Below are 57671 nucleotides of genomic sequence, written 5' to 3' on the forward strand. Positions count from 1 at the left end.
CTCCTCCAGCTTCTCCTCCTCCCTGGCCGACGCGGTCAGGACGTTCCAGTCGTTCGCCAAGCTCGCGGTGAACGGCAGCGGCGACTTCCAGACCTGGGCCTCGCTCCTCGTCAGTTACGGCGACCAGGACCGCAAGGGCGAGGCGTGCGACGGCGTCACGAAGATCACCGCGGCGCGGGCGGCGGCCCTGAAGGCGGACGGCATCAAGTACGTCGGCCGCTATCTCACCAACCCCAGCACGACCTCACTGCCCGAGAAGGCGATCCAACCGGGCGAACTCCAGACGATCGCCACGAGCGGCCTGCGCTGCTTCCCGATCTACCAGACCTTCGGCCGCGACGCCTCCGGCTTCACCTACCCCGCCGGGCGGGCCGCCGGCTACGCCGCCATCAACGCGGCGCTGGACCACGGGTTCAAGCCGGGTGCCCGGATCTTCTTCGCGGTCGACTTCGACGCCCTCGACGCCGATGTCACCAGCAACGTCCTGCCCCACTTCAAGGGCATCGAGGACTCGATGGCGGATGCCGGGAACCCGTTCAAGGTCGGTGTGTACGGTCCGCGCAACGTGTGTACGCGGGTTGCCGAGGCCGGCCACTCCTCGGCCTCGTTCGTCTCCGACATGTCGTCCGGGTTCTCGGGGAACTACGGCTACCCGCTACCGGCCGACTGGGCCTACGACCAGATCGTCACGCGCACCGTCGGCTCCGGCGACGGGAAGATCGAGATCGACAACAACATCGCCTCCGGCCGCGACATCGGCGAGAACTCCTTCAACAAGCCGCGCGGGGTCCTCCCGGACGTCCGCTTCCTCGGCGGCTACCTGAACGCGCTGCACGACGACATCGGCAAGTACATGCAGTCGATCGGCTTCCCGAACGACGGCGGCAACCGCATCTTCAGCCACACCGAGTGCTTCGAGACAGTCCTCGCCCATGACGACGTGGTCACCGCGCAGTCGAACCGCTACAACATGCGCAAGGCGCTGATCCAGACGTCCGCGTACTGGGAGATGCGCCACTACGACATCATCGACCAGGCCGTGGACGCCGCCGTCGTCTACTACCACACTGGCGTCGGCGGCGGCATGACCCCGAAGCGGGACTCGTCCACGGGTATCGCCCAGATCAGCGGCGAGGTCGGCATCCGTGCCTGGAACCACTGCATCACCAAGGGCTATGTCTCCGGCACGATCCTCGACCCCGCCAAGGACGCCGACATCTGGACGATGTGGCAGAAGGTCAACAAGGACAACGCGTACGCCCTGCAGACCGTGTCCCTGATCCACCTGTGGGACGCGGAGGGCAAGCCCGGGGGCCAGAACCCGCCCGCCGGCGAGACCACCCTGCGCTCCATGCGCCTGGACTACACCGAGTCGGAGATCTTCCAGGTCCTGCGCCGCTACCAGGGCTGGGGCACGGAGGCGGAGGAGCACGCGACCAAGCGGATGGCGCTCTACCAGATCTTCGAGAAGTACAACGGCATCGTCCGGAACCTGTAGCCCCGGGGACAACCCACGAGGGAAGCCCCACGAGGAAGCCCCATGAGAAAGACCCGTGAGGAAGTCGCATGAGTGACGACCAGCCCAACGTCATCGCCCTCCTGCTGATCGGCCTCGTCGGCCTGGCCATCGCCGGCGGGTTCGCCGTGTTCGGCTTCACCACGCTCGCCCGGCACGGCGTCAGGCGCGCGGAGAGGGAGGCCTTGCTCCGCGGCTTCGCGGGCCTGGCCGCCGCGGCGGCGGCCGCCATGTACGTCTGGGGCGCCCTCCACCTCGTCAAGGACGAGTCGATGACGACCGACGCGTGCCGCGCCGCGGTGGGCCGGGCACACGCCGCCGACATCACCGGCGCCGACGTCTCCTACCTCCCGCTGCACCTGAACTGCCATGTCAGAGGTGCCGGTACGTACGCCGCCGCCGTACCGGACTACGTCAACCCCGCCGCCCTGGGGCTGGCCCTGACCGCCGTGGCGCTCGGAGTCTTCGCGGCGTTCGCGTCGGAGCTCCGCGCCAGAGACAACTTCAGGAAAGAGAAGGCAAGTTGAACAAGCCACAGCACACTCCTCACGTATCCCGGCGTACGGTGCTCACCCGCACAGCGGTGATCACGGGCGCCGCGATCGCCGCCTCGCTCCCCGCCTCGCAGTTCCTGGCGAGCCCGGCGTACGCGGCCGCGGTCGGAAAGGACCCGGGCCCCGGCACGAACCCGCTCTCCAAGAAGGTGCGGGAGGCCGTCCGCCGGGCGGAGGCCCGCGCCAGACGGGTGATGACGGGCAAGCCGTCCCGCAACGGCTGGGAGATGGAACGCGTCGCCGACGACGGCGGCACCATCTTCACCCGCCCCGTCCCCGGCACCCCGCTCACCGGCAGCGCGGGCATCGCGGTCCGCATGGGCGACGTAGAGACCGTCCTCGTCCACGTCGTACGCCGCTTCCACTACGAGCTCGAGGAACTCCGCAAGGGTGACGTCATCGGATGGCGGTCCCCCGGCACGGTCCGCAAGGGCCTCCCGGAGTCCAACCAGGCCTCCGGCACGGCAGTGCAGATCCGCCCCGGCGCCTACCCCGCCGGCACCCGCGGCGGCTTCTTCCCCCAGCAACAACTGCTGATCCAGGACATCCTCTCCGAGCTCGACGGCGTAGTCCGCTGGGGCGGCAACGACCACAAGCCCGACGAGTCCCTCTTCTATATCGCCGTACGCCCCGACGACTCCCGCCTGACCCACGCGGCGAACCGCATCCGCCGCTGGGACGAGACGCCGGGGCGGGGGGCGGGGGTGTTGGCGGATGTGACGAGCTGACGCCGGACGCGGTGAAGGGGGGTCTCCGTCTCAGGGACTGTGAGAAGCGAGGTAGGCACGTGCCCTGGCCAGGCAAACTGTGGAAGCCCGGAATGCGATACCGGAATCCTCGTGGCCCAGGACTACCTCGAAGGCCCCTCCGTCATGAATGGCCAGATGGATCTTCCGCGCCTCGGACGCACCCCACCCGGCCACGTGTAGTCCCTCCAGTACCGGACGTTCCCGGCGCGGGTGATGCGTGTGCCGATGTAGGCGCGGGAGCCGGTGGCTTCGTGTCCGGGATGCGTTGCGGGCCAGTTGGCTTCGGTCTGGTTACCCGCCTCGTCGTATGCGTACGTCTCCGGTCCAGGCGTGAGCGTGCACGGCAGTAACGCGGCCTGCCCCGTCCAGATCGAACCGACGAGTGCCGTTCAGCAGGTCGTCGAGGGCCTGGACGTTGCCGTCGGCCCGGTAGGAGTAGGAGCGCTTCTGGAGGACGCGGGAACCACCAGCGTTTACCGACTGCTCTGTCAGGCGACCGAGTTCGTCGAAGGACTGGGTCTGAGCGAGGTTTTCGCCCACCCGACAAGCCACCTCCCGGCCTGCCTGGTCGTGATCGAAGTCGAGGGTGCGGCCTGGCACGGTGAGCTGCGTGCTCCGACCTGCCCCGTCGTAAGACCAGGTGCTGGTTGCGCCCGTCGGAGTGACACGGGAGGTCCGGCGACCGAGCCTGTCGTAGGTGACGCTCAGCGTGCGGCCGTTGACTGTCTCGGACTGGAGACGGCCGAGGGGGTCGCGGACGAGTATGAGGGTCGCGTCTGGGCCGGTCGCATGGGCGAGTTGGTCCGTGAGGTCGTAGGCGAAGGTGGTGACCTGACCGTCGGCGTCCTTGCGAAGGACCCGACCAAGCGCGTTCCGTTCGTAACGGACAGTCTGGCCCAGGGCGTTGGTGTGAGAGGTGAGGCGGCCTGCCGCATCGTGCGAGTAGGTCGGTACGCGGTCGTCGAAATCCTTCTCGGCCACCAGACGGCCAGCGGGGTCGTGGCTGTAGGTCCACGTCAGCCCCTGGGGGTTGGTCACCTGGGTGACGCGCAGTTCGCTGTCGTACGCGAAGGTGTAGCGAACGCCGTCCGGTCCGGTGCGGGCGGCAAGCACGTCGAAGGGGGCGTACTCGAAGAGGGAGACGGCGCCCAGCGTGTCAGTGTGACTGGTGCAGTTGCCCTCGCCGTCGTACGTCCACGACTCGCTGCTGCCGTCAGCGTTTGTCCGGTGTGTGATCCTTCCTTCAACGGTCCACCGAGAGTGTGTGACGTTGCCGAGCGGATCCGTTATGGCGATCGGCCGTCCGAAGGCGTCGCGTTCGTAGAGGGTGGTTGACCCGAGGGCATCGATTGCCTCAACCGGGAGACCTGCACCATCGTTGTTCAACCGGGTGACATTGCCGAGGGCGTCTGTGACCGATGTCAGATGTCCCTTGGAGTCGTAGGTGAAGCGGCTTGTGGTCCCGGCAGGGTCGATAACCGCAGTGCGATTACCACGCTCATCGAAGTCCTGGTGCCAGACGGTACCGTCGGGGCTGGTCACCGCTGTGGTCAGGCCGAGGGCGTTGTACATGAAGACGGTCTCGCGGTTGCCCGGCCGGATCACGGATACCAGCCGGCCGCGCTCGTCGTAGCTGTAGCGAGTGGTGTGGCCGAGTGGATCGGTGACGGCGGTCAGCCGGTGACTGGTGTCCCACTCCTGGCGGACGCTGTGGCCGAGCGGGTCGGTCTGGCGGACGAGTCGATACGCGTCGTTGTGCTCGTAGTGAGTTCGCTGTCCCGCCGCGTTGGTGACCGTGGTGGTGTGCGTGCCCGTCGGCGCGGACGACTTCCCGACCACGGGCCAGTCGTTCGACTACGTCGAGGGCCCCGTCCCGCAGCTCGACACGGTCCAGTTGGACTCACACCACGGCGCCTGTGAATTCCTTGACGCGGAGGCACAACGGCTCGAACTGCGGGTACATCGCCAGCGCCTCTGACGGAACCATCCGCCTCCGCGAAAGCGACGAGCCTGACGCCATCGTCGCTACGACCCGCGCCGGCCTCCATGAGCTGATACGAAGCCTCAAGACTCACCCGTTCATGCCAGGCGCCTGATCAATTGGCAGATTTGAGCCACCCGGTCACGCCCCGGTCGCCGAGTCGACAGGGTCCGTCACACTCCCCGGTGGCCCAAAGTTGCCACACGCGCCCGAAAGCAGCCTCAGAAGGCGACGTCTTCGCGGTTCGCTGCGGCGCGGGGCGGGGAGATCCGGCCGTACACGCGGACGACGCCTTTGTCGCATTGGCCTGCGACCTCATCTGTTGGAGGCGGCTGAAGAGAAACCGATCATGATCGTGTTACGAGCTCTTACGCCTGGAGGTAGAGTCGCTCGGCGTCCAGGATCAGCGCGGCCAGCGGGCTGCCGTAGGGCCAGGAGTCGGCGATGACGCGACCGGCGCCACGCACCCGCCGAGGCCTGGGTGGCAGCGGGGAGGACGAAAGCTGCAGCATCATCTGGGTCAACTGATCACGGATTGCGGTCAGTTGACCAGCACTGCTCACGCGCCCATGGCCCGCGGCGTGTCGCTCCAACTCCTCGTCGATTCCCGACAGGGCCTGCTCGGATGCGGCGAGGGCCCTTTGTACGGCTGATTCGGACACTATGGCTCCGGCAAGTCCCTGTCGGGGTTCAATACGTATGTCTGCTCGCTTCGGGCTTTCCTCCCCGCCGGTGGAGCCCTTCTCCGCAATCAACCCGCCACGCTCGTTTCCGGTTCCAGCGGGTTGTCGAAGCTGACGAGTTCCGCAATGTGCCGGAGGATCGCACGGTACTGCTGGCGGCACGCCCCAGCTGTCGTACTCAGGGTGAGAACGACGAGGCGCTTGCAGTCCGGGTGCGGCAGATGGGCGTGGATCTGGAGAAGCGGCGTCTGAGGGAGGCCTCTGCCCGCCTGGGGAATGAGTACGGTCTCGCTGAGGGTGGCCGGGCCGCAGGGGAGTTCGAGGTACTCGATTCCAGTGTGGCCTTCGGCTGAAGTCACAGCGCGGGCGGCGGTGACTGAACGTGGGGCCAACTCTGTGCCGCGCCAGGAAAGGGTGAAGAGGGAGAGCAGGGGCTGACCGTTGCTGCCGCCCGTTTCGTCGATGTCGTCGCGATGCAGGCCGATCGAACAGTGGACCGTGCCGACCTCGCACAGAGCGCCCAGCAATAGCTTCCCCTGTGCCAATTGGGCGATGACCTGCTGGCGCGCCTTCTCGTCGGGCGCCGCGTCAAGAAATGGCGCGAGCACGGCCCGAAGATTGTCGGCGGCCGGAGAGCCGGGCGGGGTGAGCAGGGCGTCGAGGGGGATGGGGGTGAAGCCTTCCGGTTCTGCGAACCAGATGTCGGCGTCTGGGTCCGTGGCCGAGTCGGCGACAACGATGTGGGGGGCCGTGGTCATGGGGTCCTGTCCGGTGCGAGTCAGTACGAGGGCGGTTGCGAGGGCGCCGCGTCGGGAACGTGGGCTCCTGCGCGGCGGGCGCGCTCAAGGGCGGCGGGGCTCGCGTTCCAGCCGGTCGGTTCGATACCGCGGCGGCCCGTGGCCGTGCGCTGGTAGAGGAGGTGCAGCCGCCTGGGGGCGCTGCCGCGGCGGCCGGTGGCGGCGACGACGGCGATGAAGCGAGGGTCGCCGGCGAACCAGAGAGGCTCGATCTGGGCTTTCAGCTCCGGTTTCGTGCGGGTAGTGCCGAAGCGTCGCATCCACCAAAAGGTGCGCATGTTCGCGAGGAAAAGCAGGGGGATCTGTTCCTCGGGCTTCTCCGGGTTGGGGAACTCGAACCACATCTCATCCTGCTCGACCTGGGGGTGCTTGTTCCGGCCGCGGGGGACGCCGGTGAGGAGCTGCCAGGGGTACTGCCAGAGGACACGTTGGATGTAGATGGAGGAACGGAAGTGGGGGAGCTGGATTACGGCGCGGAAGGTGGCGTACACGAGGAGGGGGAGGAAGACCCAGCCGATCCAGCGGGGTGTTGCCACCATGAGAAAGAGGCTTCCGAGCCAGACGGCGACCCAGCCGACCAGTCGCAACACGATCATGATCATGTGCTGGATCCAGGCTCGCCTGGTCGGAGGATGTTCCCAAGCAGTGCGGTAATTGGTCGGATTCATGTGTGAGCTCTCCGTTCGGGGCTCAGAAGACGTGCCGGGCAACATTGACGAGCCCTCCGACGTCCAGGCCAAGCCGTACTCCGTCGATACTCGCCATGGAGCCGTCCTTGATCCCGTCGTCGTCGGTGTCCACCGCGGTCATGACCAGGCCGAAGCCCGCAGTGGCAACACCGACTGAGGCTGATGTGACCTCGGCCGCTCTGGTGATCTGTGCTGCTCGGGCACCTCGAACCGTAAAGCCGAGTAGAGCGTTGTCCAGGTCGGAGATGGCCTTCGCATTTTCCATGGTGCTGCTTCCGAATCGGGCCACTCGCGGTACGAACGTGAGTGCCTCCCCTGTCTCCCCAGTTGCCCGCACGGCAGCCGCAACACCCTTGCCCGCAGCACCGACCCCGGGCAGCATGCCGAGGGCGTCGCCGCCGACCGTAACGAGGTTGCTCCAGAAGTCCGTGTCGAACTCTCCCTTGGTGAATCCGTCCCACAGCGAGGCACGCAGCGTTGGGTCACCAAAAACCCTCATCCCCAACGCCGCTGCGCTAAAAGCTGCAGCGGCGAGCAGCAGAACGGCAGCCGCCGTCCCGCCCGACACCACGAACAGTGCCACCAGCCCGATAACGGCCGCCGCGGTGCTGAGGATGTCCGGAAGGTTCTCGTCGAGCCAGTCGAGTGCCGAGTCGAACCAGCCCGGCTCGTGCGGTGCCAGCTTCTTCGTGGCGTCGCGGATTTTGCGCGCCCGGTGCTGGGCTTGGAGCTCGTGCTCGTCGGCGAGTTTTCGGGCCTTGCCTCGGATCTTTTCCAGTGCTTCCTCGGCGTCGTCCACCGCCGTGTTCGCCTTGGTCAGGGCCTTCTGCGCGTCGTCGTGCCGGGCACCCTTCTTGTCCAGGTCAGGGCTGTTGCCCGCCTTGTTGGCGTGGCCCTTCGCTCGGTTCACGGCGGCCTGGGCGTCCTTCGCGTCCTCTTCGAGTCGCTTCGCTCGACGCTGGAAGTCGTCGAGCTCGCCTTCCCAGCGGTCGAGTTGCTTTGCCGCCTTGCGGATGGAGTGCGCAGCGTTCTTCAGGTTCAAGGGCAGTGTGCCGCCGTCGAGTTGCTCGCGGAAGGCGACGGCGGCGTCGCCCTTCCAGTAGCTGCCGTCCATGAGCTTGGTGACGAGCTCATGCGTCTCTTCAAGGACCTTCGCGCACCCCGTGAGCTTCTTGCGCAGGCCGCTCACCGTCTCGGTACTGCCCGGAACCGGGTTGAAGCCCAGGTGTGGGTAGTCCGGGTTCGGAATGCGCGGGGCGGACTTGAGGCCTTGTGGTTTGTCGCGGTCGGCACGGGACTGCGGGTCGAGGGCCGCTCCTGAATCGCCGGGTGGGTACGTCACTTCGCGGCGCCGCCCTTGCCCTTGGCAACCCTGGACCTACTCAGGGCCTCCTCCAGGGCCTTGTCCACCTCGCGGTAGCTGTCCCTGCTCTTGCCGATGATCTTGGCGAGATCTTCGGTCTGCTCACCGATCTGGTCGGTCCCGTACTTCCAGTCGTCCTGGAAGTCCTCACAGGCGGTGTCGAGATCATCGGTACCCAGGCCCGTGACAGTCGCGTCTTCCAGCGCCTTGCGCAGGCCCCTCAGCGAGTCAGTCGATTTCCTGAGCATCTTCATGAAGTGCGTGAGCTCGTCACCGTCCACGACCAGCCGTTCCGCCATGCGCCCCGTCCCCTCTCCCGGTGCACCCGCACCATGGGGAGGAACGACGTCGGCGATCTTTCGTGGCGCTCGGTGGAGTGCTCCCCTCTTTAGGGGGAGCACTTACCGGACACGGATCGCGACCGCGGTCAGCGGTTGACGGACTGGATCTCCTGCACGATGACGTCCTGGGTGGCCCCGAACGTGCCCTCCGGCAGACGTTGCGCCCTGGCCACCCCGGTGCCCGTCCAGTGGATCTTCCACGTGATGGTGGCCTTGAGCTTGTACGCGCCGTCGCCCGAGGAGCGCAGGTAGCGCACGCCGCAGGGCGGGGTCTCGTCCGACTTGCCCTTGGCGTAGGCCTCGCCGATGTGGCCGCTGTCGAACTCGCAGACGCCGGAGGCGGGGTACGTGGTGGCGTCGTCCGTGCCGGGCTCGATCTTCAGCGCGACCGGTTCTGCCGTGGTCGTCGCATAGACGCCGAGCAGCGGGACACGTGCTGTGACGGACACCGGCTTGAACTTCGCTGTGTCCAGCCACGCCCACGTCGGGAGGTTCACCTTCGTGGTGCCGGCCGGGGCCAGTTCCACCTTCGTCGACGGGACGCGTATCTCGGCGTACGCGAGCTGCGCCAGCATCTCGGGCGTAATCGCCTCGGGAATGTCCGCGGGCGGGGCATCGCCCTTGTCCACCCAGAAGATGGGCTTGTCGCAGTCGAGAGCACCCGGGTCACCCTCGCGCCCCGGGGTGACGTACGAGTCCCACCAATAGCCCTTGTCGGCCTTGTCCTTGTTGAAGTCCTTGTACGGGCTGCCGTTCACGTATTTGTTGCGCTGCTCCAAGTCCCACTGGGACCCGGTCGACTCGGCATTCCAGATCGGCTCCAAGTACTTCTGCAGCTCGTCCGGGGAGTACTTGGGGGCGTAGTAGCACGCGGGCGGAGTCCACGTGGACGACGTGGAAGTCACCGGACCCGTGGACTCACCCGAACCATTCTTCGAACGGTCGAAGACAACGGCTCCAGCCTGTGCGGAAACACCGCCGGCACCGTCGGATTTACCGGATGCGCTGGTATCCGAGCCGTTGGTGCTGCCGCCATGGCCATATCCCGCGTTCGCTTGAGTCGCGCACAGCAGCAGGGCCGTGGAAGCAATGAAGGCGACTGCTCCGGCGTTCCTGTACTTCATCCAGACTGGCATGCGCTGCTCCCCCGCTGCGACGTCAGTTTCTCCGTGATCCAGATGCCTTGCTTGTTGACCCGGAGTCGGCTGTTGTAGAGGACGTAGTTGTCCTTCGACTTCGGAGTCACCTCGGTCTTGCCGGTCTTCAGGTTCTTGTTGTAGGCCTTGTTCTGGTCTTCGCAGTAGACAAAGCCGGCCGTTCCATCAGTGTTGATCTTCACGTTGGCGTTGTAGTAACGCTTTGCTCCGGTGATGCGGTCCTTGTAGTCCACGAACTCCTGGATGAACTTCTGGCTCCCGGCCGCCGCAGTGCCTTCGGAGTAGAAGCGGTACGCCTTGTGCAGCGGGTCCTGCTCAGCGATGGCCATGTCCACGGCCTTGATGAACTGCTCGCTGTCGCTCAGGACCGCGTCCTTGTCCTTGTCGCCCGTCTTCGGCCACTCGAAGGTGTACGTGAGATCCGACGGCAGCTCGATCTTCGGGCGGTCGGCGGCCGCGGAAGCCGAGGCGCTCGGCGACGCCGAAGCCCCATCCCCCGTATCCGCCCCCGCGATCTTGTCGTTGCCCTTCGATCCGCCACCGCCCCCACCGCACGCGGTCAAAAGGAGTGCAGCCATCGCACCGACGGCGGCTGTGGTGAGCAGGCGGGGACGGCGGTTCACGGCAGACTCCTGTGCGGCGTGGGGTTCGGAAGGGCCACGACACGCTATCGGTGACGCGTGTGACGACACCAGAGCGAATTACGTCAACGACAATGACAAATCCGGCATAGGAGCACAGAAGGTGACCAAGCCTGACTCTGCAACCTTCGATCGAGTGACCCAAGCGGTCGGAATCGTGACCGCGTTGGCCCCTGCAAAGCCGTTGCAGGGCCGTCAGCCCCGGCGAGCTCCCATCTTGGCTCCCGGCCGAGCAGCTCTCCCCCGCCCCCGCACCCCACTCGGCCAAAGCCGAGCCCACCGCTTCGCCGCCATGTCCTCAATCCACCCGAACGCGACGATCGTCAAGCCAATCAACGGCCACCAGCACGGACATTCACAGCATGTACGTCGTGTCGAGGGCGGCCACCACCCGGTCGCTCTGCATGCCGAGCGCCGACAGGTCGTCCGACTCCGCCTTGAACTCGCGCAACGGCTTCGCGGTGTGGTGCGACACCTTGCAAAACGCGGTGGGCCCTCTCCAGCGACTCCGCTTCCTTCCTCAGGTCCAACACGCCTGCCTGACCGCGTACTTCACTCTGCGCACATGTCAACCTGTCGACCGCGGTGGGGGTTTATAGGGTGGGCATGGCGGGCGCCAAGGGCAGCCAAAGATCGCCGCTCTGCACTCCCTTGCGGGCCGACATCCGGTCAGGCAGCCCCAGCCGGCGCAGCCCCGGGCCCGCCGACCTCGAACCACAGCAACTTTCCGGCTCCCTTCCCGAGCAGGTCGTCGCCGAGCGGCCAGCCACCCCACGAGTCTGCATATTCCTGTACGAGGAGCAGCCCCCGCCCGCCGCCGGCGTCCTCGCGAGCGGGCCGAACCCTGTCGCCGGGCGGTTTGTCGAAGGGCGCGGGGATGTGCGGGCTGCTGTCCCACACCCCCACCCGTAACCACCCGTCCCCCAATGCCGTCAGCCGCAGGGAGGCGCTCCGCATGGACTTCGGCGGTCCATCCGTCGCCCGCGCTCAGCTCCAGCACCTCATCGAGATGTGCGAACTGGCCCATGTCACCGTCAGGGTGATTCCCTTCGGCGCCGACCACTTCCCCAGCACGGGTCAGTCCTTCGACTACGTCGAAGGGCCCGTCCCGCGGCTCGACACCGTCCAGCTGGACACACACCACGGCGGCTGCGGATTCCTCGACGCGGAGGCACAGTTGAGCAAGTACCGTTCCGTGCTGGATCACATGGAGCCGTGTGCACTCAGCCCCACCGAGTCACACGACTTCCTCCAACGCCTCATCCGGGACATCTGAAAGAGACCAACGGTGCAGACCTTCCACTGGCAGAAGTCCACCTACAGCGGGGACAGCTCGAACTGCGTCTACGTAGCCGCCACGGCCACCGGAACCGTCCACCTCGGCGAGAGCGACGAGCCGCACATCATCCTCACTACGACCCGCGCCCGCCTACACGAGCTGATACGAACCCTGAAGGCGCCCCCTTCCACGCACAGCGCCTGACTATTGGCAACTTTGGGCCAGCCGGTCATCCCCCAGCATCAGGTACGACGGGTGTCGCCACGCTCCCGATGGCCCAAAGTTGCCAATTGCCGACGGGCGGCCTCAGGAAGCGAGTCCGCGACCGGTTCGTCGCGGCACGGGTGGACCCGGCATCTGCCGTCGTCCAGCCGCTCGACGCGGCGGACGGACACCCCGTCCAGGCCGAGCAGCACCGTCGTATCGTTGTCCAAGCCCGTGGCCCCCGCGTGATCGTCTAAAGATCAGACATGATCACGCAAGGCCACGGGCACTTCGCTTCCGGGGCCAGGCTCTCCTCGGCTGAACACGGGCCGTGACGCCCCATCGCGGGAGCCATCCGCACCGCTCAACCGCGAAGACTCCTCAGTCTCCACGGCTTCAGGGCGTTCTCGAAGCGGAACATCTCGGCGAGTCCCTGGCAACCTGGCGCTACGCCTCGGTGTCCGGCGCCACCACGTGCAGTTCCGGTACACGGATGCCTGCGCGACGGGCGCGTTCGACGGCGTCCGGGCCTGCCCCGTGGGCGTGGCCAGGGATACCCCTGTTGTAGCTCGGGCGCTGGCAGATCACGTAGAGGCGGCGGGGGCCCGGGATGGCGATGACGGCAGCGAAGCGGGGGTCGCCGGCGAACCAGATCTCTTGAACCTGAGCCGCCTTCTCAGGCTTGACGCCAGGGCCAAGACGCCGAGCCCAGAAGGTTGCTCGGAGATGGGAGCGCATGACCATGGCGACCCTCCCGGCAGACTGTTCGGGGTCGGGGAACTTCAGCCACACGTCGCCGGGCCCGGCGTCCGGCACCTTGCCGATGCCGCTCTCCGGCCTCTCGTAGACCTGCCAGGGGTACTCCCGCAACAGACGCAGCGCGCGGAGAGCCCAGGTGATGTAGGCAGGTTGAAGAAAGGTCCGGTAGAACGAGTAGAGCATCGGTACGAAGAAGAACCACAGCGTCCAGGTCGGCGAGATCACGTACCACGCCAGCAGGCCAACCCACGCCACCGGCCAGAGGATCTGTCCGAGGATCGCGAACGTGACGAGCTGCGTCCAGGCACGGCGCGTGGCCGGGTCGGCCCAGGCTGTGGAATCTTGCGTGGGAGCCATGTCATTTCTCATCAGGCACATCCAGGAACGGGTTGTCGAAGCTGACCGACTCGGCGATGTCCCGGAGCAGAGCACGGTAGTGTCGCGCACGCCGGACCGCCGTGGTGGCCAATGTGAGGATCGCGATCCGTGCACCGTCGGGGCAGGGAACGTACGCGGTGACCTGAAGCAGATCCCGCTGGCCGAGTCCCGCCTCCGGCGGCGTGGTCAGACGCTCCTGCACAAGTGAGGCCGGGCCGCAGGGAAGGTCCAGAGTCTCGATGTGCTCAGCGTTCGTCTCGCCGCCGGCCGCTGCACGAGCCGCTATGACACTCCGCGGAGCCCAGCTGGTCGCCCGCCACGCGAGTGTGAACAGCGAGAGCAGCAGACTGCCGTCACCTTCGTCGTCCATGTGCAGGCCGAGGGAGCAGTGAATAACTCCGGACTCCAGGAACGCCTGGGCCATCCGCTGGACCGGAGCGAAATCGGTCAGGAGCCGATCCCGAGACTCGGGATCGGGGAGAGCCTCCCACAGCGGACGCACCACATCCCCCGGATTCGCCTCCTCCGGGCCGCTCGCCGCCTCCGCCAGTTCCACGAGCGGAAATGCGACGAAGCCCGCGGGCAGTGCGAACCAGATATCGGCATCCCGGCTCCGCGCTGACTCGTCGATCAGATAGGGAACGCTCACGATGCCGCCCTCGCCCCGAACATGAGGAAGTGAATCGCTCCGACCGCCGCTGGGAGATCTACCCCAAGGGTTCTGGGGCCATCCAGACCACTGGTGATCGCCTTGGCCGCGTCGTTGTCCAGGCTCTCCGCAAGGGTGCCGGCCACGCCGTACAACGCGGTCCCGGCGCCCAGGAGGGTCGCCGGAGCGTCGATCTTCTCCACGATCGGAGCCAGCCGACCACCGAACACCTTCGGATGAGCCAAGATGCTCACGGCGCCTCCGGCTGCGGTGGCCTCCGTCTTGATCGAGGTTCCAACTGCCGCGATCTTCTGCGGCAACGTCAGGACCTCACCACTCGCACGCATGAGCTGTGGCGCCTTGAAGGCTCCCTTGAGTGCCACCCCAAGCGCCGGCACCATACCCAGAAGGTCCCCCGCCACCCCGAGGGCGTTGCTCCAGAAGTCCAGGTCCAACTCACCCTTGGAGAATCCGTCCGCCAGGGACGCCCGAACCTCGGGATCGCTGATCCGCAGACCGAAAGCGGTCGCGCTCAACAGCCCCGCTGCCAGGAACAGCGCCCATGGTGCAATAGCCGTAAGCCCCAGCAGTGCGATCACACCCAACACCGCTGCGCACGCGCTGAGGATGTCGGGCAGGTTGTCGCCCAGCCAGTCGGTGAACTTGTCCCACGCGCCGGGTTCATGCGGCGCCAGCTTCTTCGTCGCGTCGCGGATCTTGGCCGCCCGGTACTGCGCCTTCTGCTCGTGCTCCTCGGCCAGCTTCTTCGCCTTGCCGATGATCTTGTCGAGTTCGGCCTGGGCGTCGTCCACGGCCGTGTTCGCGTGGGTCAACGCCTTCTGGGCGTCGTCCTGCCGGGCGCCCTTCTTGTCCCGGTCGGGGTCGTTCTCCGCCTTGCTCGCTGGGCCCTTCGCCGTGTCGAGCGCGGCCTGTGCGTCCTTCGCGTCGCCTTCGAGCTTCTTGGCACGGCGCTGGAAATCGTCGAGTTCCCCTTCCCAGCGGTCGAGCTGCCGGGCCGCCTTGCGGATGGAGTGCGCGGCGTTCTTCAGGTTCAAGGGGAGGGGGCCGCCGTCCAACTGCTCCCGGAAGGCAACTGCTGCATCACCCTTCCAGTAGCTGCCGTCCAGGAGCTTGGTGACGAGGTCGTAAGCCTCTTCCAGGGTCTTGGCGCAGTTCGCGAGCTTCTTGTGCAGGTCACGAACCGTATCGGTGCGTCCGGGCACAGGATTGAAGCCCAAGTGCGGATAGTCGGGATTCGGGATGGACGGGGAGGACTTCAGCCCCTGGGGAAGATCACCGTTCCGGCGGGCCGCCGAATCGGGAAAAGGGGACGGTTCGACGCCTGGAGTGACAGTCACTTCTTAGCTCCACCCTTACCGTCCTTGGCATTCCTCAGTGCTTCCTCCAGCGCCTTGTCCACCTCGTTGTAGCTGTCCTTGCTTTGCCCGATGATCTTCGCAAGCTCCTCGGTCTGCTCACCGATCTGCTCGGTGCCGTACTTCCAGTCCTCCTGGAAGTCCTCGCACGAGGCGTCCAGATCGTCCGTGCCGAGCCCGGTGACAGTCGCGTCGGCCAGCGCCTTGCGCAGCCCCTTCAGGGAGTCGCTCGACTTGTTGAGCAACTTCATGAAGTGTGCGAGCTCATCGCCGTCGACGACCAGTCGATCCGCCACACCGGTGTCCTCTCCTGCCTCTGGCACGAGTAAGTGACTCTATCCATCCCGCATTTGCCGTCGCGACGGTGCCCGCCCCTTCTCGGGAGCGGGCACCTGACCGCAGAGCCCCGCAAGTGGTCAGCGGTTGACGGACTGGATCTCCTGGACGATGACGTTCTGGGTGGCCCCGAACGTCCCCTCCGGCAGACGTTGCGCCCCGGCCACCCCGGTGCCCGTCCAGTGGATCTTCCACGTGATGGTGGCCTTGAGCTTGTACGCGCCGTCGCCCGAGGAGCGCAGGTAGCGCACGCCGCAGGGAGGGGTCTCGTCCGACTTGCCCTTGGCGTAGGGCTCGCCGATGTGACCGCTGTCGAACTCGCAGACGCCGGAGGCGGGGTACGTCGTGGCGTCGTCCGTGCCGGGCTCGATCTTCAGCGCGACCGGCTCCGCGGTGGTTGTCGCCGAGACGTTGAGCAAAGGAACCGAGGCGGTCACCGACACCGGCTTGAACTTTGCCGTGTCCAGCCACGCCCACGTCGGGAGGTTCACCTTCGTGGTGCCCGCCGGCGCGAGGTCCACCTTGGTCGACGGGACGCGTATCTCGGCGTACGCGAGCTGCGCCAGCATCTCGGGAGTGATCGCCTCGGGGATGTCCGCGGGCGGGGCATCGCCCTTGTCCACCCAGAAGATGTCCTTGTCGCAGTCGGCCGCGCCCGGGTCGCCCTCGCGGCCCTGGGTGACGTACGAGTCCCACCAATAGCCCTTGCCGGCCTTGGCCTTGTTGAAGTCCTTGTACGGGTTGCCGTTCACGTATTTGTCGCGCTGCTCCGCGTCCCACTGATACCCCGTCGACTCGACCCCCCAGATCGACTCCTTGTACTTCTGCAGCTGATCCGGGGTGTACTTGGGAGCGTAGTAACACGCCGGCGGAGTCCAGTTCGTGGTGGAGCTCACCGGGCCCACCGACTCGCCCGTACCATTCTTCGCGCGGTCGAAGACCACGGCGCCAGCTGTGGCAGACAGCGTGCCGTCATCAGTGGCATTGCCGTGTGGCTGCGGTGTGGTGTTCTCATTACCTTCGCCGCCACGACCGCCGGCGTACGCGGCGTTTGGGCTAAGCGCCGAGAGACAGACAAGCGCCACGAATGTCGCAGCACGGGTTGACCGCTTCACGGCTGGCACTGGTCAGCACCTCGCTTCGAAATGACCTTCGTGGTCTGCCACACGCCGTCCGAGTTCTTGACGAGCTTCGTGTTGTACAGCACGTAACTGTCAGACGAGGTAGGCGTCTTCTCGGCCTTGCCTGTCTTCCGGTTCTTGAGGAAGGACTTACTTTCATCCGAGCAATAAATGACAGACGCACTACTATCGCTGCGAAATGTCACCTGGCGGTCGAAGTACCGGGTTGTCCCCATCCACGAACGATCGTCGTCCAAGTATCCCTGAACGAACGTCCTCGCACTGTCCAAGGCGCCTTCTGCGCTGTAGAAGCCCAAAGCTTCGGTATTCACTTTCCCTTGGAAGATCGCGTCGTCCACAGAGTTAATGCGCTGAGCGTTGTCCGCGAGTACCGCATCCTTCTTGGCGTCTCCGGTCTTCTGCCCTTCGAACACGTTCCGCGCATCCGAGGGGAACGTGATCGTTGGCCGCCCCGCGCTGCTCGTCGCGCTCGCGCTAGGCGAAGCCGGCGACTCGCTCCCCGTATCCGCCCCCGCGATCTTGTCGTTGCCCTTCGATCCGCCACCGCCCCCACCGCACGCGGTCAAAAGGAGTGCAGCCATCGCACCGACGGCGGCTGTGGTGAGCAGGCGGGGACGGCGGTTCACGGCAGACTCCTGTGCGGCGTGGGGTTCGGAAGGGCCACGACACGCTATCGGTGACGCGCGTGACGACACCAGAGCGAATTACGTCAACGACAATGACAAATCCGGCATAGGAGCACAGAAGGTGACCAAGCCTGACTCTGCAACCTTCGATCGAGTGACCCAAGCGGTCGGAATCGTGACCGCGTTGGCCCCTGCAAAGCCGTTGCAGGGCCGTCAGCCCCGGCGAGCTCCCATCTTGGCTCCCGGCCGAGCAGCTCTCCCCCGCCCCCGCACCCCACTCGGCCAAAGCCGAGCCCACCGCTTCGCCGCCATGTCCTCAATCCACCCGAACGCCACGATCGTCAAGCCAATCAACGGCCACCAGCACGGACATTCACAGCATGTACGTCGTGTCGAGGGCCGCCACCACCCGGTCGCTCCGAACTGACCGTCAAGCCCAGCGCAGCGACTTGGCGATCGCCTCGAAGAGCTCAACCATGGCGTCGGCGAAGGGGTCCAGCGACGTCGAGAAGGTGAGTAGCAGCGAGGCAGCGGTCATGGGCACCTGGACCGCGTAATCGACTGTCGTCACAGGAAGTTGATTCCCGTACGCATCGTCATCTTCCGGGATGGTGCGCGTACGCCGACGGACCGCTGGCCCCGCAAACGGCAACAGGACTTCATCGACTTCTTGCGCATGATGCTTCCCGGTAACAGTCAACCCGAGGCTCTCGCCCGGCGGAATCACAGTCACAATTAGGGAGGAAGAAAGTGGGATCGGCCCGATCGACATCGTCGAAAGATAGAGTTCGACGCCCCCGTTCTGATAACCCTCTTCAGCGCGAGCGCAGAGATCCTTGGTCAGCTGACGCTTGAGGACAACGGCATCATCCTGCCCATCGAACACCCTCTCTACCAAAGCTCGGATGGACCGCTTCCACTGATCAGGTTCTAGGGGGATCCTGAACCAGTCCTCAGGAACGATCAGACCATAGTCAGTGGGAGGCGGTGGGACTTCGTTGTCAACCACTGCTTCGACGACTGGCTCAGTCAAGCCTCAGCCCTCCTTGACCTCAACAAGCTCCAGCGATTCTGCGAGGGTTTGGGCCAATTCCAACAACGGCTCACTGAAGACGAGATTCGTCCAGGACATCCGGAGAACTAGAACGTTCGCCACCTGCGTCGGAAGCACCGCGTAAGTGACGGTCTCCAACATCGTCTTCTTCTTGAGGAGCGAGCCCGTGACGACCGACTGAATCTCCTGGACCCTCACCCCGGAACCGGCAGGCAGATCAATTTGAGTGACATCCCGGCGATCGGGCGACGTGGGAAGAACGTCACGGATCAGATCAGGGAGACGCTCGACAGAGCTGTACCCCTCTCCGTCATAGTCATGAACTTCGTAGACGGCAGTCACAGCCTTCGCCGCATCCACAACATAGGCGTAGGCGAAGGTGGGGTCACTGAGCTCGGACGATGCCGCAAGACGCGCCAGAACCGACGACAGTTCACGCACCTCGCTACGAGAAGCCGAGGTGTCCAGATACGCCTGGGCTGCCTGCTTGGACCACTGAACCAGATCCAGCCCCTCCCCCACAGGCAGCCTGACGCTGCCTTCCGGCTCAGAGATCAAGCATTGCCACACTGCATCGTTACTCACTAATGCTCCCGTTGAGTCGCCCTCAGCCTACCGTCCAAGCCTCTTTCCACTTGTTGTAGGGATTTTCCCACTCGGTTAGGCCATGAAGTTTGTCGTTCCCATCAATTGCCGTAGCCGCAGCAGTGTAGCCGAGCCACCGGTTCCCGGCCGATCGTACATAGTCGGTGAACTTCATGCCGCCCATGGTTTCGAACTTCCCCAGAATCGGGATCTCTTGAAGAGCCTTACCGGATTCAACCCACTCAGGATTGCCGAAGGGTCGAGCCCCCACCCAAGCATCCCGACCGAACAACTTCCCAATATCTTTGAAGTCCTTGAGCCCCTTGAGGGCGTCCACAGAGTCCCGGTAGATCACCTTCGGGTTCAAGACGTGCTTGAATTCTCCCAGCTTCCCAAACACCCCGGGAAGATTTCCCGCCAAACGTTGAGCCGCCTCTTCGGCCGCCTGGTTGGCAGCTTTCGTCGCCTTACCTTTCAACGTATTTGCCGCCTTGACCGACCTTCCCCCCAGAGAATTTGCCGCCAGGAAGTCGGCGCGAGCGCTACGACTGGCTGTCTGTACCCCCCTCACCCCGGCCGCAGCAGCCTTTCCAGCACTCAGCGCAGCCCGGCCCAATCCGAGCGTGAGCAGTGCAACACCGTCCAGCACAAGATCCGCGATACTCGCGTCTCCCGAGAAGACCAGGACCAAGTGGCAGGCCAGCGAAACCAACGTTGCCGCCAACGCAATCGCATCCAGAACACCCGCCAGTGCCCACCCGATGATCGGGATCCAGCCGACTAGGAGCGACGCCAAAGCGCAGATTGTAGCTACCCAGCCTGCGACGTCCGCAATGCTCTTGAGGGCGCCCTTGATATTCTCCCAGCGAGAGTCTTTCAGCTTGTCGTGGTCCATCAACTCGTCGAGCGCCCGGGCCGCTTTCTCGCCGGCGTGGTTCCGAGCGTTCTTTGCCGCATGGACCCGTTTGATGGCGTCCTGGATGCGATCAGCAGCCGCGTCCCGCTTGCGGGTCAACTCACGCTTCTTGTCCGCGTAGTCATCGGCTGATTCATCGAGGGCATCGATGGCACGGTCCAGCTTGTCCTTCTCGTCACGATCGCTCTCGGCATCATTGCGAGCCTTGTCTGCGGCCTGCTGGGATGAGGCAAGGACAGAGGCATACTTCTGATCCGGCTGCTCGGACTGCTCGCCAAGCAGATCGGCGGCCGTGTCAAAGCGATCGAGGACCTTCTTCAGTCGACCGGCAGTGCCGTCAGCAGCCTTCCGGAACTCATCCGCAGCGTCGCTCTGCCAACCCTCGACGCCACACAGCGCGCTGATGTTCCCCGACTGCTCCCTGATGGCGTCGGCTACGCGTCGAAAACGTCTGCCCAGCTTCGCCACCGCCACTGGATCTCCGGCCACCGGATCGGAGTCAAGCTCAACAGGCGACCAATCCTTGGGACGGGACATCACTCACTCCTGGCCTTCGGCTTCTTTTCCTGCTTCCGCACGGCGTTGGCCAGTTCCGTATCGATTTTCTCGTACGCCTCGGCCGCTGCCTTTGTGATTCCGGAGAGCTTCTTCAGCTCCTCTTCGAGCTTGGAACGCTTGTAGTCCCAGTTGGTGGCGAAGTCGTTCAACCTGTCGGTCAGTTCCTCATGGCCGATGACCTCTTGGCTCCAGCCGTACTTGTCCTTGTCGTCGAGCCGCTCCAACTCGCCCACAATTTTCGACAGGCCAGTGGACACACTCTTGATCACATTCAGGTCATCGACCTGAGTCTTCTCACCCACAGTTCCTCTCAGCCCATTGAGGCCGGATCAGCGGTTTACAGCCTGGATCTCCTGCACGATGACGTCCTGGGTGGCCCCGAACGTCCCCTCCGGCAGACGTTGCGCCCCGGCCACCCCGGTGCCCGTCCAGTGGATCTTCCACGTGATGGTGGCCTTGAGCTTGTACGCGCCGTCGCCCGAGGAACGCAGGTAGCGCACACCGCAGGGCGGGGTCTCCTCCGACTTGCCCTTGGCGTAGGGCTCGCCGATGTGACCGCTGTCGAACTCGCAGACGCCGGAGGCGGGGTACGTCGTCGCGTCGTCCGTGCCGGGCTCGATCTTCAGCGCGACCGGTTCGGCGGTGGTTGTCGCCTCTATGCCGAGCAGCGGAACGGACGCGGTCACCGACACCGGCTTGAACTTCGCCGTGTCCAGCCATGCCCACGTCGGAAGGTTTACCTTCGTGGTTCCCTCGGGGGCGAGGTCCACCTTGGTCGATGGGACGCGGATCTCGGCATAGGCGAGCTGCGCGAGCCGCTCGGGCGTGATCGCCTCTGGGATGTCCGCGGGCGGGTCGTCGTTCGTGTCCACCCAGAAGTACGGCTTGTCACAGTCAAGGGCGCCTGGGTCGCCTTCCCTGCCCTCAGTCACATACGAGTCCCACCAATAGCCCTTGCCGGCCTTGTCCTTGTTGAAGTCCTTGTACGGATGGCCATTGACGTACCGGTCACGCTGTGAAGCGTCCCACTCGTAGCCGGTCGAGCCAGCCCCCCAGATCGGCTCGAGGTGCTTCTTCAGTTGGTCCGGTGAATACTTGGGGGCGTAGTAGCAGGCGGGTGGAGTCCAGGTAGTCGTGGACGTCACCGGCCCGGCGGACTGGCCAGAGCCGTTCTTGGATCGGTCGAAGACGACAGCCCCCGCAGTCGCTGAGATGTTGCCCTTGTCGTCGGCGTTACCAGAAGGACCTGTGGTACCGGATCCCTGTCCGTCACCCGGTCCGTACGCCGCAGCGGTACCGGGCAACGCCGCGACGGAGAGCGCAACAATCACGCTCAGGGCCAAGGTGCGCCCTCGTCCGCTCACGCGGCGCATGTCTTGTCTCCCCGCTTCGAGATCAGGTTGGTGGCTTGCCAAACGCCCTGCTTGTTCTTCTCAAGGCGCGTGTTGTACAGCACGTACGGGCTTTCGTCCGAAGGCGTCTTGTCGACCTTGTTCGTCTTGCGGTTCTTGTTGAATCCCTTACTCTCGTCGGCGCAATAGACGACAGCCGCCGACTTCTCACCGGAGAGGGTGACCTGAGGGGCGTAGTAACGAGTTGTCCCGGTGAACGACAGGTTGGCGTCCACATATGCCTTCACCCACTCCACGGCACCGTTCAACGCCTTGTCCCGGTAGTAGAAAGACAGGCCGGGAGCACCTGTATCACCGCGCAAGATGGCGTCGTTCGTGGCGTCGATACGCCCGGCGGTGTCCGCCAGGATTGCATCCTTGGCGTCGTCGCCGGTCTTCCAGTCCTCGTACTTGTCCGTGACGTCCGACGGCAGCTCGATCTTCGGTCGCTCCGCCGAACCCGTCGCGCTCGCGCTGGGTGATGCCGACGTCTCGCCCCCCGTATCGGCCCCGGCGATCTTGTCGTTCCCCTTGGATCCACTGTCGTTCCCACCGCACGCGGTCAAAAGGAGTGCAGCCATCGCACCGACGGCGGCTGTGGTGAGCAGGCGGGGACGGCGGTTCACGGCAGACTCCTGTGCGGCGTGGGGTTCGGGAGGGCCCCGACACGCTATCGGTGGCGTGTGTGGCGACACCAGAGCGAATTACGTCAACGACGATGATAAATCCGGCGCAACGGGACAGAAGGCAGTCAAATCAGCGCCCAGAACCATCGATTGGGTGACGCGAACCACCGGGATACGTCAACGCGTTGGCCGCTGCAAAGGCGTCAGCTCCGGTGAGCGCCTGCGGGCCGAGCGGATCGCCCCCGTCCTTTCCCCTTCGCCCCGTTCGGCCACAGCCGAGGACTCCGCTTCGCCGCGATGTCTTCGATCCAGCCGAAGGCGACGATCGTGAGGCCGATCAGGGGCCAGACCAGTGCGAACATCCACAGCATGTACGTCGTGTCAAGGGCCCCCACCGCGCGGTCGCTCTGCATGAAGGGGAGGTTGTACGCCTGGTCGATGATCGGGACCGTGGCCATGATGAGCATGTTGTGCCAGAGGTAGATCGTGACCGCGCGGTTGTTGGAGAGCGTCACCAGCTTGTCCCACTTGGCCAGGCGGCCAGGGAGCTCCTGCCAGGACGGGCTGTACTGGAGCAGGATCACCACGAAACCGAACGACCATGTCGCCTGGGCGAGTGGGATGTCGTTCAAGTCCCAGCCGTCCGGGCCCAGGTGGCCCGACGCCCACCACAGGCCGAAGGCCATGAGCAGGGTCGAGGATGAAATGGCTATGTAGCGGGGGACCTTCGCCAACATCCCCTCGTGGTGGGCGAAGCCCAGGACCCAGCAGCCGCCGAAGACCGCGAAGTCCGAGACGGCGTTGCCCGTTTCGCCGGGGATGGTGACCAGGCCGGTGCCCACGACGGCGGTGAGGGCCAAGGGGGCCAGCAGCGTGGCCCACGGCACCCGGCGGAACGCCCAGAGCAGGAGCGGGGACGCCACCACGAACCACAGGTAGGCACGGAGGTACCAGAGCGGGCCCGTCGCCTGCACCGCCCAGGTGTCTTCCAGCAGGCCGGACTTGGAGCCGATGTGCCAGGGGAACGGCGGCGCGCCGATCGGGATGATGTAGTTGACCAGCTCGACCACGCCCCATGTGCCGCCGTGGTCTGGGTCCTTCACCGGGTTCCAGCCGCCCGCGAACAGCAACGCCAGGGCCACCGCGCTGAATGCCCACAGGGGCGGGAGCAGGCGGCGGACACGGCCACGTATCACGCCCCACGCCGGGCGGCTCAGGGAGCGCGCCATCAGTGAGCCCGCCAGCGCGAACATCACGCCCATGGAGGGGAAGAGGACCGTCAGCCATGCCCAGCCGAAGAGGTGGTAGACCACCACACGGACCAGGGCTATCGAGCGGAGCAGGTCCAGGTAGCGGTCTCGGCCCGGGCGGCGAGGCGCCGACGAGGGCTGGGAAACCGAAGGCTGCTGTGGGGCCGAGGTCCTCGGCATCCCCAGCGGCGGCGTGGGTGTCGTCCCCGCCGTGTACTCGTGTGTCGTCATCCCACCGGCCTCCGATCGTTCCCGCTGCGTGCCGCCCGCTGCCGCGGGATCGATCCCGGTGCCTCCACCACACCCGTGCGGCGCAGCTTCTGCCAGCGCAGCCGGCCTCCGGTGAGGGCGGTGATCCATGACTGGAGAAGGACCACGTACATCAACTGCCTGTAGAGGATCTGCTGGAGGGGAAGGGATATCAGGTGTGTCATGCGTTCTCGGTCCAGACGGAAGGCGTACGCCGCGCACGCTGCCTGGATCGCCAGGACGCCCAGCCAGGCCACGATCGTCTTCTGCGTCGGGCCGAAGACGATCCCGTACAGGAGGAATACGTCGATCAGGGGCGCCAGCAGGGGCGCCAGGACCATGAACAGGGACACCAACGGGAGGCCCACGCGGCCGAAGCGGCCCGACGGGCCCCGTTCGATCAGTGCCCGCCGGTGCTTCCAGATCGCCTGCATCGTGCCGTACGACCAGCGGTAGCGCTGGGACCAGAGCTGCTGGACGGACTCCGGGGCCTCGGTCCAGGCCCGCGCCTTCTCCGCGTACACCACGCGCCAGCCGTCGCGGTGCAGGGCCATCGTGATGTCGGTGTCCTCGGCGAGCGTGTCGTCGCTCATGCCGCCGACGCGTTCCAGGGCCGAGCGGCGGAAGGCTCCCACCGCGCCCGGGATCGTCGGCATGCAGCGCAGGATGTCGTACATCCGGCGGTCGAGGTTGAAGCCCATCACGTACTCGATGTGCTGCCAGGCGCCGATGAGGGAGTCGCGGTTGCCGACCTTCGCGTTGCCGGCGACCGCGCCGACCGACGGATCGGCGAAGGGCTGGACGAGTTCGCGGACGGTCGCCGGTTCGAAGACGGTGTCGCCGTCCATCATCACGACGATGTCGTAACGGGCGTTCGCCAGACCCCTGTTGAGCGCCGCGGGCTTGCCCGCGTTGTGCTGGCGTACGACGCGTACGTTCGGCAGGCGCAGGCCCTCGACGATGCGGGCCGTGCCGTCGTTCGAACCGTCGTCGACGACGATGACTTCGATGGGGTGTTCGCTCGCCATCAACGAACGGACGGTGTTCTCGATGCACTTCGCTTCGTTGTACGCGGGGACCAGCACCGACACCGGTTCGGTGATCGGGGTCGGGCCCCAGCGGAAGTCCCGGCGTCGCACCCGGCGGGCGTGCGTGGCGGAGAGCAGGAGCATCAGGCCGAAGCGGGTGAAGACCAGGACGCCGATGATGGCGATGCCGACGACGAGGGCGTCGGTGATCTTCTCGGAGGCCTGGACCAGGTAGATCCAGGCCTTGCCCTTCCACAGGTCGAGGCCGGCGACCTCGGTGTGCGCGCTGGAGGCGCTGAGCGCCTCGGTGAGGTTCTGGAACTCGTAGCCCCGGTGCTGCATAAGGGGCAGGAACCTGTCGAGCGCCTGCACCGTCTGGTGGCGGTCGCCGCCGGAGTCGTGCATCAGGACGATCGCGCCCTTGCCGCCGTGCGGGGTGGCCCGGCGGATGATCTCGTCGACGCCGGGCTTCTGCCAGTCCTCGCTGTCGGTGTTGTTGACGACGGTGATGTAGCCGCGCGTACCGATGTACTGCGTCACCGGCCAGGACTTGTCGTCCATGGCGTCGGCGAACGAGGAGTACGGGGGGCGGAAGAGGGACGTGCGGATGCCGGCCGCGCCGGCCAGGGCCAGCTGGTTCTGGGACAGCTCCCAGTCGATGCGCTTCTTGGACTGGTAGGACAGGTCCGGGTGGTTGAAGGTGTGCAGGCCCACCTCGTGGCCCTCTTCCACCATGCGCTGGACCAGTTCCGGATAGCGCGAGGCCATGGTGCCGGTGACGAAGAAGACGGCGTGCGCGTGGTGCGCCTTGAGGACGTCGAGGACCTTGGGGGTCCACTTGGGGTCCGGGCCGTCGTCGAAAGTGAGGACGAGGCGGTGGTCCGGCACGTTCAGGCTGGTCGTACGGCCGCTGCGGGTGTCGATGACCGGCCCGCCCTTGAGAATCTTCTCCGGCACAGTGTCGGTGGACGCCTCGGGCTGGACGCGGTGGTCGGCGAGGATCTCGCTGTGCACGTAACCGCGCAGCATCAGCATCGCCATCAGGGCGAGGAGGACGAGCGAGGGCAGCAGAAAGCGCATGGGCAGGCGTCGGCGCCGGGGGTTGGGCTCCCGCCGCCGCGTACTGGGTGCGGGACCGTGACGGCTGGTGCGGGATGCCATCAGAGGATGTTCTCCGGGTACGAGGAGCTGGTGGTGCTCGGCTCTGGCTCTATGGGGCTCTGCTCGGCGGGCATGGCAGCGCTGTCCGCGACGGTTCCGGAACCGGCCCCGGTGACCGCGCTCTCCGTGGGATCGGCCGTGGCCGTGCCGGTGTCCGTGGGTGTGGGGGTCGGAGGGTCGACCACCGGGTCGGTCGGCTCGGGGTCCGGGCCCTTGGTGGTGCTGGAGCCCGGGTTCGGCTTGGTCGTGGCGGACTTCGTGGGCTCGGGGTCGCTGGACGTGCCCGGGTTGGCCGCGCTGCCCGAGGCATCCGGCGTCGGGCTCGCGCCCGGCGACGGCGTCGTACCGTCACTGGCCGTCGCGCTCGCGCCCGGCGAGGCACTGCCCGTACCCGACGGACTCACCGACTCCTCGGGCAGCGGTGAGGTGTCGACCTGGCCGGCCGGCTGGTCGTCCTGCTGGCCCGGCACCGGGAGCCAGGGCGCGTTGGAGTTGCCCGACAGGAGCGTGGAGACGATGACCACGGCGTAGATCGCGCAGGCGATGCCGACGAGGATGCCGAGGCGGCGGAATCTGCGGCTGCGGCGGCCCGACTCGTCGACGAAGACCGGCCCGTCCGAGCCTTCCTGGGCACCCGGGGCGTCCTTGGCCTGCTGGACCAGCCAGTCCTCCAACTGGCGTCCGGCACCGTCGAGCTGGACCGTCACCTCGTGTGGATCGTGGGTGTGGCCGGGGTCATCGGGGTCTTCCCAAGAGGGGGGTTCGCCGAGGTGGCCACCGCGCCCGGGCGCCGGGTCCGAGGCCACGGCCGTCCCGAAGAAGGGGTCGGCCGCGACGTCGAGGCCGGCGCCGGACGCGCGGTCCGCACCGGCACCGAGGCCCGCTCCTGCGCCAAGGCCGCCGCCCGGAACCGGGTCCGGCAGCACCTCGGTCTCCGGCTCCGGATCACGCTCGGGGCTCTGCCCGGCCCGCGGCCAGGACGCCGTTCTACCGCCGGCCTCCGGCCAGACAACAGAGTCGTCGGTTCCGCGCCGAACTGCTGATTCATCGGCTCCGCGCCGAACGCCTGAATCGTCGGCTCCGCGCCGGAAGACCGAGTCATCGGCTCCTCGCCGATCGCCCGATGCGTCGGCTCCTCGCCAAGGTGACGGATCGGCTCCGCGCCCCTCCGGCTGATCGACATCTCGTCGAGCCGGTTGGGCGTCTTTCCGCCAGTTTTCCACGCGCACGCACATCCCCCCACGGGACAGTTCTCGGGTGCGCGACGACTCCGGGCACTACTCATTTGTCGTCCGGACCGGGCCCCCACCCGATCCGAGCGCCCCCCTTATCACACTGCGCCCGGACGATGAATGTAGCGCACGTGGAGGACACGTGCTCTCACGTCTCAGCTGTGACTCGTCATGATGAGTGCGTCGGTGGCCGGAATCCATCCCCCTTCGGGGCGCCGAAGCCACCCCTCCTCGCCGGCGAGTTCGACGGCCGCTCGTCGAAGGGCGTCGAATCCGGGGTGCACCAGCCCCTTCCGCCACACCAGTGACACAGGTGAGAGGGGAACGGGGTCGACGAGAGGTCTCAGCACCGTTTCGGGCATGGCCGGAAAATCCACCACGGCGAGGACGGGGTTCCGTTTCTTGGCCATGATCCGCTGGAACTCCTCGGCGCCGACGGCTACCGGCGCGGGCGGCGCGAGTGCGATGCCGCGTCCCTCGAACAGGTGACGCGCCAGGTCGGTCCACTCCAGCGTCCGGGGGTTTCCCGCACCCGCGTACACCGTCTCCCCCGCGAGCGCATCCAACGGCACCGCGTCCAGGGCGGCGAGGTGATGCTCCTCGGGCAGCACGATGGCCATCGGCTCGTACCGTACGGGCTGCTGCTCCAGCCGGGCCCGCACCACCGGGTCGAGCCCGCCGAACCGCCCGAACGACGCGTCCAGCCGACCGGCGAGCAGCTCCCCGGCCGCGCCCGTCAGCCCGCTCTCGAAGCGGGCCATCAGCTCGCTGCCGGGGGCGAGTTCGCGGGCCCGGTCGAGGACACGACTGGAGATGAGCCCCGGAGAGTTGACGTCGACGAGCAGGGGCCGCTGTTCCTGCGGGCCGCGCGCGAACGCCGCGAGCAGCGCGTCCTGCGCCTCCAACACCCGCCGCGCGTAGGGCAGCAGCCGCTCGCCGTCCGCCGTCAGCGTCACCTGCCGGGTGGTCCGCACGAACAGCTCCGCCCCGAGCTCGCGCTCCAGCCGCCGGATGTCACGGCTCAGCGCCTGCTGGGCGACGTACAGCCGGGCGGCGGCACGCGTGAAGTGCAGTTCCTCGGCGACGGCGAGGAAGGCGCGCAGGAGGCGGGGGTCGAGGTCAGCGGTGAGGGGCCGCGGCGCAGGCATCACGCGAACTTACAACGCAGGTGCGTCAATCGCTACGCAGTAAGTGTTGGACCACTCACGCCGCCCCGGGCGACGGTTGATCCATGCCGCAGCAGACCTCCGAGCCGCAGTCCACACCCACACCCACACCCACACCGCGCCACACCACCGAGCCCCAGCCCAGACCCACACCGCGCCACACCACCAAGCCACACCCCAGACCCACACCGCGCCACACCACCGAGCAGGCACCCACGCCCTTCTACACCGTCACCGCAGACACCCTCGTAGCCGTCGACTTCCGCCCGCGCCGACGGACGGCCCTTCCCCGCAGCACGCCCCCATCCCCGTACCGCCGTCTCTTCGCCACCCCCGGCGCCCGCGCCTTCACCCTCGGGAATCTGATCGCGCGGCTCCCCATGGGCATGTTCAGCGTGAGCGCGGTCATCATGATCGCGGGTTCGCGGGGCTCGTACGCGCTCGCCGGTGCCGTCACGGCGACCGGGCTGGCGGCGACGGCGGTGGTCGCCCCCTGGACCGCGCGCCTGGTCGACCGACACGGTCAGGCCCGTATCGCCGTGCCCGCCACGGCGTTCGCCCTGCTGGGCGAGCTCGCGCTGGTGCTGTGCGTGCACTACGGGGCGCCCGACTGGACCTTCTTCGGCGCGTACGCCGCCACGGCCACGACGCCCAACACGGGTGGCATGTCACGCGCCCGCTGGGCGCACCTCTTCAAGGGCGACCCGGCCGCGCTGCACACCGCGAACTCCTTCGAACAGGCCGCGGACGAGCTGTGCTTCATGCTGGGCCCGGTGTTCGCGGCCTTCCTGTGCGGGACGTTCTTCCCGGAGGCGGGCACGCTGGTCGGGGCCGCCCTGATGATGACCGGCGTACTGATCTTCGCCGCCCAGCGATCGACACAGCCGCCGCCCCAGCGGCGTACGAAAGCCACCAAATCCCCCGTCCGGGCCGCCGGAATGCCCGCCCTCCTCGTGGGATTCCTCGCCACCGGCGCGGTCTTCGGCTCGATGGAGGTCGTCACGATCGCGTTCGCGGACGCGCAGGGCCACAAGTCGGCCGCGGGCGTGATCCTCGCGCTGCAGGCGGCGGGCTCGTGCGTGGCCGGGCTCCTGTACGGCGCCCTGAAGCCGGGCGGTCCGGCCGAACGGCGCTACCCCCTGTGCGTCGCCGCGATGACGGCGATGATGACCCTGCCCCTGCTCGCGGCCTCCCTGACGGGCTCCCTGCTTGCCCTCGCGGGCGCGCTGCTCATCGCCGGAACGGCCACGGCCCCGACCATGGTCACCGGCATGACACTGGTCCAGCACCGCACCCCCGAAGGCCGCTTGAACGAGGGGATGACCCTCGCGGTGACCGGCCTCCTCGGCGGGATCGCCTGCGGTTCGGCGGCCGGCGGGTGGGTGGTGGAGCACGTGTCGACGGCGGCGGGGTACGGGGTTCCGGTCACGGCGGCGGCGCTCGCGCTCGCGATCGCCACGGTGAGCGCCGCACGTCATGCGGTACGTCACCCCGGGGGCCGCCCGGTACGGCGCTGAGCGCAGACGCCAGTTCGCTGAGCACGGACGCCACAGCTGAGCAAGGAACTCACTTCGCTGAGCGCGGACGCCACTTCGCGGACTGCTAGGTCAATTCACAGGTACGTACAGGAACATGCCCGCGTGAAGGACATCAGCCTCCCCCGCCTTCCCCTCCGCTGGGCGTTGCCCCTGGGGTTCGAGGGACTCCTCGGCGTCGTCACCGCGTTCCTCCTCTGGAGGTTGAGCGGACATGTCTACTGCGACCGGGCCACCATGGACAGCCGGTTCTGGGCCGCCTGGGTGGTCCTGTTCTCCGTCCCGGCGACCTGGCTTCTGGCGGCGCGGGCGACCCGCGGGGCACGCGTCCTGACCTGGACCCTGATCGTGATCCGCCTCCTTCTCGCCGCCTTCGTCCTCTCGCTCCAGCCAGGCACCACCGACTGGTACATGGAGTGCTGACGCCGGGGGGTTCTTCGCCCCCTCCGCCCCTACCCGTCCCGTACCTGGGGGCTGCGCCCCCAGACCCCCCTGGGTTGTTCTTTTGGTGCGGATCGGTGGGGGCTTGTCGCGCAGTTCCCCGCGCCCCTTACGGGGCGGCAGCCATGGAACCGTGCCGTCCGACCCGTCGAACCCCCGCCCCAATTCCCGCGCACCCCATTGACTCGTCCACAGCCCCCACATACCTTCCCCCGTCGAAGCGCTTCGACGTCACGCATCGAAACGATTCGATGAACCCTGCGTGACGGACCTGAAACCCATCCAACTCCCCTGGAGGTAATGGATGTTGACGACACGAAGGCGTGCGGTGGCGACGGCGGTGGCCCTGGTGGGGACGCTGCTGCTGGCCTCCTGCGGCGGCTCGGACAGCGGCGGATCCGACGGCAAGACGTTGAAGCTGTGGCACTACGAGGGACCCGACAGCGCGATGGGCGTGGCCTGGAAGGAGGCCATCAAGGAGTTCGAGGCGAAGCATCCGGGCGTGAAAGTGAAGTTCGAGGAGAAGGGCTTCGAACAGATCCAGAAGACCGCCCCGATGGTCCTCAACTCGAGCGACGCGCCCGACATCATGGAGTACAACAAGGGCAACGCGACCGCGGGCGCACTCTCCAAGCAGGGGCTGCTCACCGATCTGACCGCCGAGGCCACCAAGCGCGGCTGGGACAAGGAGATCACCGGCGGCGTACGGACGATCAGCCAGTATGACGCCAACGGGGTCATGGGCTCCGGCAAGTGGTACGGCGTGCCCAACTATGCCGAGTACACGATGGTGTTCTACAACAAGGACCTCTTCAAGAAGTACGGCATCGCCGAGCCCACCACCCTCGACGAACTCACCGCCGCCATGGACAAGTTCGTGGCGAAGGGCATCACCCCGCTCGCCAACGGCGGCGCCGAGTACCCCGCCCAGCAATACCTCTACCAGCTGGCGCTGTCGAAGGCCGACCGGTCGTGGGTCGACTCGTACGAGCTCTACAAGGGCAAGACCGACTTCCACGACGCTGCCTGGACGTACGCCGCCCAGACCTTCACCGACTGGGTGAAGAAGGGCTACATCAGCAAGAAGTCCACCGGCAGCAAGGCCGAGGACGCGGGTGTCTCCTTCATCCAGGGCAAGAGCCCGATCCTGTTCAGCGGCAGCTGGTGGTACGGCCGCTTCCAGACGGAGGCGAAGTTCGACTGGGGCACCTTCCTGTGGCCCGGCTCGAACCTGACCCTCGGCTCCGGCGGCAACCTCTGGGTGGTCCCCAAGAACGCCAAGAACAAGGATCTCGCCTACGACTTCATCGACATCACCATGTCGAAGAAGATCCAGAACCTGCTCGGCAACAAGGGCGGTGTCCCGGTCGCCGCCGACGCGAACGCCATCACCGACCCGAAGTCCAAGACTCTCATCGAGAACTTCAACACCCTCTCCAGCAAGGACGGCCTGGCCTTCTACCCAGACTGGCCGGTCGCCGGCTTCTACGACGTCCTCGTCTCCGAGACACAGAAGCTGATGACGGGCAGTGAGAAACCGGACGACTACCTCTCCGCCCTGCAGAAGGCGTACGACAAGGGCGCGCCGAAGCAATGACGGTCACCGTCGAACGGGGCGCACGGGCCGTCGGCAAGCACCAGCACGCCGGCCCGCGCCGCCCCCACGCGCGCGATTCGTACACCCTCTTCCTGCTCCCCGGCATCCTCGCCTTCCTCGCGATCATCATCGTCCCGTTCCTGATGAACACGGGCGTGAGCTTCACCGACTGGCAGGGCGTCGGCTCCCCGAAGTGGTCGGGGCTCGCCAACTACCGCGAGCTGATGGACGACTCCGAGTTCTGGGCGTCCTTCCGGCACAGCCTGTTCATGGTCCTCGCCATGGCCGCCGTACCGACGGTCATCGGACTCGTCCTCGCCGCCGCCCTCTTCGACTTCGTCGGCAAGCACTTCGGCAGCAGGATCGCCGCCGTACTCCGCGCCTGCTTCTACCTCCCCCAGGTCCTGCCCATCGCCGTCGCCGGCATCGTGTGGAGCTGGATCCTCGCGCCGGACAACGGCTCCCTGAACGAGCTGCTGAAGGCGGTCGGCCTCGGCTCCTGGCAGCAGGACTGGCTCGGCGACCCGGACATCGCGCTCTACAGCGTCATGGGCGTGATGGTCTGGGTGCAGATCGGCTTCCCGCTGGTCGTCTTCATGGCGGGGCTGCAGCGTGTCGACCCGCAGCTGTACGAGGCCGCCGAGCTGGACGGCGCGGGCTGGTGGCGCCGCTTCTGGCACATCACGCTGCCGCAGATCAGGCCCGAGGTCTACGTCGTGCTGCTGTGGTGCACGATCGCCGCGCTGAAGGTGTTCGGGGCGGTGTACGTGCTGACCAAGGGCGGCCCGGGCGGCGCCACGGACGTGCCCTCCTACTTCTCCTTCACCACCTTCTTCGAGAAGACCCAGGTCGGCTACGGCGCCGCGATCTCCACCGTGCTGACCGTGATCATCCTCGTCCTGGCTCTGATCGGCCTCAAGCTCCAGACCCGCGCCGAGGACGCCGAGGAAGGGATCCGCGCATGACCGCCGCCATCCGTCGCTACCCGGTGCTCGTCGCCCTGTGCATAGCGGCCCTGTTCATGGTGTTGCCGTTCGTGATCGTGGCCGTCAACGCGGTCAAGTCGCCGGCCGAGTACTCGGCGAACGGCCCGCTGAGCCTGCCCGACGGCCTCTATCTGGACGGACTGAAGGACTTCTGGCAGCGCGTCGACTACGGCCAGAAGCTGTTCAACTCCGTGCTGATCAGCGGCGCGGTGGCCGTGCTCGCGGCGGTCCTGTCGGTCCTCAACGCGTACGCCATCGGCATCGGCCGGATCAAGGGCCGCACCTGGGTCCTCGCCTTCTTCGTGCTGGCGAACATGCTGCCGCAGGAGGCGCTGGTCTATCCGATCTACTACCTGAGCAAGCAGGCGGGCCTGTACGACACCCGGCTCAGCGTGATCATCGTGTTCACGGTCGTCCAGGCGGCCTTCGGCACCTATCTGCTCTCCTCCGTCCTCGGGCAGTTCCCACGCGAGATCATCGAGGCCGCCCGGATCGACGGGGCGAACAAATGGCAGGTGCTGTGGCGGATCGTGGTGCCGGTCAGCCGCCCCACCATCGGCGTGCTGCTCGTCTTCTTCTTCATCTGGACCTGGAACGAATTCCTGCTGCCCCTGGTCATGCTGATCTCCAACGACAACCAGACGGTTTCGGTGGCGCTCGGTGTCCTCCAGGGCCAGCGTCTGATGGACGCCACGATGACGAACGCGGCCGCCCTGCTGGGCGTCCTCCCCGCCATCGTCTTCTTCCTCGTCTTCCAGCGGACCCTCACCCGCGGCATCGCCGTCGGCGCAGTGAAGTAAGGGGTACGAAAGTGAAGTTCACGGACGGCTACTGGCTGCTGCGCGAGGGTGTCACCGCGGCCCACCCGGTCGAGGTCCTCGACGTGACCTCCGGGCCCGGCGGCCTGGAGATCCACGCGCCGACGCAGCCCATCCGCCACCGCGGCGACCTGCTGAAGGGACCGGTCGTGACGATCAGCGCGCACGCGCCGATGCCGGACGTCATCGGTGTCACGTTCACGCACTTCCAGGGCGAGGAGCCTCGCGGCCCCCGATTCGACCTCTACAAAAGCGAGTTCACCGCGCACGCCGAGCACGACGACGAGCACGCGACCCTCACCGCGGGCGCGCTGTCCGTCCAGGTCGCCCGCACCAGCCCCTGGCACATCGACTTCGTCGCCCATGGCCGCACCCTCACCACCAGCGGCCCCAAGGGCATGGGCATCATGCGGGACGCCACCGGCGCCCACTATCTGCGCGAGCAGCTGAACCTCGGCGTCGGTACGCAGGTCTTCGGTCTCGGCGAGCGCTTCGGGCCGCTCGTCAAGAACGGCCAGGTCGTGGACATGTGGAACGCCGACGGCGGCACGGCGACGGAACAGGCGTACAAGAACGTGCCCTTCTATCTGACGGACGCGGGCTACGGCGTCTTCGTCGACCACCCGGGCCGGGTCTCCTTCGAGGTCGGCTCGGAGGCGGTCTCCCGGGTCCAGTTCAGCGCCGAGACACAGCAGTTGACGTACTACGTCATCTACGGGCCGACCCCGAAGGACATCCTGCGCAAGTACACGGCGCTCACCGGGCGTCCGGCCCTGCCGCCGGCCTGGTCGTTCGGGCTGTGGCTGTCGACGTCCTTCACCACCTCCTACGACGAGGCCACCGTCACGTCCTTCATCGACGGGATGCGGGAGCGCGAACTGCCGCTCTCCGTCTTCCACTTCGACTGTTTCTGGATGCGCGAGTTCAACTGGTGCGACTTCCAGTGGGATCCACGGGTCTTCCCCGATCCGGAGGGGATGCTGGCGCGGCTCAAGGACAAGGGGCTGCGGATCTGCGTATGGATCAATCCGTACATCGCGCAGCGGTCACCGCTGTTCGCGGAGGGGCGGGCCCTGGGCCACCTGCTCAAGCGCCCTGACGGCAGCGTCTGGCAGTGGGATCTGTGGCAGCCGGGCATGGCGCTGGTCGACTTCACCAGCCCGGCCGCCCGTGACTGGTACGCGGCCAAACTGGAAGCACTGCTCTCCCAGGGCGTCGACTGCTTCAAGACCGACTTCGGCGAACGGGTCCCCGTCGATGTCGCCTACGCGGACGGCGCCGACCCCGAGCGGATGCACAACTACTACACCTACCTCTACAACCAGACCGTCTTCGATGTGCTCCGCAAGCACCGCGGCGAGCACGAGGCCGTCGTCTTCGCCCGCTCCGCGACCACCGGGAGCCAGCAGTTCCCGGTGCACTGGGGCGGCGACTGCGAGGCGACGTACGAGTCGATGGCCGAGTCGCTGCGCGGCGGGCTGAGCCTCGGGATGTCGGGGTTCGGGTTCTGGAGCCATGACATCGGCGGGTTCGAGGGGACTCCGACGCCCGCGCTGTTCAAGCGGTGGATCGCCTTCGGACTGCTGTCCTCGCACAGCAGGCTGCACGGATCGTCCTCGTACCGCGTGCCCTGGCTGTTCGACGAGGAGGCCGTGGACGTCCTGCGGCTGTTCACGCGGCTGAAGCTCGGCCTCATGCCCTATCTGTACGAGGCGGCCCGCACCGCCCACGCGGAGGGCGTGCCCATGATGCGGGCGATGGTCCTCGAATTCCCGGACGATCCGGGGTGCGCGCATCTGGAGCGGCAGTACATGCTCGGCCCCGACCTGCTGGTCGCGCCCGTCTTCAGCGACGACGGGGACGTCTCGTACTACGTGCCCGAGGGGACCTGGACCCATTTCCTGAGCGGGCGGACGGTGGCCGGGCCGCGCTGGGTGCGCGAGCGGCACGGGTTCCTGAGCGTGCCGCTGCTGGTGCGGCCGGGGGCGGTGATCCCGGTGGGTGCGGTGGACGACCGGCCCGACTACGACCACGCCGACGGAGTCACCCTGCGCGCGTACGGCCTGGAGCGGGGCGCGCAGGTGACGGTGCCGGTCGGCGCCGTGACCTTCACCGTCGTACGTGAAGGGGACACGCTGCGGGCTTCGTCCAGTGACCCCTCGGCGCCCTGGGGGCTGGCCGCGGGTGAGCGCGAGACACGGGCGAAGGCCGGGACGGGCTTCCTGTCGTTGGAGCTGAACTGAGCATGGTCAAGATCACCGATGTGGCGCGGCACGCCGGGGTGTCCCCGAGCACCGTCTCGTACGCCCTCAGCGGCAAGCGCCCGATCTCCGAGGAGACCCGGCAGCGCATCGAGGCGAGCATCCGCGAGCTGGGCTACCGCCCGCACGCGGGTGCGCGGGCACTGGCCAGCAGCCGGTCGAACGTGCTGGCGCTGGTGGTGCCGCTGCGAGCGGGCATCCATGTGCCGGTCGTGATGCAGTTCGCGGTGTCGGTGGTGACGGCGGCGCGCCGGCACGACCACGACGTCCTGCTGCTCACCCAGGAGGAGGGCGAGGACGGGCTGCGGCGGGTCGCGGACACCGCGCTGGTGGACGCGCTGATCGTGATGGACGTACAGCTCCACGATGCCCGGCTGCCGTTGCTGCGCGCGCTGGACCGGCCGTCCGTGCTCATCGGGTTCCCCGCGACTCCGGACGGGCTGACCTGCATCGACCTGGACTTCAAGGCGGCGGGCGAGCTGTGCGTCGAGCGGCTTGCGGGGCTCGGGCACCGGGTCGTGGCGCTGGTCGGGTCGCCGCCCGAGGTGTATGTGCGGGGGACTGCTTTCGCCCAGCGTGTGGTGGAGGGGTTCACGGCCGCCGCCGACCGCAACGGCCTCGCGTCCTCCGTCCACCCCTGCGAGGCCTCGCCCGCCGCCGCACGCCAGGTCGCCGAGCAACTGCTGCGCGAACAACCTGCGTTGACCGGTGTCGTCGTGCACAACGAACCGATCCTCGAGCCGCTGATCGACGCCTTCGAGCAGCTCGGACTGAGGATCCCCGGCGATCTGTCCGTCACCGCCATCTGCCCGGACGAACTCGCCGAGGGCGTCCGCGTCCCCGTCACCTCCATCGCCATCCCGTCCACCGAGGTGGGCGCACGGGCGGTGGAGCTGCTGATGAAGAAGCTGGGCGGCGCGGACGTGCCCGAGGCGACGCTGCTCGCTCCCCGGCTGACGGAGCGGGCGAGCACGGCCCGCCGCGCGGCCCCCTGATTTGTCATTGAACGCCCGAGTGCAAGGCCCTAGTCGAAGGAGCCGTGTCATGAAAGGCAAGAGAAGCAAGGGAAGACAGAGAACCACGGTCGTCGTCGCGCTGGCCCTGATCGCCGGACTCGGCGCCACCGTTCCCGCGGGCGCGGACACCCCCTCGTACGCCTTCCGCGACCCGAACCTCCCCGTGGCCGAACGGGTCGACGACCTGCTGGGCCGCCTCACCCTCGACGAGAAGATCTCCCTCCTCCACCAGTACGAGCCCGCCATCCCCCGCCTCGGCATCCAGGCCTTCCGCACCGGCACCGAAGCCCTGCACGGCGTCGCCTGGCTCGGCAAGACCACCGTGTTCCCGCAGGCGATCGGGCTCGCGTCGACCTGGGACCCGGCGCTGATCGAGCAGGTCGGCTCGGCGGTCGGCGACGAGGCGCGCGGCTTCCAGCAGGAACGCCCGGACGGCTGGGGCCTCAACCTCTGGGCGCCGGTGGTGAACCTGCTGCGCGACCCGCGCTGGGGACGCAACGAGGAGGGCTACTCCGAGGACCCGTACCTCACGGGCTCGATCTCCACGGCGTACGGCGACGGCCTGACCGGCGGCGATCCCGACCACCTCAAGACGGCGCCCACCCTCAAGCACTACCTCGCCAACAACAACGAGGTGCACCGCGCGACCACGTCTTCCGACCTGCGCCCGCGCGTCCAGCACGAGTACGACGAGGCGGCCTTCAAGCCCGCGATCGAGGCGGACGCGGCGACGGGTGTCATGTCCTCCTACAACCTGGTCAACGGCCGCCCCAACACGGTGAATCCGGACCTCAACGACGTCGTACGGTCCTGGTCTTCACGCGATCTGCTGAACGTCACCGACGCCTTCGCTCCCGGCAACCTGCTCCCCGCCACCCAGAACTACTACCCCACGCTCGCCGAGGGCGACGCGGCCGCACTGAAGGCCGGCATCGACAGCTTCACGGACAACAGCGCGGATTCAGGGCCGACGGTCGCGGCCGTCAACTCGGCAGTGCAGCAAGGCCTGTTGAAGGAATCGGACATCGACACGGCCGTCTCCCACATCCTCGCCGTGCGCGTCCGGCTCGGCGAATTCGATCCGAACGGCGGCAAGTACGGCTCGATCGACAAGTCCGTGATCAACAGCCCGGCCCACCGGAAGCTGGCCCGCGAGGCGGCGACGGAGGCCGCGGTGCTCCTGAAGAACCAGAACGCGCTGCCTCTGAAGAAGTCCGCGCACGACGTGGCCGTCGTCGGGCCCCTCGCCGACACCCTCTACACCGACTGGTACTCGGGCACGCTGCCGTACGCGGTCACTCCCAAGCAGGGCATCGAGGCGAAGCTCGGCACCTCGGTGGCGAGCAGCGAGGGCGCGGACCGCATCGCGCTGAAGGACACGGCGACGGGGAAGTACGTCACGGCGGGGACCTCTGACGCGGGAGCGGCTCTCAAGGAGGGCACGGAGACCGGCACGGCCTCCCAGTTCGACGTCTTCGACTGGGGCTCCGGCATCGTGACCCTGCGCTCGGCCGCCAACGGCAAATACGTCGGCTACAACTGGTCGAACTTCGTCAACGACCAAGTACAGCCCAATGGTTGGTACGTCCAGCAGCAGTTCAAGCTGGAGCGCCAGGACGACGGCAGCTATCTGCTCCGGTACGCCGGGTACGAGACCGCCGAGTCCTGGTGGTCGAACCCCGTCTATCTCGGCCCGACCGGCGACGACGGCACCCTCGGCCTGGTCCCCAAGGAGCAGGCCGCGCACTACACGAAGGACGTCGTCCGCAGCGGGGTCGACGAGGCGGTTGCCGCGGTGAAGGGCAAGGACACGGCGGTGGTCGTGGTCGGCTCGATGCCGTCGATCAACGGCCGCGAGGACCACGACCGTACCGACATGGGCCTGGCACCCTCGCAGGAAGCCCTGGTCAAGGCGGTGCACGCGGCCAACCCGAAGACGGTCGTGGTCGTCGAGAACAGCTACCCGACCACCCTCGGCGCCCTCCAGACAGAGGTCCCGGCCCTCCTGTGGACCACCCACGCGGGCCAGGAGACCGGCAGCGCCCTCGCCGACCTCCTCTACGGCGACGCGAACCCGGCGGGCCGCCTCACCCAGACCTGGTACCGGTCCGAGTCGGACCTCCCCTCGATCCTCGACTACGACATCATCAAGTCCGATCGCACCTACCAGTACTTCAAGGGGCAGCCCCTCTACCCCTTCGGCTACGGCCTCTCGTACACATCCTTCCGCTACGGCGCTCTGAAGCCCGTCGAGGGCGGTTACGAGGTGGCGGTGACCAACACCGGACATCGCGCCGGCGACGAGGTCGTCCAGCTCTACACGCACCAGCGGACCTCGCGCGACAAACAGCCGCTGAAGCAGCTGAAGGCGTACGCGCGGGTGTCGCTGAAGCCGGGCGAGACGAAGACGGTGACCTTGAAGCTGCGCACGAAGGACCTCGCGCACTGGGACGTCACGCGCTCCCGGTGGGTGGTGGAGAGCGGCACGTACGACGTCCTGGCCGGGGCCTCCTCGTCCGACATCCGCGCCCGTACGACGCTGACGGCGCACGGCGAGACGATCCCGGCCCGGGATCTCGCCAAGGTGACCCGGGCGGAGAACTTCGACGACTACGCGGACGTCAGGCTGGTCGACGAGTCGAAGGCGCGCGGTACGGCGGTGGGCGCGGCGGGTGACGGGGCCTGGCTGAAGTTCGCGGACGCCCGGCTCGGCTCGGGGGCGGCGCGGTTCACCGCACGGGTGGCGGGGACCGGCTCGGGGACGGTCGAGGTCCGCCTCGGGTCGCCCACCGGCACGCTGGTCGGTACGGCGCGCACGGACGGTACGGCATCGACGTACGACTACGAGACGGTGACCACCGCCCTGACCACGGCGGCGAAGGGCCGCCAGGACGTGTACCTGGTGCTGAGCGCGGGGCTGCGGCTGTCGACCTTCTCGCTCCGCTGAAGCCGCAGCGAAGTCGCTGAAGCCTCGCCGAGCCGAAGTCCCGCAAAAAGGAAAAAGCCCCGCTGCCACGGCAGCGGGGCTTGACCCACATGGGATGAGTGGAGATGGCGGGAATCGAACCCGCGTCCAACGGTGCAAAATCAGGGCTTCTCCGTGTGCAGTTCGCTGCGATTTTCTCGGCCCCGGTGATCACGCGAACAAGTCGCCGACGGGCCCAGTCACTGTTTGATTTCCTCCTACACCCCGTGACCGGGTTTAGGAGTTTAGTTCCCTAGCTGATGCCAGGATCCGGGTCGGGAACAGCCCCGGGCTGACACTTCGCAAGTCGCTACTTAGGCAGCGAGGGCGAAGGAATCGCGCTTGGTGTTGGCGATTATTGTTTGCGACATATGGTTTACGAGATCATTGCCGCTTCCTCGACACGCTTCCCCTGCTTCAACAGCCGCTGTCGAAACCGATCATCCCCATGTTGATTTTTCAAAGGTGGATTCACCAGGAATCCGGCGCCCCGTCACCAGCGGGACTCGTCCATCGTACGTGACCAACGGGGCCGGGTGCCAGCGTATTCCCGACGGCCGCGCGCGCTACTCGCCCCGCTGCTTCCGTTTCGCCGCCGCGATCGCGCGGTCCGACTCGCGCCGGTCCTGCTTCTCACGCAGGGTCTGTCGCTTGTCGTACTCCTTCTTACCGCGGGCGAGCGCGATCTCGGCCTTCGCTCGACCGTCCTTGAAGTACAGGGCGAGGGGCACGATCGTGTGACCCGTCTCCTGGGACTTCGACTCCAGCTTGTCGATCTCCTCGCGGTGCAGGAGCAGCTTGCGCTTGCGCCGCACGGAGTGGTTGGTCCAGGTGCCCTGGCTGTACTCGGGGATGTGGGCGTTGTGCAGCCACGCCTCGTTCCCGTCGATCTGGACGAAGCCGTCGGTCAGCGAGGCGCGTCCCTGGCGCAGCGACTTCACCTCGGTGCCGGTGAGCACGAGCCCGGCCTCGTAGGTGTCGATGATCGCGTAGTCGTGCCGTGCCTTCTTGTTCTGCGCGACGATCTTGCGCTTGCCGTCCTTGGCCTTGGCGGAGGCCGCCCCGCCCTGCTTGGGCTGGGACTCTTTCGGTACGTACATTCCCTTGCTCATAGTGCTGGCCATTTTCGCACTACAGAGGGGTCAGTGGGAAAGCCGATTACGAAGCCGTCGAACGGTCGGCCACCAGAACCCCGAAAGTCGGCTACGACTCGTCCCCGAGCCCGCTCAGCACCGTCTCGGCCCGCTGCAGGGATCCGTCGTCCGCCTCCAGGTCGGGGGTGATGCCCCGGCCGTCCACGCCGCGCCCGGAGGGGGTGCGGTAGTGCCCGACGGTCAGCTCGGCGACGGAGCCGTCGGGCAGCCGGCTCGGCATCTGGACCGAGCCCTTGCCGAAGGTCCTGGAGCCCACGACGACCGCGCGGCCGCGGTCCTGGAGGGCTCCGGTGAGCAGCTCGGCCGCGCTCATCGTGCCGCCGTCGACGAGCGCGACCAGGGGTCTGGCCGTGTCGCCGCCGGAGGCGGCGTGCAGGGCGCGCTGCTCTCCGTTCACGTCGTACGTGGCGACGAGGCCGCCGTCGAGGAAGGCGGAGGCGGCGGTGACGGCCTCGGTGACCAGGCCTCCGGAGTTGCCGCGCAGGTCGAGGACGATTCCGGCCCGCCGGGGGGCCTCGGCGACGGCGGTCCGTACGAGATCGCCCGAGCCCTTGGTGAAGGCGGCGACCTTGATCACGGTGACGCCGCCGGGAAGCTTGTGGATGGTCACGGAGTCCGTGGACAGCCTGGCCCGGCGCAGTGTCCGGCTCCACGCGCGCGTGCCGCGCTCCAGGTCGAGGGAGACCTCCGTACCGGCGGCCGCGTCGTCCGCGTCGCCGCGCAGTAAGGAGACGACCTCGGTGATCGGCCGGCCGTCGACCTTCTCGCCGTCGACACTGCGCAGCCGGTCGCCCTTGCGGATCCCGGCGGCGGCCGCGGGCGACCCGGTCTGCACGCGGGTCACTTCGATACGTCCGTCACGCTCGCGCCGGGCCCAGAGCCCGACGCCGGTGTACTGGCCGTCGAGGGCTTCCTCGAACTCCTCGTACTCGCCCTGGGAGTAGACCGCGCCCCAGCGGTCGCCGCTGCGGCTGACGGCCCGCTCGGCGGCCTCCATGGGCGACTTGCCGTCGGCCATCGCCTCGGCGGCGGCCTCGGTGACGTCCTCGTGGTGGCCGGTGGGCGTCGAACGGGACGACGCGCTGGAATGGGATTTCCGGCCGGGGTCGGAGAAGGATCCGGTCGTCGCGCCGACGACGAGGACGCTCGCGAACACCAATGTCAGGGCGGCCCCGCGGCGGATGCGGCGGGGCTCACAGAACAGGTCACGGCCTGACATGCCGGTGAGTCTAGGACAACGCAAAGGGCCGTACCGCCGGTTGGCAGTACGGCCCCCTTGGCATGCATCACACCTTCAGGTACTTGCGCAACGCGAAGAACGCGGCCAGCGCGGGCATCAGCAGACTCGTCGCGAGGATGAGCGGCAGCTTCGTCAACACGGCGTCCCAGCCGATGAAGTTGATCAAATTCAGCTTCTCGGACAGCGCCAGACCATGATCGATGATGAAGTACCGCGCGATCAGCAGGAATCCGCAGGCGACACCACCGCCGATGAGCCCGGCGACCGCGGCCTCCATGATGAACGGCGCCTGGATGTAGAAGCCGGAGGCGCCGACGAGGCGCATGATCCCCGTCTCTCTCCTTCGGCTGAACGCGGAGACACGCACCGTGTTGACGATCAGCATCAGCGCGACGACGAGCATCATCGCCATCACCGCGCGCGCGGCCCAGTTCATGCCGTTGAGCAGCCCGAAGAGGTTGTCCAGGATGCCCTTCTGGTCCTGCACGGACTGCACGCCGTCACGCCCGTCGAAGGCGGTCGCGATGACCTGGTACTTCTCCGGGTCCTTCAGCTTGATCCGGTACGACTCCTGCATCTGGTCCGGCGTGAGGGAGCTGGCCAGCGGGGAGTCGCCGAACTGCTCCTTGTAGTGCTTGTACGCCTGGTCCGAGGACTCGTAGCTGACCTTCTGGACGACCGAGGACATCTTGTCCAGGTCGGCGAGGATCTGCTTCTTCTGGTCGGCGGTCACCGCGCCCTTGGCGCAGTTGGGGTCGGACTCGGCATCGCTCTTGTTGCAGAGGAAGATCGAGACGTTGACCTTGTCGTACCAGTAGCCCTTCATCGTGCTGACCTGGTCGCTCATCAGGAGCGAACCGCCGAACAGGGCGAGCGAGAGGGCGACCGAGACGACGACCGCGAAGGTCATGGTCAGATTGCGGCGGAGACCGACACCGATCTCCGACAGAACGAACTGCGCGCGCATGGCGTCTTCTTCAGACCTTTCCGTGGACGATGATCAGTGCTGGTAGCCGTAGACGCCGCGCGCCTGGTCGCGGACGAGACGGCCCTTCTCCAGCTCGATGACGCGCTTGCGCATCTGGTCCACGATGTTCTGGTCGTGGGTCGCCATCACCACGGTCGTGCCCGTCCGGTTGATGCGGTCGAGCAGCTTCATGATGCCGACGGAGGTCTGCGGGTCGAGGTTTCCGGTCGGCTCGTCGGCGATGAGGAGCTTGGGCCGGTTCACGAAGGCTCTCGCGATGGCCACGCGCTGCTGCTCACCACCGGACAGCTCGCCGGGCATCCGGTCCTCCTTGCCGCCCAGGCCGACGAGGTCGAGCACCTGGGGCACGGACTTGCGGATCTCGCCACGGGACTTGCCGATGACCTCCTGGGCGAAGGCCACGTTCTCGGCGACCGTCTTGTTCGGCAGGAGGCGGAAGTCCTGGAACACGGTCCCCAGCTGGCGGCGCATCTGCGGCACCTTCCAGTTGGAGATGCGCGCGAGGTCCTTGCCCAGGACGTGCACCTGACCATGACTGCATCGCTCCTCGCGGAGGATCAGCCGCAGGAAGGTGGACTTTCCGGAGCCGGAGGACCCCACGAGGAACACGAACTCTCCGCGCTCGACCTCCAGGGAGACATCCCTGAGAGCGGGGCGGGTCTGCTTGGGGTAGACCTTGGAGACGTTGTCGAATCGGATCACGGATGCACCACGGGTCGCCGGGGGTAGGTGTGCGTGACCATACGCGACCCGGGTGCGCAAGCGCAGGCGCTGGTAGGGGTTGCGGGGGGCTTGTGCTGTTTTGTGCGGGTCTTTGGCGCGGGGGGACGGGGGGTACGGGGCTGAGAGGCGCCCCCGGGGAGCGCCCCGCAGGGGCGCGGGGCTCTGACATCATGCGGCTCCGCCGCGTGGGCGCGAGCAACCAAGACGCACCCGCAGCCGCGAAAAACGACCCCAGGCACCCCTCCGAGAGCGGTAGTTTCCCGGCCTACCCAGCGGAGTGCCGGGGCAGGATAAGGCGAGCCGCGCCGAAATCGGCGGAACCTGGCACAGTGGAGGGGGAACGGTTGCGTCCCCCGCAGCGTTATGTAGAGCGTTGTGTACGGGGATACGGCGCAAGGAGGGCGAGCGCATGACGTACGACCGATTGGTGTGCGCGAACTGTGCGGCGCCCGTGAGCGAGGGCCGCTGTCCCGTCTGCCGCGCGAACCGCGAGCGGCTCCAGCAGGAGAGCCCCTTCGCGGGCCTGAACCCCATGGCGCTGATCGCGTTGCTGGCCGTGCTGATCGCGGCATTGGCGCTGGTGGCCCACCAGACGGCGTGAGACGGGCGCGGGCGGTGCGCCCACCCGTGAGGCGTCCCTGACATGAGAAGGGCCCGGAGCGAGCTGCTCCGGGCCCTTCGTCACGTACGCGTCCGTCAGGCGGCGGCACCGCCGCGGCCGCCCGCGAGGCGAGGCAGCATGCGGAAGCCGATACCGCCGGCGATCATCGTGGCAGCGCCGACCAGCAGGAACATGGTCTGACCGGCACCCGTCTCGGCCAGCTCGCCGTCGCTCTTGCCCTGGGCCGAGGTGTCGGACGAGGTGTCCGAGCCGGTGTCGGTCAGGGACGAGGAGCCCTCCTCCTGAGTGGAGGAGCCACCGTCGGGGTCGGTGTTGCTGTTGCCGTTACCGTTCCCGTTGCCATTCCCGTTGCCGTTCCCATTCCCGTTGCCCGGGTCGGTGGGCTCGGTGGTCGGGTCGGTGGGCTCCTCCGTGGGCTCGGTCGGCTCCTCGGTGGGCTCCGTCGGCTCCTCCGTGGGCTCGGTCGGCTCCTCAGTGGGCTCCGTGGGCACCACGGTGGGCGTGGGCGGCTCCTCGGTCGGGATACCCGTCTCGGTCGGGGTCGGCGTCGGGTCGTCGTCGAGCCCGGCGTGGACACCGACACCGGTCTCGTCGGCGCTGGCGCCCACGCTCAGGCCACCCACCTGCACGCCGAGGTCGAGTGCCGAAGCGGCACCCGCCGCGGTCAGCGAAGCACCGGCGGCAATCACCGTGCCGGCGGCTATCCGCGCCACGCGGATCCGCGTCTTCTTGGTCATCTGCCTGCTACCCCCAGTAGCTGATCGTCAATGGAGCAGCGCCCGGGGCCACGGCGTCACAGGTGGCTTCTCTCAAGCCCCCCGGTTCACATGCGCCCCAGAGATACGCATGCCACGCGTTACCCTTCCCAGTTTTCAAAGCAGCGTCAAGGTCGTTGCGTACGCGATGTCCGGATCAACATCATTTGCCTGCCGTGAGGACATGTGACTGTGACGTAAAACCCAGACAACCCACACACAAAAGGCAACTGCCGTCCGATGGACGGCAGTTGCCTTGTCGACAAAGAGGCTTCAATGGGGCGTGAATGCCTCCGCCTTCTGCCCGCTTACTTCTCCTGCTGCTTGCGCCAGCGAATTCCGGCCTCGAGGAAACCGTCGATCTCGCCGCCGAACACGGCCTCGGGGTTGCCGACTTCGAACTCGGTGCGCAGGTCCTTGACCATCTGGTACGGGTGCAGGACGTATGAACGCATCTGGTTTCCCCAGGAGTTGCCGCCGTCGCCCTTGAGGGCGTCCATCTTGGCCTGCTCCTCCTGCCGGCGCCGCTCGAGCAGCTTGGCCTGCAGAACGTTCATGGCCGAGGCCTTGTTCTGGATCTGCGACCGCTCGTTCTGGCAGGAGACGACGATGCCGGTGGGAAGGTGGGTCAGCCGCACCGCGGAGTCGGTGGTGTTGACGCCCTGACCACCCGGGCCCGACGACCGGTACACATCGACTCGGAGCTCCGACTCGTCGATTTCGATGTGGTCGGTCTGCTCGACGACGGGCAGGATCTCGACACCGGCGAAGGAGGTCTGGCGACGCCCCTGGTTGTCGAAGGGCGAGATACGGACCAGCCGGTGGGTGCCCTGCTCCACGGAGAGCGTGCCGTAGGCGTACGGGACGTGGACGGCGAAGGTGGTCGACTTGATGCCGGCCTCTTCCGCGTACGAGGTCTCGTAGAGCTCCGTCTTGTAGCCGTGCCGCTCCGCCCACCGCAGGTACATGCGCTGGAGCTTCTCGGCGAAGTCGGAGGCGTCGACGCCGCCGGCCTCGGCGCGGATGGTGACGACGGCCTCACGGGAGTCGTACTCCCCGGACAGCAGGGTCCGGACTTCCATCTCGTCCAGCGCCTTCTTGACGGAGGTGAGCTCGGACTCGGCCTCGGCGCGGGTGTCCGGGTCGTCCTCTTCCTCCGCCATCTCGAAGAGCACGCTCAGATCGTCGATACGCCCGCGCAGCGCCTCGGCCTTCCTGACCTCCGCCTGGAGGTGGCTCAGCTTGCTGGTGATCTTCTGCGCCTCGTCCGGGTCGTCCCACAGGGACGGCGCGGCCGCCTGCTCCTCGAGCACGGCGATGTCTGCCCTCAGCTTGGCGAGGTCCAGGACGGCCTCGATCGACTCCATGGTCGAGGAGAGGGACTTGAGCTCTTCGGATACATCGACGACTGCCACGCCTCCAGCGTAACGGCTACGACAAGCGAGCCCAGCCCCTCGCCCCTACGGGACCGCCACACCAGGCGCCGCCGCGGCCGGGGGTGGGATTTCCGCCCCCGTCAGAGGCGCGGGGAACTGCGCGACCAGCCCCCACCCCACCCGCAGCAAATGGACAACCCGGGGGTCTGGGGGCAGAGCCCCCAGGTACGGGACGGGTAGGGGCGGAGGGGGCGAGAAACCCCACAGCTCAGCCCCCACCGGGCGGTCACGGGGACGCCGGAGCCGAGTTCTTCGTGTCGGGCGGAGTCGCCCCCGCGTCGTCGCCGGACGTGGCGAGCCATGTGCCGACGCCCACGGCGGCGACGAGGGCGACGGCAGCCGCCCCGAGTGTGATGCGACGCCGCCGCGCGGAGGCCCGGTGGCGGGCCGACCCCGGCCGGGGCGCGCCCGCGGCACGTGGCGCACGGGCCGTGCCACGCGCGCCCCCCGCCAGCTCGTCCGGCCCCGGCACCCGCATCGACGTATGCGTATCCCGGTTCGAGTCCGGCGCAGCCCCCGGCACCAGCGGCACAGCCCCCCGCCGCTCCCGCGCCGCCGGAGCGGACGGCTCCGCCGTCTCCACGTACGCCTCGTCCCCGTCCGCCGACTCCGCGTCCGGCGAGTCCACGTCCAACGGCGGCATCCCCGCCAGCAACGGCAACTGCTCCCGCAGCCGCGCCCCGAGCTCCGACGCCCGCAGCCGCGACGCCGGCGCCTTCGCGAGGCACTGGACGATCAGCTGCCAGAGCTCGTCCGGGATGCCGGGGAGCGGTACGACCGTCTCCGTGACGTGCCGGCGCAGGACCGCTCCCGGGTGCCCGCCCCCGAAGGGCGTGAACCCGGCAAGGAGCTCGTACAGGACAGTCGCCAAGGCGTAGATGTCGACGGCGGCCCGCGGCGGCAGCCCCTCGATGATCTCGGGCGCGAGATAGTCCGGCGTACCGATGATCTTCGTGGCCCGGGTCCGGCGGGGCGAGTCGATGAGTTTGGCCACACCGAAGTCCGTCAGGAGGGCGGGGTGGGATCCGCCGGGACCCAGCGGGCCCTGCATGTCGAGCAGGACGTTCTCGGGCTTCACGTCCCGGTGGACGACCCCCGCGGCGTGCGCGGCCGCGAGCCCGTCCGCGACATCCGCGACGATCGCGACCGCGGACTCGGGGGCGAGCCGCCGCTCCCGGTCGAGCCGGGTGCGTAGATCGGTCCCCCGGACGAGGTCCATGACGAGCGCGAGGTCGTTGCCGTCCACCACCAGGTCGCGCACCGCGACCACGTGCGGATGGTCGAGACCGAGCAGCGCCGTGCGCTCCTGCACGAAGCGCCCCACGAGCTCCTGGTCGGACGCGAGGTCCTCGCGCAGCAGCTTGATGGCGACGGGCCCCTCGGGCCCCTCACCCAGCCACACCGTGCCGGCGCTGCCCCGCCCCAGAATCTGGTTCGCGGTGTACCGGCTCCCGATCTTGCGTGCCAAGACTGCTCCTACCGAGACGCGTGTTGTCGCTAAAAGTACGCGTCCGAAGAGCCAACCTTCACTGCGGAGAGGGAAATCACCCGTCAGGTGTCGACAAATCCCCAGAGTCGGTTGCCCTGGAGGTCATTTGCCGGACCCTCCGCCGAGGTCCCCGATCCACCCCGACACTGTGTGGTACCACTCGTTCAGCTGCCCCCAGAAGCTCCTCGTGCTCCCGATCCAGTCCTGAAGGGGACTGAACTCCCAGATCAGCCAGCTCGCGACGAACAGGATGATGATGGTGAACAGGCACCCCTTGAGGCAGCCGAGCCCCGGGATCTTCATGGGGTTGGCGCTGCGCTGCCGCGGCTCGCGCGGCTGACGCGGCGCGGGCTGCTGAGGCTGCTGCGGCGCGGGCGCGTACCGCTGCGGCTGCTGGCGCTGAGGCGCGTACTGCTGCGGCTGTTGCTGCTGCGGATACCCGTACCCGGGCGGCGGCTGCTGCCCCCGCTGCTGCTGCGGCCGCTGCTGGGGCCGTGCGACCTGTCGCTGCGGACGGCGGCGCAGCGGGTCCTCGTTCGGGTCGAGGTACTGGACCTGCGTCTGCTCGTTGCGGTCGCGGGCCGCGCGCAGCTGGTTCTGCCAGGGATGCGGGTCCTCGGACTGGCCCGGCTGACCCTGCTGTCCGCCCGGCTGGTGCTGCACGGGCGGCATGACGGCGGTCGGGTCGGCCGCGCCACGGTTCGGGAGGACGGACGTGGGGTCGGCGTCTCCGGATGTGTGCGGCAGGACACTGGTCGCGGCGTACGGGTCGTAGGCGCCCGCGCCCTGCGGCAGCACCTGGGTGGGGTCGGCCGCACCGGGCACGCCAGGGACGGTCGCCGGGGACGGGTCGGGGGCGAGCAGCGCGCCCACACCCTCGGCGGCGGCGATCTGCGCGGCGTTCGCGTGCACACCGACGCCCGCGGCGACGGCGCGCAGCCCGCGCGCGAGGTTCTCGGCGCTGGGCCGCTCGTCCGGGTTCTTGCGCAGGCAGCGCTCTATGACGGTCCACAGCGGGTCCGGCACGGTCGACGGGCGGCGCGGCTCGGCGCTCAGGTGCTGGTGCAGCACCTCCAGCGCGGATCCGCCGGCGAACGGCGGACGCCCGGTGACCAGCTCGTACAGCAGGATGCCCGCGCCGTAGATGTCGACGGCGGACGTCTGCGGACGCCCCTCCGCCGACTCGGGCGCGACGTACGCGGGCGTGCCGACGAATTCGTGGGTGCGCGTGAGGCCCGGGGAATCGGCGAGCCGGGCGATGCCGAAGTCCGTCAGCATCGGGTGCATCTGGCCGCCGTCCTGCTTGAGCAGGACGTTCGCGGGCTTCAGGTCGCGGTGTACGACGCCGTCGGCGTGGCTGGCGGCGAGCGCGTCGGCGACCTGGGCGGTGAGCAGGGAGGCGGCGACGGGAGTGAAGGGCCCGTTCTCGCGCAGATAGCGGTGCAGGTCGGGCCCGTCGACCAGGTCCATGACGAGCGCGAGCAGATCGCCTTCGACGACGAGGTCCCGTACGCGCACGATGTTCGGGTGGGTCAGGCGCAGCAGCACCGACCTCTCCCGAAGGAACCGCATCACGATGTCCGGGTCGCTGGCGAGCTCCTCCTTGAGGACCTTGATCGCCACGGTCTCGCCGGGCTGGCCGGCCACGGCCGCCTCGGCGCCCGCGGTCTCCCTCTGGCGGGCTCGCCAGACGGTGCCTGTGGCGCCGCGCCCAAGCGGCTCCTCAAGGAGGTACTTGCTCCCTACCGGCCGCACGTCATGCGCTCCCTGCTGCTTGCTTGCCTGGTCCGTCCACCGTGATCACCGTGGTACAGGTGTTCCGACCCACTGTAGTGCCGCCGTACATGGCACTGGGCTGTCGTCTTCCTGTGCTTCCCGTGAGCGCCTGTGCTTCGCATAAGCGCTTACGTACGCCTACCCGTGCGTGTTCGATGGAAAGACGCTCGGTCCGGTCACTTGGTTGCCGAATGGTGGGCGTGACCGATCTCAAGCGGGCACCGGTCGGGCACTGGTCAGGCACTTTTACGGGCAGAGCCGACCAATCAAGATCACTTACGGGTGGGGGGCGGGCGCGTTGTCAGTAGCAGGTGCGAGGATGCCTCCAGTACTGGCCGACGTGCCCGTGTGCGGTGGGGGAATCTGCGGTGGGGGACCGCAGCGCAGCCTCGTCCTCGTCGCGGGCACCTGCGCGGAAGGGACCGCTGACGGCGATGCAGATCCGGCTGACCGTCGTAGACCCGCTGGGCTCGCCCCCGGAGCCGCGGGGGCGAGCCGCCGCCTGCGATGTGCTGGTCACCGCGCCCGCCGGGACGGCGCTGGCCGCGGTCGCGTCGGGCCTGGCCTCGGCGGTCGGCGGCGGTGACAGCCAGGTCGTGCTCTACGTGGGTGCGGAGCGGCTCGACGGGCAGCGCTGCACGCTGGGCGAGCCGCCCCTGACGGACGGCGCCGTGCTGTCTCTGGGCGCGCCCGCGGAGCCCGGGCCCGACGCGGACGACGGCGCCGCCCAGCTCCATGTGGTCGCGGGCCCCGACGCGGGCGGTGTCCACTTCCTGCACGGCGGCCAGATCCACATCGGCCGCTCCGCCGACGCGGACGTGCCCCTCGACGACCCCGACGTCTCCCGCCTGCACTGCGCGGTCACGGTCACCCCCGAGGGCCGCGTCTCGGTCGCCGACCTCGGCTCCACGAACGGCACGACACTCGACGGCACCCGCATCGGCACCCGCCCCGTCCGCCTCGCCCCCGGAGCACTCCTCCGCGTCGGCGAGTCCGCCCTGAGGCTTGCTCCGCCCGGGGGTACGGCGGCCCTGGGGACGGCGCCGGACGGGGAGGGGCATGTGCGGGTGACCGTCGGCGCCGGGCCGGGTACCGGTACGCCCGGTGACGGCGGCCCCGCTCGCCCGGGGCCGGCATCGCCGACCGCGACCGTGCCCCACGCGCGCGTGGAGGGCGCCGCCCGGACCCCCGCCACCGGGCAAACCGACGGCACCCCGGTCCCGCCGCCCACCGGCGACGCGCACCACGCCTACGGATCGGCGGAGTGGGGAGCGGCGGCAGGAGTCCCGGGCGCGCAGGAGCACGGTCCGGCCGTGCCGCAGGCCGCACCCTCCGCAGGGCCGACTCCCGCGCCGTCCGTGGTGCCGGAACAGGGCGGCGCACCCCGCATCGAGAGCCGGCCGCGCGGCGGCGCCGGACCGGACGGCGCCCCCGGGCCCGCCGGGTACGGCGAGTCCCCGGCGGAGACCGCGGACTCCTCACACACAGGCACCGCGAGCACCCGCAAAGGCACTCCCCCGCGCGGCACGGACGTCCCGTCTGGCGTGCGCAAGCGGGGCGGAATCGGCGCCTGGGCGCGGCGGCTGGCCGCAGGACGCGGTGGACCGGCGGGAGCCGGGCAGGACCCGTACGACGACGGCGAAGCCGCGGTGGAGGAACTCCTCCCCGCCCTGCCGCAGTCGCCGGAGAGCTGGCCCGACCCCGCGACCCTGCTGCTCACCGCGCTGGGGCCGGGACCGCGGCTGTGGGAGCGCGGCTCCGGGCACCCGGAGGCGCTGACGGTACGGCTGGGCACGGCAGACCGGGCGGCGCCCGACGGCTCGGGCCTGCTGCCCGCGGTGCCGGTGACCGCCGGCCTGCGGGAGGTCGGCGCGCTGGGCCTGGCCGGGCCGCGTCCTCGCCTTTCGGGGCTGGCCCGCGCGGTCGTGGCGCAGCTCGCCGCGCTGCACTCCCCCGACGCCCTCGAAATCGTCCTGATCAGCACGGACCGTTCCCGCACGGTGGAGGAGCGCACCGCCGAGTGGTCCTGGCTCGGCTGGCTCCCCCACCTCCGCCCGGCCCACGGCCAGGACTGCCGCCTCCTCCTCGCCTACGACCGCGAACAGGCGACGGCGCGCACGGACGAACTCCTCCGCCGTCTGGAGGACCACCTGACCGAAGCGGGCCGCGCACCGGGCGGCCGCCCGGCCACCGGCCGAGGACCACGTCCCGGCGACGACGTACGCGGCGCGGCCCGGCGGCCCTCCTGGGCGCGGGACGAGGACGAGGCGGACGGAGCATTCGACGGTCCGTACACCGTGGTGGTCGTGGACGGGGACCCCGGGGGCGCCGATGTGCGGGAGGCCGTGGTGCGGCTGGCGCACGACGGGGCACGGGCCGGGATCCATGTGGTGTGCCTCGCCGAGACCCCGGCGGCGTCGCCCGCGTCGCCGGTGACGGAGACGTACGAGTCGGCGTGCGAGGCGTCACCGGCGTTCCGCGAGTGCGGAGCGGTCGCCCTGCTCAGCGGGGACGTGGCCACTGCGCTGCGGCTGATGCGGATCGCGCCGGGCGGGCCCGCCGGTTCCGCCCCGGGGGCAGCCCCGCGGCACACGGCGGGCGACTCCGCGGGGGCCGGGCGGGGCGGGCTCGGGGGCTCGGAGTCCTCGCGGGGCGGCTCCGCGGAACGCACGCGTGGCGGCGGCGTCGAGCCCGCGCGCGACGGGGCGACGTATGGCACGCCGACGCCCGGCGGCACGACGCATGGCGGACCCACACACGCCGGCGCCACCCACGGAGGCTCCCCTCGCGTCGGGGCCGCCGGGGCGGATGCCGGTTCGATGCGCGGTGGTCACACCCACCTCGGCACGACCGGGTACCTGGCGCGCGGCCCCGTGGGCCACGGCACCGTCGCCGCGATCGACGCCGTGTCGGTCGCGTGGGCCGAGCGGTTCGCACGGGCGCTCGCGCCGTTGCGGACGGACGGCGCGCACGGCGACCGGCACCCGCGCGTGTCCGCACCGCTGCCTCAAGCGGCACGTCTGCTCGACGAGTTGGGACTCGCACGGGCCACTCCGGCCTCGTTGATGGCGCGTTGGGCGGACGCGGCGGACGACACGGAGGCGCTCGGTGGGCGCGGCCGGGTCGTCCTGGGCGCCGGGCCGCGCGGGCCCGTCGCCGTGGATCTCCCCGCCGAGGGCCCGCATCTGCTGATCGAGGGCCCTTCGGGCAGCGGTCGTACAGAGCTGCTGCGTTCCGTCGCCGCGTCCCTCGCCGCCGCGGAGCGGCCCGACCGGCTCGGGATCGTACTGATAGACGGGCGGGACGGTACCGGCGGCAATGGCGCGGGGAGGGGCGAGGGGCTCCAGGTCTGTACGGACCTCCCGCATGTCACGACCCACCTCACCGCCAACGACCCCGTACGGATGCGGGAGTTCGCCCAGGCCCTCAGTGCCGAGCTGAAGCGGCGGGCCGAGCTGCTCGGGCGGCTCGACTTCACGGAATGGCACACCCGGCGCGAGGTGTCGGGCCGGATCGTGGCCCAGCGTTCGGCCAAGTCGTCGTCGCCCGGGATGGTGTCCGGGGCGTCGTCCGGTGCCGGGGATCTGGACGCGCCGCCCAGTTCGACGCTGCGGTTGCGGCCGGCTGCCGCGCGAGAGCGTACGGAGCCGGGGCCGCCGCTCGCCCGTCTTGTCGTGGTGGTCGACGACCTGGACGCGCTGCTGTCACCCCCGTTGGGATCGCCGGGGCGCCCTGCGGCCGGGTCCGTCATACGAGCCCTCGAGGCCGTTGCCCGTGAGGGGGAGCGGCTTGGGGTGCACCTTGTGGCGGCGGCCGGGATCGACGGGCGTACGGCGGGGTCCGAGCTGGGGCGTTCCGCCGCGGTGCGGGTCGTCCTCGACGCGGTGTCGGCGGGGCCTGACGAGCCGGCTCCCGGGCGGGGGCTGCTGCTTCGCCCGGACGGGCGGGACACGCCCTTCCAGGGCGGTCGGGTCACCGGGCGCATTCCTCGTACGGCCACCCTCCGCCCCACCGTCGTGCCCCTGGAGTGGCATCGCATGGGCGATCCGCCGGCGCGGCGGCCCGTTCGCGAACTGGGCAACGGGCCGACAGACTTGGCGCTGCTCGCCAGTGCGCTGGAGCGGGCGGCCCGGTCTGTCGCCGCGGTCGAGGTGCCTTCGCTGCTTTAGCTCCGGGTGCGGGTGGGTGGGGCCGGGGATGTTTTTTCGCCCCCTCCGCCCCTACCCGTCCCGTACCTGGGGGGCTCCGCCCCCCAGACCCCCCGGGTGGTCATTTGGCTGCCGGTCGGTGGGGGCTGGTCGCGCAGTTCCCCGCGCCCCTGGCGGGGCCAGCAGTCCCCGGGGGCGGGAATGAGGAGGGCGGCGGGGGCGACAACACGTCACGACCCGATCACGATCACTCGTTTGACACCGCTGGCGCTCTTGCCGCCCTCATGCCCCGGGCGTAGACCAGAGCGCACGGGACAGCGCTCGGACGTTCGACGAGGAACGAAGAACGGGGCAGTGATGCGCAGCAATCTTCGTGTACGCAGGTCGCCCAATCACTCCACCAATCACGCCACGCACAGGTCACGCAGGGCCGCACAAGCCGCCGCAGCCGCCGTCATCGCCGGCGCGCTCACCCTCACCGCATGCGGCGGCGACAACAAGGACAAGGGCAAGGACAACAACGGCACGGAAAGCAGCGGCGGCAGTGGCGGCGTCACCCTTCCCAAGCTCGACGGCGCCAGCCTGGAAGTCGCCGCCGTATGGACCGGCCCCGAGCAGGCCAACTTCAAGAAGGTGCTGGCGGAGTTCGAGAAGCGCACCGGCGCGAAGGTCACCTTCGTACCCGCGCAGGACCCGATCATCAACTTCCTCGGTTCGAAGATCGCCGGTGGCAAGCCGCCGGACGTCGCGATGCTGCCCCAGCCCGGGGCCATCAAGCAGGCCGTCGACAAGAAATGGGCCAAGCCCATCGGCGCCGAGGCGCAGGCGGAGCTCAGCAAGAACTACTCGCAGGGCTGGCAGGACATCGGCAAGGTCGACGGCAAGCAGTACGGCGTCTATTACAAGGCCGCCAACAAGTCGCTGATCTGGTACAACGCCAAGGTCTTCGAGAACGCGGGCGCGCAGGAGCCCAAGACCTGGAAGGACCTCCTGGCCACCGCGCAGACGATCTACGACTCCGGTGTCACCCCGTTCAACGTCGCCGGCGCCGACGGCTGGCCCCTCACCGACTGGTTCGAGAACGTCTATCTGTCCCAGGCGGGCCCCGAGAAGTACGACCAGCTCGCCCAGCACAAGATCAAGTGGACGGACCCGTCCGTCAAGCAGGCCCTCACCACCCTCGCCCAGATCTGGGGCAAGAAGGACTTCGTCGCGGGCGGCGGGGCCGGCGCGCTGCAGACCGAGTTCCCGGCCTCCGTGACGCAGACCTTCACCGGCGGCGACCAGCCGAAGGGCGCCATGGTCTTCGAGGGCGACTTCGCGCAGGTCAACATCGCGGAGACGAAGGCAAAGGTGGGCACGGACGCGAAGGTGTTCCCGTTCCCGACCGTGGGCAGCACCGCGCCGGTGGTCTCCGGCGGTGACGCGGCTGTCATCCTGAAGGACTCGAAGGCGGCCCAGGCACTCGCCACCTTCCTGGCCTCGCCGGACGCCGCGACGATCCAGGCGAAGCTCGGCGGCTATCTCTCCCCCAACAAGAACGTGCCGAACTCGGCGTACCCGAACGCCGTGCAGCAGAAGATCGCCAAGGCGCTCATCGCGGCCGGCGACGACTTCCGCTTCGACATGTCCGACCAGACCCCGCAGGCCTTCGGCGGCACGCCCGGCAAGGGCGAGTGGAAGGATCTCCAGGACTTCCTGAAGAACCCGACCGACGTCGCGGGAACCCAGGCGAAGCTGGAGAAGGACGCGGCGGCGGCGTACGGCAGCGGGAGCTGATCCGGCGATGACGTCGGCAGCGGCGGCGGAGGGCCCCCAGCCCCCCGCCGCACCCCGCCCGCGCAAGAGCGTGACCGGCACCCGCAAGACCGTGGCAGCCCTCTTCCTGCTGCCTGCCCTCGTGCTGCTCGGCGCGCTCGTGGTCTACCCGATCGGGTACTCGGTCGTCCGCAGCTTCTACAACCAGTCCGGCGACGGCTTCGCCGGCATCGACAACTACAAGTCCCTGTTCACCGACGACGGCATCCGCACCGCGCTCAAGAACAACATCATCTGGGTGGTCTTCGCGCCGACAGTCGCGACCGCGCTCGGGCTGATCTTCGCGGTGCTCACCGAACGGGTGCGTTGGGGCACGGCGTTCAAGCTGGTCGTCTTCATGCCGATGGCGATCTCGATGCTCGCCGCGGGCATCATCTTCCGGCTGGTGTACGACCAGGACCCGGACAAGGGGGTCGCGAACGCGGTCTGGGTCGGCATCCACGACACGTTCGCCGAGTCGTCCGCGTTCCCGAAGGCCCACCCCGGACGGCAGTCACCACTCGAACCCCAAAGCGGCGGGTTCATCACCAAGAACCCCGTCCAGGTCGGGCAGTCCGTCACCCTCCCCCTCGTCGGTGTCGCCCCCGACCAGATGCCCGACAGCGCCACGAAGGCCGTACAGGCCAAGACCGAGCCCGGCAAGGTCACCGGCACGGCCTGGCAGGACTTCACCCGTGGCAAGGGCGTCGGAAAGCTCGGCCAGGTGGACCCGAGCGAGCTCGGCTACGCGGGCATGAGGATCGAGGCCGTCAAGGACGGCAAGGTGGTCGACTCCACGAAGGTCCGTGACGACGGCACGTTCACGCTCTCGGACAAGGCCGACGGGGCTCAACTCCGGCTCCCCGCAGGTAACTTCAAGGAGCCGTACAACGGACTCGACTGGCTCGGCCCGTCCCTGGTCACGCCGGCCATCATCGGCTCGTACATCTGGATGTGGGCGGGCTTCGCGATGGTGCTGATCGCGGCGGGGCTCGCGGGGGTGCCGCGCGAGCTCCTGGAGGCCGCAAGGGTCGACGGGGCGAACGAGTGGCAGGTCTTCAGAAGGGTCACCGTGCCGCTGCTCGCGCCCGTCCTCGCGGTCGTCACCGTCACCCTGATGATCAACGTGCTGAAGGTCTTCGACCTGGTCTTCATCATCGCGCCGGGCTCGTCCCAGGACGACGCCAACGTGCTGGCCCTGGAGCTGTACCGCAAGGGCTTCTCCGAGGACCAGCCGGGCATCGCGAGCGCCATCGCCGTGTTCCTGCTGCTGCTCGTGATCCCGGTGATGCTGTTCAACGTCCGGCGGCTTCGGCGGGAGGTGCGGCGATGACGGCACGCCCGTTTTTCGGCCGGGGGTCCGGGGGTTGCCCCCCGGGAAAACGCAGCAACGTCCGGCGGCTTCGGCGGGAGGTGCGGCGATGACGGCACGCCCGTATTTCGGCCGGGGGTCCGGGGGTCGCCCCCCGGGAAAACGCAGCAACGTCC

General features: G+C 68.2%; 50 protein-coding genes, 1 other RNA gene and 1 pseudogene (1 of these 52 only partly in view). 18 read left to right on the plus strand and 34 right to left on the minus strand.

Annotated features, from left to right (window positions below; translation table 11 throughout):
• The 3 genes from AB5J53_RS19605 to AB5J53_RS19615 all read left to right on the plus strand — a co-directional run.
• On the plus strand, positions 1–1498 hold the 3' portion of the coding sequence (locus tag AB5J53_RS19605) for a glycoside hydrolase domain-containing protein (protein ID WP_369246955.1). The gene continues 734 nt to the left of window position 1, outside the view; the window shows 1498 of its 2232 coding nt (coding positions 735–2232); the start codon falls outside the window, past its left edge; its stop codon occupies positions 1496–1498.
• A 68-nt stretch (positions 1499–1566) separates the two neighbouring features.
• Entirely contained in the window at positions 1567–2043 is a 477-nt protein-coding gene (locus AB5J53_RS19610; protein ID WP_369246956.1) for a hypothetical protein, read from the plus strand.
• Between the two features lie 38 nt (positions 2044–2081).
• Positions 2082–2798 carry a hypothetical protein gene (locus AB5J53_RS19615; RefSeq protein WP_369246957.1) on the plus strand — a complete coding sequence of 239 codons (717 nt, stop codon included), beginning with the start codon at positions 2082–2084 and terminating at the stop codon, positions 2796–2798.
• A gap of 312 nt (positions 2799–3110) precedes the next feature.
• On the opposite strand, the gene AB5J53_RS19620 is transcribed toward AB5J53_RS19615, so the two are convergent.
• Positions 3111–4658: a hypothetical protein gene (locus tag AB5J53_RS19620; RefSeq protein WP_369246958.1), complete on the minus strand. Its 1548-nt coding sequence runs from the start codon at positions 4656–4658 to the stop codon at positions 3111–3113.
• On the opposite strand from AB5J53_RS19620, the pseudogene AB5J53_RS19625 reads away from it, so the two are divergent.
• Positions 4648–4761, plus strand: a pseudogene (locus AB5J53_RS19625) (transcriptional regulator); the annotation flags it as partial. The gene AB5J53_RS19620 and the pseudogene AB5J53_RS19625 sit on opposite strands and share 11 nt — an antisense overlap.
• A 407-nt stretch (positions 4762–5168) precedes the next feature.
• Here AB5J53_RS19625 and AB5J53_RS19630 read toward each other — a convergent pair.
• From AB5J53_RS19630 to AB5J53_RS19665, 8 genes are all read right to left on the minus strand, one after another.
• Entirely contained in the window at positions 5169–5462 is a 294-nt protein-coding gene (locus AB5J53_RS19630; RefSeq protein ID WP_369246959.1) for a hypothetical protein, read from the minus strand.
• A gap of 89 nt (positions 5463–5551) precedes the next feature.
• Positions 5552–6241 carry a hypothetical protein gene (locus AB5J53_RS19635; RefSeq protein WP_369246960.1) on the minus strand — a complete coding sequence of 230 codons (690 nt, stop codon included), beginning with the start codon at positions 6239–6241 and terminating at the stop codon, positions 5552–5554.
• A 20-nt stretch (positions 6242–6261) separates the two neighbouring features.
• A complete protein-coding gene (locus tag AB5J53_RS19640; protein WP_369246961.1) occupies positions 6262–6882 on the minus strand; it encodes a hypothetical protein in 621 nt (206 codons plus the stop codon).
• Between the two features lie 88 nt (positions 6883–6970).
• Positions 6971–8158, minus strand: a complete 1188-nt coding sequence (locus AB5J53_RS19645; RefSeq protein ID WP_369246962.1) for a putative T7SS-secreted protein — start codon at positions 8156–8158, stop codon at positions 6971–6973.
• A gap of 149 nt (positions 8159–8307) precedes the next feature.
• On the minus strand, positions 8308–8631 hold the full coding sequence (locus AB5J53_RS19650) for a hypothetical protein (protein WP_369246963.1): 324 nt from the start codon (positions 8629–8631) through the stop codon (positions 8308–8310).
• Positions 8632–8759: 128 nt separating this feature from the next.
• Positions 8760–9797 carry a hypothetical protein gene (locus AB5J53_RS19655; protein WP_369252336.1) on the minus strand — a complete coding sequence of 346 codons (1038 nt, stop codon included), beginning with the start codon at positions 9795–9797 and terminating at the stop codon, positions 8760–8762.
• Entirely contained in the window at positions 9794–10453 is a 660-nt protein-coding gene (locus AB5J53_RS19660) for a hypothetical protein (protein ID WP_369246964.1), read from the minus strand. The genes AB5J53_RS19655 and AB5J53_RS19660 overlap by 4 nt, the downstream gene beginning before the upstream one ends.
• Before the next feature lie 687 nt (positions 10454–11140).
• On the minus strand, positions 11141–11428 hold the full coding sequence (locus AB5J53_RS19665; RefSeq protein ID WP_369246965.1) for an ATP-binding protein: 288 nt from the start codon (positions 11426–11428) through the stop codon (positions 11141–11143).
• On the opposite strand from AB5J53_RS19665, the gene AB5J53_RS19670 reads away from it, so the two are divergent.
• Positions 11427–11747: a Scr1 family TA system antitoxin-like transcriptional regulator gene (locus AB5J53_RS19670; RefSeq protein ID WP_369246966.1), complete on the plus strand. Its 321-nt coding sequence runs from the start codon at positions 11427–11429 to the stop codon at positions 11745–11747. The genes AB5J53_RS19665 and AB5J53_RS19670 overlap by 2 nt on opposite strands.
• A 12-nt stretch (positions 11748–11759) precedes the next feature.
• Complete coding sequence (locus tag AB5J53_RS19675) at positions 11760–11954, plus strand: DUF397 domain-containing protein (RefSeq protein ID WP_369246967.1); 195 nt, start codon at positions 11760–11762, stop codon at positions 11952–11954.
• 447 nt (positions 11955–12401) lie between these two features.
• On the opposite strand, the gene AB5J53_RS19680 is transcribed toward AB5J53_RS19675, so the two are convergent.
• From AB5J53_RS19680 to AB5J53_RS19755, 16 genes are all read right to left on the minus strand, one after another.
• Complete coding sequence (locus tag AB5J53_RS19680; RefSeq protein WP_369246968.1) at positions 12402–13070, minus strand: hypothetical protein; 669 nt, start codon at positions 13068–13070, stop codon at positions 12402–12404.
• Position 13071: 1 nt separating this feature from the next.
• On the minus strand, positions 13072–13740 hold the full coding sequence (locus AB5J53_RS19685) for a hypothetical protein (protein ID WP_369246969.1): 669 nt from the start codon (positions 13738–13740) through the stop codon (positions 13072–13074).
• Positions 13737–15098, minus strand: coding sequence for a hypothetical protein (locus AB5J53_RS19690; RefSeq protein ID WP_369246970.1), 1362 nt, complete (start codon positions 15096–15098; stop codon positions 13737–13739). Before AB5J53_RS19690 ends, AB5J53_RS19685 begins: the two co-directional genes overlap by 4 nt.
• Entirely contained in the window at positions 15095–15439 is a 345-nt protein-coding gene (locus tag AB5J53_RS19695; protein WP_369246971.1) for a hypothetical protein, read from the minus strand. The genes AB5J53_RS19690 and AB5J53_RS19695 overlap by 4 nt, the downstream gene beginning before the upstream one ends.
• Positions 15440–15532: 93 nt before the next feature.
• The gene (locus AB5J53_RS19700) at positions 15533–16417 is read right to left on the minus strand and encodes a hypothetical protein (protein WP_369252338.1); all 885 of its coding nucleotides are present in this window, start codon (positions 16415–16417) and stop codon (positions 15533–15535) included.
• A 146-nt stretch (positions 16418–16563) separates the two neighbouring features.
• A complete protein-coding gene (locus AB5J53_RS19705; RefSeq protein ID WP_369246972.1) occupies positions 16564–17220 on the minus strand; it encodes a hypothetical protein in 657 nt (218 codons plus the stop codon).
• 430 nt (positions 17221–17650) lie between these two features.
• Positions 17651–18253 carry a hypothetical protein gene (locus tag AB5J53_RS19710; RefSeq protein ID WP_369246973.1) on the minus strand — a complete coding sequence of 201 codons (603 nt, stop codon included), beginning with the start codon at positions 18251–18253 and terminating at the stop codon, positions 17651–17653.
• Positions 18254–18256: 3 nt separating this feature from the next.
• Positions 18257–18859 carry a hypothetical protein gene (locus AB5J53_RS19715; RefSeq protein ID WP_369246974.1) on the minus strand — a complete coding sequence of 201 codons (603 nt, stop codon included), beginning with the start codon at positions 18857–18859 and terminating at the stop codon, positions 18257–18259.
• A gap of 22 nt (positions 18860–18881) precedes the next feature.
• Positions 18882–20312 (minus strand): putative T7SS-secreted protein, encoded by a 1431-nt coding sequence (locus AB5J53_RS19720; RefSeq protein WP_369246975.1) that lies wholly within the window; start codon positions 20310–20312, stop codon positions 18882–18884.
• Positions 20312–20635 (minus strand): hypothetical protein, encoded by a 324-nt coding sequence (locus AB5J53_RS19725; protein WP_369246976.1) that lies wholly within the window; start codon positions 20633–20635, stop codon positions 20312–20314. Before AB5J53_RS19725 ends, AB5J53_RS19720 begins: the two co-directional genes overlap by 1 nt.
• 27 nt (positions 20636–20662) lie before the next feature.
• A complete protein-coding gene (locus AB5J53_RS19730; RefSeq protein WP_369246977.1) occupies positions 20663–21706 on the minus strand; it encodes a hypothetical protein in 1044 nt (347 codons plus the stop codon).
• Complete coding sequence (locus AB5J53_RS19735; RefSeq protein WP_369246978.1) at positions 21694–22350, minus strand: hypothetical protein; 657 nt, start codon at positions 22348–22350, stop codon at positions 21694–21696. Before AB5J53_RS19735 ends, AB5J53_RS19730 begins: the two co-directional genes overlap by 13 nt.
• Before the next feature lie 203 nt (positions 22351–22553).
• Positions 22554–23780: an acyltransferase gene (locus AB5J53_RS19740; protein WP_369252340.1), complete on the minus strand. Its 1227-nt coding sequence runs from the start codon at positions 23778–23780 to the stop codon at positions 22554–22556.
• Between the two features lie 47 nt (positions 23781–23827).
• Positions 23828–26038 (minus strand): glycosyltransferase, encoded by a 2211-nt coding sequence (locus AB5J53_RS19745; RefSeq protein WP_369246979.1) that lies wholly within the window; start codon positions 26036–26038, stop codon positions 23828–23830.
• A complete protein-coding gene (locus AB5J53_RS19750; RefSeq protein WP_369246980.1) occupies positions 26038–26964 on the minus strand; it encodes a hypothetical protein in 927 nt (308 codons plus the stop codon). Before AB5J53_RS19750 ends, AB5J53_RS19745 begins: the two co-directional genes overlap by 1 nt.
• Before the next feature lie 461 nt (positions 26965–27425).
• Positions 27426–28418 (minus strand): LysR family transcriptional regulator, encoded by a 993-nt coding sequence (locus AB5J53_RS19755; protein WP_369246981.1) that lies wholly within the window; start codon positions 28416–28418, stop codon positions 27426–27428.
• An 83-nt stretch (positions 28419–28501) separates the two neighbouring features.
• On the opposite strand from AB5J53_RS19755, the gene AB5J53_RS19760 reads away from it, so the two are divergent.
• The 8 genes from AB5J53_RS19760 to AB5J53_RS19795 all read left to right on the plus strand — a co-directional run bounded on the left by AB5J53_RS19760 (position 28502) and on the right by AB5J53_RS19795 (position 40037).
• A complete protein-coding gene (locus AB5J53_RS19760) occupies positions 28502–29953 on the plus strand; it encodes an MFS transporter (RefSeq protein WP_369246982.1) in 1452 nt (483 codons plus the stop codon).
• Positions 29954–30076: 123 nt separating this feature from the next.
• On the plus strand, positions 30077–30394 hold the full coding sequence (locus AB5J53_RS19765) for a hypothetical protein (protein ID WP_369246983.1): 318 nt from the start codon (positions 30077–30079) through the stop codon (positions 30392–30394).
• 322 nt (positions 30395–30716) lie between these two features.
• Complete coding sequence (locus tag AB5J53_RS19770) at positions 30717–32009, plus strand: ABC transporter substrate-binding protein (RefSeq protein WP_369246984.1); 1293 nt, start codon at positions 30717–30719, stop codon at positions 32007–32009.
• Positions 32006–32974 (plus strand): carbohydrate ABC transporter permease, encoded by a 969-nt coding sequence (locus AB5J53_RS19775; RefSeq protein WP_369246985.1) that lies wholly within the window; start codon positions 32006–32008, stop codon positions 32972–32974. The genes AB5J53_RS19770 and AB5J53_RS19775 overlap by 4 nt, the downstream gene beginning before the upstream one ends.
• On the plus strand, positions 32971–33795 hold the full coding sequence (locus AB5J53_RS19780; RefSeq protein WP_369246986.1) for a carbohydrate ABC transporter permease: 825 nt from the start codon (positions 32971–32973) through the stop codon (positions 33793–33795). The genes AB5J53_RS19775 and AB5J53_RS19780 overlap by 4 nt, the downstream gene beginning before the upstream one ends.
• A gap of 11 nt (positions 33796–33806) precedes the next feature.
• Entirely contained in the window at positions 33807–36056 is a 2250-nt protein-coding gene (gene yicI, locus AB5J53_RS19785) for an alpha-xylosidase (protein ID WP_369246987.1), read from the plus strand.
• A 2-nt stretch (positions 36057–36058) separates the two neighbouring features.
• A complete protein-coding gene (locus AB5J53_RS19790) occupies positions 36059–37069 on the plus strand; it encodes a LacI family DNA-binding transcriptional regulator (protein ID WP_369246988.1) in 1011 nt (336 codons plus the stop codon).
• 49 nt (positions 37070–37118) lie between these two features.
• Positions 37119–40037: a glycoside hydrolase family 3 C-terminal domain-containing protein gene (locus tag AB5J53_RS19795; protein ID WP_369246989.1), complete on the plus strand. Its 2919-nt coding sequence runs from the start codon at positions 37119–37121 to the stop codon at positions 40035–40037.
• A 96-nt stretch (positions 40038–40133) separates the two neighbouring features.
• On the opposite strand, the gene ssrA is transcribed toward AB5J53_RS19795, so the two are convergent.
• The 5 genes from ssrA to ftsE form a co-directional block, all read right to left on the minus strand.
• Positions 40134–40503: a transfer-messenger RNA gene (ssrA, locus tag AB5J53_RS19800) on the minus strand.
• Between the two features lie 118 nt (positions 40504–40621).
• Positions 40622–41155: an SsrA-binding protein SmpB gene (smpB, locus tag AB5J53_RS19805; RefSeq protein WP_229702578.1), complete on the minus strand. Its 534-nt coding sequence runs from the start codon at positions 41153–41155 to the stop codon at positions 40622–40624.
• Between the two features lie 103 nt (positions 41156–41258).
• Positions 41259–42428, minus strand: a complete 1170-nt coding sequence (locus tag AB5J53_RS19810) for a S41 family peptidase (protein ID WP_369246990.1) — start codon at positions 42426–42428, stop codon at positions 41259–41261.
• A gap of 67 nt (positions 42429–42495) precedes the next feature.
• Positions 42496–43416: a permease-like cell division protein FtsX gene (gene ftsX, locus AB5J53_RS19815; protein ID WP_369246991.1), complete on the minus strand. Its 921-nt coding sequence runs from the start codon at positions 43414–43416 to the stop codon at positions 42496–42498.
• A gap of 33 nt (positions 43417–43449) precedes the next feature.
• Positions 43450–44139, minus strand: coding sequence for a cell division ATP-binding protein FtsE (gene ftsE / locus AB5J53_RS19820; protein WP_369246992.1), 690 nt, complete (start codon positions 44137–44139; stop codon positions 43450–43452).
• Positions 44140–44569: 430 nt separating this feature from the next.
• Between ftsE and AB5J53_RS19825 the strand changes: the two genes are divergently transcribed.
• Positions 44570–44761: a hypothetical protein gene (locus AB5J53_RS19825; RefSeq protein ID WP_369246993.1), complete on the plus strand. Its 192-nt coding sequence runs from the start codon at positions 44570–44572 to the stop codon at positions 44759–44761.
• Between the two features lie 95 nt (positions 44762–44856).
• On the opposite strand, the gene AB5J53_RS19830 is transcribed toward AB5J53_RS19825, so the two are convergent.
• From AB5J53_RS19830 to AB5J53_RS19845, 4 genes are all read right to left on the minus strand, one after another.
• Complete coding sequence (locus tag AB5J53_RS19830; RefSeq protein WP_369246994.1) at positions 44857–45519, minus strand: hypothetical protein; 663 nt, start codon at positions 45517–45519, stop codon at positions 44857–44859.
• Positions 45520–45845: 326 nt separating this feature from the next.
• A complete protein-coding gene (gene prfB / locus AB5J53_RS19835; protein WP_369246995.1) occupies positions 45846–46952 on the minus strand; it encodes a peptide chain release factor 2 in 1107 nt (368 codons plus the stop codon).
• A gap of 247 nt (positions 46953–47199) precedes the next feature.
• A complete protein-coding gene (locus AB5J53_RS19840) occupies positions 47200–48441 on the minus strand; it encodes a serine/threonine-protein kinase (RefSeq protein WP_369246996.1) in 1242 nt (413 codons plus the stop codon).
• Positions 48442–48564: 123 nt separating this feature from the next.
• Positions 48565–50217 carry a serine/threonine-protein kinase gene (locus tag AB5J53_RS19845; RefSeq protein WP_369246997.1) on the minus strand — a complete coding sequence of 551 codons (1653 nt, stop codon included), beginning with the start codon at positions 50215–50217 and terminating at the stop codon, positions 48565–48567.
• Between the two features lie 455 nt (positions 50218–50672).
• Here AB5J53_RS19845 and AB5J53_RS19850 point away from each other — a divergent pair, with 455 nt between their 5' ends.
• From AB5J53_RS19850 to AB5J53_RS19860, 3 genes are all read left to right on the plus strand, one after another.
• A complete protein-coding gene (locus tag AB5J53_RS19850) occupies positions 50673–54407 on the plus strand; it encodes an FHA domain-containing protein (protein ID WP_369246998.1) in 3735 nt (1244 codons plus the stop codon).
• Positions 54408–54743: 336 nt separating this feature from the next.
• Complete coding sequence (locus tag AB5J53_RS19855) at positions 54744–56165, plus strand: ABC transporter substrate-binding protein (protein ID WP_369246999.1); 1422 nt, start codon at positions 54744–54746, stop codon at positions 56163–56165.
• A 70-nt stretch (positions 56166–56235) separates the two neighbouring features.
• A complete protein-coding gene (locus AB5J53_RS19860; protein WP_369252342.1) occupies positions 56236–57516 on the plus strand; it encodes a carbohydrate ABC transporter permease in 1281 nt (426 codons plus the stop codon).
• Positions 57517–57671: the final 155 nt, after the last annotated feature.

This window comes from Streptomyces sp. R41 (assembly GCF_041053055.1).
In the GTDB taxonomy this organism is placed as follows: domain Bacteria; phylum Actinomycetota; class Actinomycetes; order Streptomycetales; family Streptomycetaceae; genus Streptomyces.

Coding starts and splice junctions, on each gene's coding strand:
- AB5J53_RS19610 (WP_369246956.1), top strand. CDS start 1,567: ATGAGTGACGACCAGCCCAACGTCATCGCCCTCCTGCTGATCGGCCTC.
- AB5J53_RS19635 (WP_369246960.1), bottom strand. CDS start 6,241: ATGACCACGGCCCCCCACATCGTTGTCGCCGACTCGGCCACGGACCCA.
- AB5J53_RS19640 (WP_369246961.1), bottom strand. CDS start 6,882: ATGATCATGATCGTGTTGCGACTGGTCGGCTGGGTCGCCGTCTGGCTC.
- AB5J53_RS19650 (WP_369246963.1), bottom strand. CDS start 8,631: ATGGCGGAACGGCTGGTCGTGGACGGTGACGAGCTCACGCACTTCATG.
- AB5J53_RS19655 (WP_369252336.1), bottom strand. CDS start 9,797: ATGAAGTACAGGAACGCCGGAGCAGTCGCCTTCATTGCTTCCACGGCC.
- AB5J53_RS19670 (WP_369246966.1), top strand. CDS start 11,427: ATGGACTTCGGCGGTCCATCCGTCGCCCGCGCTCAGCTCCAGCACCTC.
- AB5J53_RS19665 (WP_369246965.1), bottom strand. CDS start 11,428: ATGCGGAGCGCCTCCCTGCGGCTGACGGCATTGGGGGACGGGTGGTTA.
- AB5J53_RS19680 (WP_369246968.1), bottom strand. CDS start 13,070: ATGGCTCCCACGCAAGATTCCACAGCCTGGGCCGACCCGGCCACGCGC.
- AB5J53_RS19720 (WP_369246975.1), bottom strand. CDS start 20,312: ATGTCCCGTCCCAAGGATTGGTCGCCTGTTGAGCTTGACTCCGATCCG.
- AB5J53_RS19730 (WP_369246977.1), bottom strand. CDS start 21,706: ATGCGCCGCGTGAGCGGACGAGGGCGCACCTTGGCCCTGAGCGTGATT.
- AB5J53_RS19740 (WP_369252340.1), bottom strand. CDS start 23,780: ATGCCGAGGACCTCGGCCCCACAGCAGCCTTCGGTTTCCCAGCCCTCG.
- AB5J53_RS19745 (WP_369246979.1), bottom strand. CDS start 26,038: ATGGCATCCCGCACCAGCCGTCACGGTCCCGCACCCAGTACGCGGCGG.
- AB5J53_RS19755 (WP_369246981.1), bottom strand. CDS start 28,418: ATGCCTGCGCCGCGGCCCCTCACCGCTGACCTCGACCCCCGCCTCCTG.
- AB5J53_RS19760 (WP_369246982.1), top strand. CDS start 28,502: ATGCCGCAGCAGACCTCCGAGCCGCAGTCCACACCCACACCCACACCC.
- AB5J53_RS19770 (WP_369246984.1), top strand. CDS start 30,717: ATGTTGACGACACGAAGGCGTGCGGTGGCGACGGCGGTGGCCCTGGTG.
- AB5J53_RS19775 (WP_369246985.1), top strand. CDS start 32,006: ATGACGGTCACCGTCGAACGGGGCGCACGGGCCGTCGGCAAGCACCAG.
- AB5J53_RS19780 (WP_369246986.1), top strand. CDS start 32,971: ATGACCGCCGCCATCCGTCGCTACCCGGTGCTCGTCGCCCTGTGCATA.
- AB5J53_RS19790 (WP_369246988.1), top strand. CDS start 36,059: ATGGTCAAGATCACCGATGTGGCGCGGCACGCCGGGGTGTCCCCGAGC.
- AB5J53_RS19795 (WP_369246989.1), top strand. CDS start 37,119: ATGAAAGGCAAGAGAAGCAAGGGAAGACAGAGAACCACGGTCGTCGTC.
- smpB (WP_229702578.1), bottom strand. CDS start 41,155: ATGTACGTACCGAAAGAGTCCCAGCCCAAGCAGGGCGGGGCGGCCTCC.
- AB5J53_RS19810 (WP_369246990.1), bottom strand. CDS start 42,428: ATGTCAGGCCGTGACCTGTTCTGTGAGCCCCGCCGCATCCGCCGCGGG.
- ftsX (WP_369246991.1), bottom strand. CDS start 43,416: ATGCGCGCGCAGTTCGTTCTGTCGGAGATCGGTGTCGGTCTCCGCCGC.
- AB5J53_RS19825 (WP_369246993.1), top strand. CDS start 44,570: ATGACGTACGACCGATTGGTGTGCGCGAACTGTGCGGCGCCCGTGAGC.
- AB5J53_RS19830 (WP_369246994.1), bottom strand. CDS start 45,519: ATGACCAAGAAGACGCGGATCCGCGTGGCGCGGATAGCCGCCGGCACG.
- AB5J53_RS19850 (WP_369246998.1), top strand. CDS start 50,673: ATGCAGATCCGGCTGACCGTCGTAGACCCGCTGGGCTCGCCCCCGGAG.
- AB5J53_RS19855 (WP_369246999.1), top strand. CDS start 54,744: ATGCGCAGCAATCTTCGTGTACGCAGGTCGCCCAATCACTCCACCAAT.